The following is a 57,671-nucleotide window of genomic DNA, read 5'->3' on the forward strand; positions in this document are numbered from 1 at the left end:
AAAGTGGGCGATCGTGTCGTCCAAACAAAGTTCGCCTTGTTCCAGCATAAAGATAAGGGGCAGAACCGCAATCGGTTTCGTGACGGATGCCAAATCCCACAAAGCATCCGGTGTAACCGGCTCGCCATCCCATGCCAGCGTCCCAACGGTTCCTTGCTCCAAAACTCCATGCGAGGTGCCTACGGCAAACGCAGCGCCGGAAAACACCCCGCGGTCGCGCCAATCCTCCAAAAAACGAGTCAGTTTGTTCATCTCATCACCTGTCCTGTACATTCCCGCTATATAAATTGAACAAATGACTTGGAAGCCCGTTCCGTTCCGAAAGGGATTATTTTGCCGCTTCAGACAGCTTGTTTTGAATTCCTTTTATTGAAGAGGCCTGGGGATTGCAGGAATTCAAAGCCAAAACTCGCGGACAAAACAATTCCCTTTCTCCACTGCACTCAGTTCTTCCTGGAAGTTCTTTTGTTCAATTTATATAGTTACGTTTAGAAACGCTAATCGTTAGCCTATACGCCCGCTTAGAAATTGCCGGGCGATGCGCTCGTAAATCAGCACCGCCTGCTCCACCTGGGCCGCTTCGACGAATTCATCCGGCGCGTGCGCCTGATCCAGGCTGCCCGGACCGAGTACCACGGTCGGTATGCCGGCGATCGTCACCAGCTTGCTCATGTCGCAGCCCGCGCGGAAACCTTGCGGCTGCTGCGCCACGCCTCTGACATGGCCCGCCGCTTCCAGCGCCGTGCCGACAATCGTCTCCGCTGCGTCGGTTTGCGACGGAATTGTCGCAACGACAATTTCGATCGGGTCCAGCGACAGCTCCGGTATCCGCTCCCGCAGGCCGGACAAAATGTCCTCCAGCTCGCGGTCGGCGTCGGCATGCGTTTGTCCCGGAATCAACCGGCGGTCGATGATCATTTCCGCTTGATTCGGGATCGTATTTTGCCTTGTGCCGCCTTTGATGATCGTGACCGCCGCACTGGCCGGGCCAAGCTGCGGATGGGCATGCTGCGCCAAGCGGTCGTTCAGCTTCTCGTATTCGATCAAAAACTTGGCGGCATGTATGATCGCATTCACGCCAAGTTCGGGCCGCCCGGAATGGGCAGCCCGCCCGTTAAAACGCAGTTTGCGCATGTAAGTGCCCTTGTGGGCGATGCACACGTCAAGGCCCGTCGGCTCGCCGACAACGGCGCCGTCGGCCTTCAGCCCCTGCTGCACAAGGTGCAGCGAACCGATACCGCCCGCTTCTTCGCCCATGACGGCCGTCAGCACCAGCTTGCCCTGCAGCCCTTGCGGCTGCGCCGCCACCTGTTCCATCGCGCTTAACATCGCAACCAGACTGCCTTTGGCGTCGCACGCCCCGACTCCGTACACCTTGCCGTCCTCCAGCCTCGGCTGAAAGGGCGGATGCGACCAGATTTGGCCGGACGGATCGTTAACGTCCATATGCGTATTAAATACAAGACAAGGTCCCGGCCCGAAATCCAGCGTCACAATCACGTTGTCTTTGCCCGGTTCGACCGTCTGTCTGGCCACCGTCGCGCCAAACTCCAATGCCCATTGTTCCACCCAGTCGGCGACAACCGCCACCTCGCCGGGAGGATTCGGCGTCGGCCGCGAAATACATTCCATCAAAGCCTCGATAACCGATCTCGGCTCTAACATAGAGATCATCTCCCGCTTGTTATTGCCACACTTTGCCCAGCAGCTTCTCCAGCTCTTCATAGCTGGCATGCAGCTGAAGCGGAGAATCGGGAACCGATTTCTCGATCGCGTAAGGCTGTTTGAGCCCGCTGCCGGTGATGACGCAGACGACCGTTTCGTCCGAGCGCACCAGCCCCCGCTCCACGGCTTGCTTTAAAGCCGCCAGCGAGGCGGCCGACGCCGGTTCGGCGCAGATACCTTCGCAGCCGAGCCACTGCATGGCCTGCATAATCGCCTCATCCGGCACCGCTTCGGCGAAGCCCCGCGAATCGTAGATCGCGCGCAGCACCCGCTCGCCGCCTTGAATCGGGGCATCGGCGGCAATGCTTTGCGCGATCGTCTTGGTCGCGTCGCCGTGGCGTTCCGCCTGCTTCAGCCCCTGATTGAAGGCGCGCACGATCGGGCCGGTCGCTTCCGGCTGTACGCCGACCATGCGGGGCACGGCATCGATCCAGCCGAGCTGCGCCAGCTCGCAGAAGCCTTTCCAGGCGCCCCAGATGCCGCCGCCCGTGCCGATCGGATGAACCATCACGTCCGGCGCCTTCCAGCCAAGTGTTTCGCTGATTTCGTAGGCATAAGCTTTCATCGCCTCGTGGCGTACCGGATTGATGAAGTTGACGAACTGGTACAAGCCAAGCCGCTTCACCGCTTGCTCCAGCATATCGGTAATTTCCGTCATGCTGTCAAAATATAACGTCGCCGTTTTCGCACCGTACAGCGAAATAATCGCTTTTTTCAGCGGATTGGCCAAATATTCCACCAGCACCGTCGGCTCGAAGCCGGCGCGCCGGGAGTAAGCCGCAAACGATGCTCCTGCATTGCCGGAGCTGTAGGTCAGCCCGCGGGTGAGCCCCAGCTCCTTGGCAAAGCTGATCGCCAGGCTGAAGCCCCGGTCTTTAAAGCTGCCGGTCGGCATCAGCGCGTCGTTTTTGAAATAAAGGCGGGACAAACCCAACTTCTTGCCCGCATAAACTGACGGGATCAGCGGCGTGCCCCCTTCGCCCAGCGAAACCATATGGGCTTCATCACGCAAAGGATAAAATTCATGCCACCGCCACATCGACGTCGTCCGTCCGGCAAATTGCCGTGGGCTCAGCTCTTGTTTCATCGTGTCCAGATCGTAATGAGTCTCCAGCAGCCCCCCGCAATCCGGACACGTATTGATCGGCACGTTTAACTCATACACCTTCGAGCAGCCATCGCATGTATAATGCGTTGCATAAGACCAGGTCATGACCTGCCGTCCTCCTAGCGGGCTTTCGCTTTTGGATTAAACTTGTCTCTCCATACGTCGCCCAAAATATTAATCGCCAACACGACAAGCAAGATGGAAACGCCGGGAAATACGGAAATCCACCACGCCGATTCCATATACAGCTGCCCTTGATTCAGCATATTGCCCCAGCTTGGCACGTCGATCGGCACGCCCAGTCCAAGGAAGCTAAGCGACGACTCGGAAATGATCGCGGAAGCGACCTGAAACGTTGCAATCGTAATGACCGGCGAAAAAATATTCGGCAAAATATGCCGGAACAACAGCCGGAAATCGCTGACACCAATCGTCTGTGCCGCCACTACGTAGTCGCTGGAGCGGATGCTCAGCACCTCGGAGCGAACTACCCGGGCATAAGGCACCCAACCGGTGACGCCAAGCACAATGATCAAATTTTCGAGCCCGCCCCCGAGCACCGCCACAATGGCCAGCGCCAACAGGATCGTCGGAAACGCAAGCTGAATGTCGGCGATACGCATCATGACATGGTCCAGCGCGTTATAAAAACCCGACAGCAGGCCGATCACCATGCCAAGAACACCCGAGATCAACACGGCGGTCACCCCGACAAGAATGGAAATGCGGCTTCCGTAGATAATTCTGCTTAATAAATCTCTTCCCAGATGGTCCGTTCCGAGCAGAAAGCCCGATTCGGAGCCCTCCAGCCAAAACGGCGGTTTAAACCGCATGAGCAAATCCTGCGCATTCGGGTCATGAAGGGCCAGCTTCGGTGCGGCGACCGCCATGATCAGAAAAAGGATAAGCACAAGCAGCGAAAACCCGTAGTATCCATTTGCTTTTTTCCCTTTCCACAACCGGTTTATGACAGGTCCCTCCTACTTATATTGAATACGCGGATCGATAGCGGCATAACAGATGTCGACAATCAAATTGACGAGGACAAAAATACCCGCCAAAATGATGATCGCACCTTGCACAAGCGGATAATCCCGGTTATATATCGACTGCACGAGCAACTGTCCGACACCCGGCCAAGCAAACACGGTCTCCGTGACAACGGAGCCGCCCAGCAGCGAGCCGATTTCCAGCCCGACAATCGTAACGACAGGCAGCAGCGAATTGCGCAGCGCGTGTTTGGCTACGACCTTGCCGGGCAGAAGCCCTTTCGCCCTGGCCGTACGCACGTAATCGGAGCCAAGCGCATCCGACAACGACGCGCGCAGCAGCCGGGTAACTAACGCTAGCAGGTGAATGCCCAGCGCAATGGCCGGCAGGATCAGATGACTCAAGCCGCCAATGCCGCCGGTCGGCAATATTTTCAGCTTGACCGCAAACAGCAGCACAAGCAGCATACCGACCCAAAATACAGGCACCGACTGGCCAATCACAACAAACGATACGACGCCTTTTTCGATCGCCGTGCCGCGTTTCAGCGCAGCAATGATACCTGCGGGAATGGCGATGATCAGCGAAAACAGCAGCGCCGCTCCGGCCAGCTGCAGCGTCGCCGGCATCCGTTCCAGAATGAGCCGGTAGATCGGCTCGCCGTATCTAAGCGAAGTGCCCAAATCAAGCTGCAGCAGATGAAGAATATAGATGCCGTATTGTTCAAGCAGCGGTTTGTCGAATCCGAGCGCATGCCTCAGATCCTGCTCCTGCTGGACGGAAGCGTCGGGAGGAAGCATGATCGAAACCGGGTCGCCTGTGAGCCTTGTGATGAAAAAAACGACGGTCGCCACTCCGAAAAGGACAAATATAGCATAGAAGCAGCGACGCAAAATATAAGAAAGCAATGGATATCCCCCTCGCAGTGAGCGGATTATTTAAAGGATGCTTTATACATGTTGAGCAGACCGATCGGGTTCGGCTTCCATTCCACATTGTTTCTCATGCCGTAAATGCCGTTGATTTGATACAGATAAATAAACGGTGCTTCGTCTTTCAAGATGCCCTGCAGCTTGGAAATTGCCGCTTGGCGTTTTTGCGGATCGATCGATTTCTCTTCTTCGTCAATGAGACGGTCAACTTCCGGGTTCGCCCAGCGGTTGTATCTTCTGTCGCTTCTTAGGTACGATTGGAAGTTGCTCATCGCGTCCATCGTCCAGCCGGTATTTCCGATATAATACATCGCCGATGCTTTTTTCGCGGTAATATTGGCCGTAAGCGTCTTGCTGTCCATCAGGTTGAGCTGCACTTTCACGCCGGCTTTCTCCAGCATGGCCGCAATCGCCTGCACGTTGCTTGCTTCCAGGTTGTCGGCGTCCAGCGTAAGCGTAAGCCCTTGCGCGTAACCGGCCTGTGCGAGCAACTGCTTCGCCTTGTCTAAATTGTATTCATACGGAGTTACAGCCGCATCGTAGCCGAAGTTTTCTTTGGGCACGAGCGTTGCAGCGCGGGCCGCATGGCCGTCGAGCACGGTTTTGATAATCGTATTGACGTCGATTGCATAGTTCAGTGCTTGGCGCACTTCTTTTTTCGCCAGTGCTTCTTGAGTCGTATCCAGCGAGATGTAGAATGTGCGGATGCCCGGATTGGAGACGACCTTCACATCCTGCTGCCCTTTCAGTTGAAGCGCCACGTCGGGTTTGATGCCTGCGGCGATATCGATTTCGCCGGTACGGATGGCGGCCGACATGTTGGAGGCGTTCGGAATGATTTTAAACGTCAGCTTTTTCAGCTTCGGCGCGCCCTGCCAATAATCAGCGTTTGCTTCCATCACGACCTGGCTGTCTTTTTGCCAAGAAACGAACTTAAACGGCCCGGTGCCAACCGGATTTTTGGCGAAGTTGTCATCGCCTTTTTCCTTAATATATTGCGGAGGTACGATGACGCCGCCGAACAGCACCATTTTGTTAGGCAGAATCGGGTCCGGTCCGTCCGTAATGATCTTTACGGTTTTGGCATCGACCACTTGCACTTCTTTGACGGTTTTCAGTTCGGCAATCGGCGATTTGGTATCGGGATTGTTCAAACGGTCGATACTAAATTTAACCGCGTCCGCGTTAAACGGCTCGCCGTTATGAAATTTGACGCCCTCGCGCAGTTTGAACTCCCATGTCGTATCGTCGAGCGCTTTCCATTCCGTAGCCAGCGCCGGAGCGAGCTTGTTGTCGGCATCGCGGGTGACCAGCGTGTCAAACATATTGCTCAAAATGTTCATGTCGGGCATTTTTCCTTGTTTTTGCGGATCAAGCGTACCTGCGTCGGTATCTTGTCCCACGACCAAAGTGTCCTTGGTCGAAGCTGTGGTGGCCGGTTTCCCCGGATCAGCCGTCTGATTCGGCGCCGTGGCCGACGAACCTCCACCGGAAGAGGTACAGCCGGATAAAGCGATGGTGAGGCATAATGCGACAAGCGAAAGTCTCAGTTTCAATGCAATTCCTCCTTGGTATGATTGAATATATTACACAGCTGCCATTACAGACCACTTACTGGTGTATATTGGCCTGCCGCTATAATTGCCGTCGGAACAATCGTTTGCTCCGGCACAATGACGTTGCCTTGAGAATCGCGGTACTGCAGCGCTTCAGCCGGGGCTTCGACTTTAAATAACGTCGCCTTCTTAATCACGCCGTCCAGACTGCACCAGTCGTCCAACCCCAAAACCTGCGCCGGACGCAGCGTAACGGCCGAGATCACATCATCCAGCGGCATGCCGCTGGCAAGCAGCTTGGACATCGTGGTCGCCATATCGTATACCGGTCCCCTGATGTTGCGGATATGCAGATCGGTGCTGATGCAGGTCGGCGGTACCCCGGCGGCAAGCGCCTTGCGGCAGACGTCGAAGTTGAAGCTGGCTGCGCCGTGGCCGACATCGAGCTTAACCCCGCGGTCTAACGCATTTTGCAGCGCCCGCGACGGCCTGCCGTCCTTCATCCATGGGTGGCCGGTTTTGCCGTGGTAGCAGTGGGTGACCACATCGCCGTCCTCCAGCAAATCGAGCACTCCGTCGATGACCGGCGGCGCTTCCCCGATATGTACCATGACCGGCACTCCCGCTTCCCGGGCCGCCAGCTTGGCGAGCTGAAGCGGCTGCAGCCCCATCTGCCCGACAATCGCTCCGCTCGAACGGACTTTAATGCCGCAAACAAACGAACGGTTGTCCTGTACCGCCTTCACGGTTTTATCGATATCGATATGATCGAGGGTTGCTACCTCCCGAAGATGCACGAGACCAATCGAGCTGATGTTCAGCCATGCTTTAATTTCCGTGCGGAATTGCGGCGCCACGTATTTCATAAATCCGGGCAACGTTGCCTCGCCCGCGCTTCCCGCATCCACGACCAGATGAACCCCCGTACGAAGCCCGCCGTCGTCCGCAGGCACGCTTAAATTAGCAACCCCGTCGTACACATGGGCATGAAGGTCAATCCATCCCGGACTTAAATAATAGGCGGGCTGCCCCAGCTGCTCTTGCGGCACATTCGTGTCGATCGCGCAACCGTCGGCATTCATCTTTAACTGCGCCCGGTAGGAGCGTCCTTTCTCGGGATCCACTACTTGAACAGTAATCGGCTCCATGTTTTGCTGCACCTCGCTTGTTATTCGTATAAGTGGCAAGCCACCGCATGACCGGGGACCGCTTCGAGCAATGCAGGTTTCACTGCCTTGCATATATCCATCGCCTGCGGGCAGCGCGTATGAAACGGACAGCCCTTGGGCGGATTGGCGGGACTCGGAATTTCTCCCTGCAAAATGACCTTCTCTCTATGCTGGTTTCTTTTTACGATAGGAGAAGACGCCATTAACGCTCTAGTGTATGGATGGAGGGGACCCTGATACAGCTTGTCCTTATCGCCGATCTCCACCATATTCCCCAAATACATCACGCCCACCCGGTCGCTGAGATGGCGCACGACCGATAAGTTATGGGAGATGAACATATAGGACAAATTAAATTCCTTCTTCAAATCCATCATCAGGTTCAAAATTTGCGCCTGTATGGACACGTCAAGCGCTGATACCGCTTCATCGGCCACGATCAGCTTTGGGCTGAGCGCAAGCGCCCGGGCAATCCCGATTCGCTGCCGCTGGCCTCCGGAAAATTGATGCGGATACCGCTCTCCGTCGGATTCGCGCAGCCCTACACGTTTCATCAATTGAAAAGCCTGATCGGTCGCTTGCTTGCGCGTCATGAGGCCGTTCACGAACAGCGGCTCGGCCACAATTTCGGTAACCTTCATCTTTGGGTTCAAAGAAGCGTAAGGATCTTGAAAAATCATTTGAAAATTACGCCGTTCTTTGCGCAGCTTGGCTCCTTTGAGCTCCGTCAAGTTTTGCCCTTCGAACAAGATACTGCCTTCGGTCGGATCCAACACCCGCATGATCATCCGGCCTAACGTCGATTTGCCGCAGCCGGACTCTCCGACAATGCCTAGCGTTTCTCCCCGGGCGATGTGAAACGATACATCGTCCAGCGCCTTGACGTGTCCTACCGTTCTCCGCAGCAGTCCGACCTGAATCGGAAAATACTTCTTGATATGAGAAACTTCCAACAACGGTTGGCTCATAGCACAGTCCCTTCTTCTAAATAAGATCGCACCGTACGAAGCGGCCCGGCTTCACTTCACGCAGTTCCGGCATCTTCTCCCGGCAGGAAGGCTGGACCAAATCGCAGCGGTCGGCAAACCGGCAGCCGACAGGATAATGCGCAGCATCCGGCACAATGCCGGGAATCGCATAAAGCACTTCCTTCACTTCGTCGTGTGAAGGAATCGCCTTCAGCAGCGCCTTGGTATACGGGTGCAGCGCTTCTTCGAACAACGAATCGGCGTCCGCGCTTTCCACAACTTGCCCCGCATACATCACGACAACATGATCGGCGGTTTCCGCCACGACACCCATATCGTGGGTAATCATGACCACGGAGGTGCCGTATTCGTCGCGCATCCGCTTCATAAGATCCAAAACTTGCGCTTGAATCGTAACGTCAAGGGCCGTTGTCGGTTCATCGGCGATCAGCAGCTTTGGTTCGCAAATCATCGCCATGCCGATCATCACCCGCTGTCTCATCCCGCCGGAAAATTGGTGGGGGTATGAATGAACCACTTCGTTCGCTCTGGCAACGCCAACGATCGTCAGCATGTCCACGGCCAGCTCCAGCGCTTTTTTCTTGGATATTTTCCGGTGCCGGAGCAGCACTTCCGTCATCTGATCGCCAATGGTCAATACCGGATTCAGCGATGTCATCGGCTCCTGGAAGATCATGGACATTTCATTGCCCCTGATCTCCGACAGCTGCTGTTCCGTCAGTTTCAGCAGGTTGGTGCCTTCAAACCATATTTCACCGCCGGCGATACGTCCGTTAGGACGAGGGACTAGACCCATGATCGATAACGAGGTCATGCTTTTTCCGCTGCCGGATTCACCGACGATACATACGATTTGCTTGGGGTAAACCTGAATATCGATGCCGTCCACAGCGCGCACTTCAGCCGTATCGTTGACAAAGTATGTTTTTAGATTTTCGACCGATAACAGCGGTTTACTCATAAACGCCTCCCGCAAAAAATTTCTTTTTTGCCATTTTTCTTTCCGCTTGCAAGAGCCGGCTTTAATACGATCCACATATGTAAACCCCGGCTCTTTCACCCCATTCGGTACGCGTTACTTTACCTGCGAGCTGCGGATATCGTCCAAATAGTTGTACAGCGTAAATTTGGAAATATCGAAGTATTTGCATACTTTATCGCCGGCTTTTTTGATGAGAAACGCGCCCTTCTTGTCCAAATACTCAATCGCTTTCAATTTCTCATCTTTGGACATGTGCATGACAGGTTTACCGATTTCGTTCTGGCACTCCTGCAGCAGGAAGTCGAGCAGCTCGTTGACGTCTTTGACAAAAACCTCTTCCACTTCGTTCGAGGCACCACTCATTGTAATCGATTTCAAAGTATTCTCAGCCATAATGAAATCGGTAATGTCGAGGTTCATGCAGACGGCTCCGATTGTTTCCCCGGCTTTGTTTTTAAGATAAATGGAAGTTGATCTTAAAATTTTTCCGTCCTTGGTTTGCGTAATATAGTTGTACCTGTTACCGTCGCTCACCGTGCCGCGCAGCACTTCCAACCCCAGATTGCTTCCGCAATCGCCGATGCGCCTGCCGGTAATATGACCGTTTCGGATCGCTACAATCGTGCTGTCGTAATTCAACGTCAAGTCGTGAAGCACGACCTCGCATTTATCGCCAAACTGGGCCGCAATGCCATCAATTAACGAGGTTAAAAATTCCATTTCATCCTTGACATTCTCCAATTGCATCCCTCACCTAAAAAATATTTATACAATATAAAAAATTTTCTTAATTTGAATTATAAAAACAATCCTTAATAATTGTCAATCCCCCTACGGCAAAAAACTTAAAATCTATGTAAGGAAATATATCACAGCATTCTTAGGACAGCGTTTTCAACTGAACGGCGGTTCCAAAAAAAGCGCATATCATGTGAGATCCATGTCTCTTTTATGAAGCGCCCTCTATTTATTTTAGCATGCCGCTGCATCCAGTTTTATTTACCAGCCGGGCTTTCATCTTATTTTAATGATCATCACGTACGATAGGATATAATTGCAGACTGCAACTCTTTAGGGAATAATCCGTCTAATTTTAAAAAAAGGATAATTTCTAAAATCCCTAAAAAAGGAGGATATATGATAATGCCAATCACAAGCCGGCTGGCCAAACGAACACTACTGTTTGCTTTGGCCGTTGCCCTATGGTGCTCCGGTGTTGCGATTCCTTTGAAAGCGGCGAACGCCTTTTCTTACGGATACCGCACCGCCCCCAATACAACCGTGGGGATTACGAAGCCCTCTATCACTTTATATTTCGATACGGACATGACAAGCCCGCCTTCCGCCTTCTCCATGAAATTGAACGGACAAACTGTGCCTGTCATATACGATCACACGAAAAAGACGTTCACGTATACCCCGACCGTGGATTTGGCTCCAGGGAATTATAACGCTCAAGTGTCTATTACTTATTCAGGTTACGTTCCTATCGAACAATCCTGGAGTTTTACCGTTGCTAAGAATGCCGTAGGGCAGCTCCCGGCCCCGTCTTCCGTTCAGCTTGCCGGACTGGCGGCGCTAAACGATTACCGGACGATTTACGGGCTTCCTCCCGTAAAATTAAACGATCAGCTTAACGCAACCGCAACGGCGCACGCGAAATATTTGGATGCTAATAAGGTGCAGCAAAGCGGGGGCAGTCAAGCGAGCCTTCATGACGAGACGGCGGGGAACACCGGCTTTACCGGAACAAATCCGCTCGAACGCAGTGCGTATTATGGTTATACTACGGATGTAGGCGAAGATGCCGCGTATTTTTACGGGTCCGCCAACGAATCTATTGATGTATTGTTTGATGCGCCTTATCACCGCACACCGTTTCTCGACCCCAGCTTAACCGAGATCGGCTTTGCCAAATACAATGACTATACGATCATCGAATTCGGCATGAACGCTTCGGCTACGCCGCAACTAGTCGTATCGCCCGCGCCTGGTGACCGCTTTGTCCCGACGACATTTGACGGCAACGAGGAACCCGATCCGCTGCGGATGCATAAAACAAACAGTTATCCGGTCGGCTATCCTATTATGGCCCAATATTACGGCTCCGGGATCGATAAAATCAAGCTGGTCAGCGCTCAGCTTTCCGACAGCACGGGTAAGCAGGTCGATCTGCTGACAAACGATCCGAGCAACGATGATAAGCTGACGAATACCGTCATGCTGATGCCAAACAAGCCACTTCAGGCCGACAGCAGCTACCACGTCAAATTGAACCTGCAGGTCACCAAAACAGGCGGCGCCGTAACAACGGAAACGAAAGAATGGGATTTCACCACCGAACCTGCCGAGAAGATCGGCAAGCAGAAGCTGCACCAGAATTCAGCCGATTACAAAAAGAATTACGTCACCGTGTCCCCCGTGCAGCGGGTTGCCAGCTTTGGCCTTGACGACAGCAGCTACACCGTAGACGGTGTCAGCTTTCCGATGAAACGGACGCCGGTTATTGTCGACGGTTCCTCGTATCTGTACATCCGCGATCTCGCCGCGGCGCTTGGCGCCAGTGTCGAGTGGGACGACCAGCTGCGCGCGGCCATTTATACCAAGGGCGATCTAAAGATCACTTTATATACGACAAAAAATCAGTACGAAGTGAACGGCAAGGTTCAGCAAACCGATACACCGGCGCGCCTTGTCGGCGAAAACACGATGGTTCCGGTACGATTGCTGTCCGAAGTACTCGGAGCAAAAGTTGTATATACCGAAGCGACACGTAATGTAAAAATCATTTATTAACATGTACAGAAACGCCAAGTTCCATCCGGGCGGCGAAATCCGCTCTGCTGTTGGGAACTATGGCAGCAAAAAAGACGTATCCACTAAGGTAGCCACTGAAAAGGTGAACGCTTGTGCGCGAATCATGCTTACGATCGCCAATTGTCCCCGAATTTCTTGAATGTACCTGCTTCGGCAGGTGAAATTCGGGGACAAAAGCGAACGCTGGCGCTTCTCCAGCATGATTTCGCTCACTTAAGCTGCTTTTTTAGTGGCCTCCCACAAAGGAGGCGTCTTTTTTTATAATCTTCTAGTAAGAAAAGCTTGATCAGCGGCCTGCAACTCAGCTCCGCTCTACCGTTTCCGGTTCTGCTCATGCACATGATCGCGAAGCTGCTTGAATTGGGACAGCAGCTCTTCGAACTGCTGTTTGGACAAGCCGCTTCCCGCGGCCAGCGTCTCCGGCACGCAATAAGCTTCCTTCTCCAACGCTTTTCCTTTATCGGTCAGATTAACCATCACCTTGCGCTCATCGTCTTGCGCCCGCTGCCGGGTAACAAGCCCAAGCGACTCCATCCGCTTCAGCATCGGCGTCAGCGTGCCGGAGTCGAGATACAATCGTTCCCCCAACTGCTTGACCGTACTTGTTCCGTCTTCCCATAAGACAAGCAGCGCCAAATATTGCGGATAGGTGATCCCGAACCGGTCGAGCAAAGGCCTGTACAGAGCGGTAATTTCTCTGGAGCAAGCATAGATCGCAAAACATAGCTGGTTGTCCAGCTTTAAGACTTGATCCTTATTCACCCAGCGGCTCACCGGCCAGCAGCTTCTGAATATCGGGCTCAATGGCCGCAGGCTCCGTACGCGCCGAATACTGCTTCACCACTTGGCCGTTGCGGTCGACAAGGAATTTAACAAAATTCCATTCGATATCGCCGGTATGGTAAGGAGCCGGAGTCGATTCCACCAAATATTTGAACAAAGGATCGGCATTGTCGCCCTTGACGTCGATTTTTGAAAACAGCGGGAACGTCACATTGTAGTTCAGTTCGCAGAAACTCTTAATTTCATCATTGGTGCCCGGCTCTTGGCCTGCGAATTGGTTGCTTGGGAAACCCAGTACCGTCACGCCGGAATCCTTGTACGTATCATAAAGGTGCTGCAGCCCTTTATAGTGAGGAGTCAGCCCGCATGCACTAGCCGTATTGACGATAAGCAGCACGTCCCCCTTATAATCAGACAACGCTTTAGGCTCCGACGAGATCGTTTGGACACAGAAATCGTAAACAGACATACAATAATACCTCCTCGTTTTCTGAGCACAAAATTATATTGTGCACAATTTAATTTTACATTTTTATTGTAGCCCAAGCACACGACCTAAGTCAATTTTTACGTTTCACCGCACGCACCATTCTCCGCTGAAACGGCCAAAAACCACTTCACGGATGAAGTGGTTTTGCAGCGTCTATACTTCGCTTCGATCTTCTCTTTTGCTGAATAAAAACGCGATACCCGCGGCTACAAGCGTTATGGCTACCGTAGTTTGCCCGACAAAACCGAAGCTAAAAATCGCACCCAGCGTAAATATCGCAAAAAAGATGATGGCCATGCTGCCCAAAATAAACACCGGAATCAGGATCCACCTGTTTCTGCCGCCGAACCAATAGAACTCCAGCAATCCGAAGGCTACCGCCAGCGGGAAACCCGGCCATGTGTACTCCCAAACGTCAAACAGCATCGAAATCTGGCAGACGATCCCGCTGACAATCAGAATCCCGCCGGGAATCAACATGCCGCTTCCGCGGCGTCCGGTCATATAAAAATACATCCAGTGAAGCAGAATGCCCATCGGAATGACGAATATACTCGGCCAAAAATAAACAAATACATTCCCCGGATCCATCGCATTGCCTCTTGTCGCATATAGAAATATACCTGCGATGATAAGAAGCACGCCCATCCACACCCGTTTATCCACCTTGTCCCTCCGTTCTTTTCCACATTGCTATAGCTTTATTGTAGAAAAGATTCCAGCGGCTTACAAGCACCTCAAGATTGATATGTTTCTCCGTCTTGAGACTGAGGCGGAGAAACGGATAGTTTTCCCCAGTTCACGCCAATTTCCAATACAAGCGCAAGCAGCACACCCATCACCAAACCGTTGCTGACAAGCGGCGAGATGAATAAAGGAAGTCCGGCAAAAGCTTGCGGCGGGATGTTCATGATGCTGATTCCGAGCAGTACCGGCGCTGCGACCCGGTATACCGTCTTGGAATTCAGCTCCGTCGTCTGAAACGAACGCAGCGCCGTTCCAAACATTTGCAGGTAAGCGACAAACAGCACAGCATTGCCCACCGTCGGCGGCAGCGTGGACAACAGCCGGCTTGCCGCCGGCACTAAGCCAAGCACTGCAATCAGCCCTGCTCCGATGATCATGGCCGAGCGCCGCAGGATTCGGGTACTCTCCAGAAAACCGATAGAAGAAGTGAACACACCGAAAGGCAGCAATCCGAACAGCGAGGAGAAAACCGAAAACAACCCGGTTAATACGTACGACCGTTTATACTGGCCTTCCGTCGTTTGCGTCTTGTACAACTTTTCGACCGAACTTAAGCAAGTGACCGTGTTGGTCATGTTAATCAAACCTACAAAACAAGCGGTAAGGATAATACCGACCTGCAAATTGGGGGTACCCCAAGGGAACAACGTAACCAGCGCGCCGGCGGATGTTTCCACCGGCTCAATATGCGGAAACAACAACCGGTAAGCCAGCCATCCGGCGATGATTCCGATCAGAATGGAAAAGTTGCTGATCAGCCCGCGCCCTTTCAAGTGAAGCAGCGCCGTCAGCAGGGCCAGCCCAATCGATAATGCCGCAACCGGCAGCTGAACCGTTTCTCCCGCCGTCACCCCCAGCATGCCTTTAAAAAAGTTCATCGTCAGCTGGATCGTCAGCAGCAGCAGAAAAACACCTTTCACCACGGGCGTAAACATGCGCTGCAGCACGCTGCCGAAGCCCAGCAACCCCAGCACAATCATCAGCAGGCTGGACAGCAGGAAGCCGCTTGCCAGCCCTCCGCCCACTTCGCTTAAGCTCATGCCCGCGGCGGAAGCGGAAGCGCACAAATTCAGCGTAAGCCCCCACCACACGCCGGAAGCTCCGTCCATCACAGCGTAACGGTGACCGATCCATGCCTGCAATACACATAATATCCCCGTCAAAATAAAAGAGCGCTGCAAAGCGCCGGCGATTTCCGTCATCGGCAGCTGGAACGCATGACCGATGGACAAGGGCACAACCACGGTGTTCGTAAAAATATAAAATAGCCACTGCAGCCCGGCTATTCCTGTCGTTACATGTATGTTTTTCAGCATGTTTGCAATTCAAGCCTTTCCATAGCGATTCCTCCTGATTCCTAAGGAAGACGGGGTTCTTCCAGATTGAAATATGATAACACGGGTTATGACTATATGGAAAATATACGTTTCGTTTGGTTTCCATACTTTTATCATATACCTCATGTATTCATCAGGAGGATCGCTTGAATGACCGCCTAGTAGCAGTACATTACCTGCGGAAAGCGGAAGGCGTGGAGCCGTAGAAGCTTTTGAACAGCTTGCCGAAATAATTTTTATTCTCATAGCCGAGCTGCTCGGCGATATCTTCGACGGTAGCATCGGTCATTTCCAACAGTTCCTTGGCTTTCTCCATCTTTGCGCGGGTAACGTATTCGACAAAGGTTTCACCGGTTTCCCGCTTAAAAAGCCGGCTCAAATAGTTCGGATGCAGGTGCAGATGCTGGGCCGCTTCCTCCAGCGAAATTTTGCGCTGCAGATTGCTGCGGACAAACTGCTGGCACTCCACGATTTCACGGTGCTTGGACTGGCTTTTTACACTGCCGGCCCATTGTACCGCCTGCTGCAAGTAATGGATCACCCACGCCTCCAGCTCGCTGAGCGTAGCCATATCCATCAGATCGTGATGCAGCAACTCCGACGAGAAGCTGGATGGAAACTGCTCCAGCGTTTTCAGACGCATGCGGATATCGAGTACGATCTTGAGAAACCATTCCTTCACATCAACCGGGCGAAACCGGTGGTATTTGATGAAGTCGAGCCATTCCCTGGTTACCGCCTCAATCCGGTCCGTCCGCTCCTCGAAAACAATGTGCCGGAACTGCTCTCCGGCTTCAATGTAATGGCTGAGCAGAATATCCCCTTCCCCGAAGCTCTCCGCCAAATGCGCGGCTTGCATCACCGCCGATTCGGGCATGTAGAAGCGCTGCTCCTTGGCCAAAGCCAGCTTCAGCAGCTGCTCCTTCAGCTCCGCCGGCTTCTGGCTTACCGCGCCAAGCAGGAACGACACGGGAATTTTCGCATATTCGCGAATCGCTTCCTGAATCTGATAGAACATGTCCTTCCGCTGCGGAGAGGCGTCAAGCCGCTGACCCGGCGCTGCCGGAAGCAGCACCAGCAAGTCCGTCTCTCCGTATGCGAATGACACCGCTCCCGGACGCTGGTGAAGAAGCTCTTCCGTGATGTTCTCCATCGCGTAAACGAGCAGCTCCTTGGTGTTATACCGGTGCAAGGAGTCCAGCAGCTTGGTTGGGTAACATAACGCGGGAATGTAGGCATGATGCGCAAGATCGAGTCCGTACTCGCGGGCTCCTTCCAGCCAGACCTTGTCCTGAGATAACGGGGCATGCATGGCGTTGCGAAAAAACTGCCGCTTAATCAGGCTTTTGTTCAGCGTGATTCTTACCTCGAGCTCCCGGCTGTGCGACGAAGTCCGGTATTCTTCATCCAACTGCCGCTTGAGCCGGACCAGCACCTCTTGGATAGCCGACGCATCCATCGTCTCCTTCAGCATGTAATCCGTTACGCCAAGCCGCACGGCCTGCTGCGCGTAATGAAATTCGTCGTGGCAGGACAAAATAACCGCCTTCACCGGCTGATGTTTTTCCTTAATCGCTTCGATCAGTTCAATCCCATTCATGTCCGGCATGCCGATATCGGTGAGCACCAAGTCCGGCGTCTCCCGTTCCACCGACGCAAGCGCCTGCAGCGGATCGTCAAAAGCGCCCAGCAACTCGTACCCCAGCTCCTTCCACGGCAGCGCCATCTGCAAAAACTCAAGCACCGGCACATCGTCATCCACCAGCATCACTTTATACATTCTCGTTTCCCCCCTCCGGCTTGTTCGGCAGCCTCAACCTTAAGCGTGTCCCCTTCCCGGGTTCGCTGTCGATGACAAATTCGAAATCGTCTCTGTAGATAAGCTTTAATCTCTCATACACATTCTGAATGCCGATACCGGACATCCCTCTCCTGCGGTCGCCGACAATTTGCGGGCTGAGACCGGCAAACCAGCGCAACCGCAGCTCTTTCAGCCGATCCTCGGGAATGCCTCGGCCGTCGTCTTCGATTTCCAAAATCAACGACTCGCCTTCAATTCGCGAAGAAATCCATACGGTGCCGCCCTTCTGCTTGAATCCGTGCAGGTATGAATTTTCAATCAACGGCTGCAGCAGAAACCTCGGCACCTTGCGCATCAAGGTATCCGACGCAAGCGACAGCTTAAGTTCGATAGGTTCCGTATGTCGGGCGTTGACCAGCTCAACGTAATGCCGGTTGACCTCCACTTCTTCATGCAGCGGCACAAACTCGTCGGTCCGCGAAATCGTCATACGCAGCAGCGATGATAACGAACCCAGCAGCCCCGCATTTTCCTGATCTCCCTTCATCATCATTTTCAAACGAATGGAGTTTAATATATTAAATAAAAAGTGCGGATTGATTTGCGCTTGAAGCATGGCCAGCTCCGCCTTGCGCTTGAGCTCCTGCTCCACCCGGTTCAGCTCCATCATACGTTCGATCTGATCCAGCATCCGGTTAAAGACGTGGCCCAGCCGTCCAACCTCATCTTCTCCACGCACCGCAGCCCGCTCGTTCAGCCGCCCCGTCTCAATTTTCAGCGCCGTCTGTACAAGCTGGGCAATCGGACGTGTAAACCGGCTGACCAGAAACAGCAGCACGATAATAAAAACAATGAGGAAAAACGACTCAATCATTAGATCCGTCCGCCGAATGCCTTCGATCTTGCGGATCTCTTCTTTATATGGAGTCAAGCTGACAAGCCACCAATTGCTGGTCAGCGACATCTTTTGCAGGATCATATTTTCATTGCCGATTTTAAAAAGCGAATAAGCTCCGTCAGCGGGAATCCGGTCCGCATAAGCGAACTTGGTGCCGATCCGATTATAATCGGTATGCACCTCAATCGTTCCGTCTTTATTCACAAGCATCATCTCACGGCTGGCTCCGTATTGATTAAACAGCTGCTGGAGCGAGTCCATCTCGATACTCACAATAATGTACCCGTAGGTAAGCGCGCCGGAACGCAGCGGTTTCGCAACTGTCAGCAAATACGGCTTGCCGAGCGAAGAGACGTAATTTTTCTGAGCGCCGAGCCACAACACATCGTAACCGGATAATGCGTTCATCCGGGAAAACCATTCCTCCGACATAAATTGGCGGGGGTCAAACTGATAAGTGGAATAAGTGGCTACATAATTGCCGTTAGGCATCAATACCGTTAAATACATTTTTTCCAATGAATTCAGTACGGTATCCATCGTCTTATTGATTTTTTGCTTATATTCGAGCAATTGAGCTTGGCTGGTCGTAGGGTCGGCTTCGCTGAGCGCCCGGGTCGCATAACCAACCTCGTCGTCAAATTGAATGAAATTCATCACATAAACCATATTTTTCACATGATTGGACACAAACAAATTAGCAGCCGACAACGATTCCGCCGAACTGGCAACCGCTTGGTCCCTTAGCACATCCCGCGTCCAGACGAACGAAACAAGCACCGAAATGACAGCAGGCAAGACCAGACAAACAACAATGGAAAAGATAAGCTTACTTCTGATTGTTAAACGCCTCCAAAACCCGCTTCCCACGACAATGACGCCTCCCGCCCGCTTATGCAAAAAAGAGGAGACCGGAACATCGGTCTCCTGCTTCATTATACCATACGAGTGGGTAAATACTTATTTTTTCGCGGACGCTTTCAGCGAGTTGATTTTATCTACCGAAGCCTTGATTGTTTTCTCAAGGTCTTGTTTGCCGGTCAAGAACAACTCCACTTGAGCGAGGAAATCTTTCTCAGCTTGTGCTGCAAATTCCGGCGGTACGATGATGCTAGCCGGCTTGCCGACTTTCAACGTGCTGAGCAGCGACGTTTTGTCAACCATGTCTGGCGCTTTAGCCGTTGCCAAGATCGCTTCAACGTTTTTGTTCAAATCAGCTTTAGTCCAGCCGGACAACGCTCTGCCTTGCTCAACAATACCCTCTGTGCTGTACCAGCGGATAAATTTCCATGCAGCGTCTTTGTTCTTAGACGATTGAGCGATACCGATATAGTCCATTCCTGCGTTGGTCAAGCCGTTTTCGTCGCCTGCTTGATATTTAGGATACGGAGCAAATACGGTTTTGAACTTCGGAGTGACTGTCGCGCTTCCGCCTGTTTCCGGAATCATCCAGTCGCCGATCGGCAGCATAGCCGCTTTTCCGCCGAAATACACATCGCGGTAGTTCATTTTTTGCGAGATTACGTCAAAGTAAGGAACGGCCGTTTTGTCTACGTTTTCCATTTGGTTACGCATTTGCAAGGAATAACGCTCACGGTCGTTGTCCAAGTTAGGCGATCCGTCTGCCGTTACGATGTAGTTGTTTTTCGGATCGTTGGCCAGCGCCAGGGTCGCGAACTCTTTCCAGTTGTGGAAGTATGCGCCGTAACGTTTAGCAGCGCCTTCGCCTTTGGTCAGCTTTTTCGCGTAATCCTGATAATCCTGCCAAGTCCATTCCGTAGGAACAGGCAATTTAGCTTCGTCAAGAGCGTCTTTGTTCAGCAAAACGAACCATTGGCTTACTTTGCCCGGAAGCGCGTAGTATTTACCGTTCAGAGCGGTGTCCGCTTTATATTCGTCTTTATAGTTGATGTTGTCTTTCTTCAAATAATCGTCGAGCGGAGCGAACATGCCTACGCCAACGCGTTGTGCGTAAGCCGGAGGATTGGACAGCATGATTACGTCCATCGCTTCACCGGATGCTGCAGCCAGGTCAAGCTTTTGCGCAGCTTCGTTGGAATCGCCTTTTTCGGAAAGACCGACATATTCTACCTTGATGTCTGGAAACTTCTTGTTGAATGCCGCAACAACGGTATCCAGGTTCATTTGATCTTTGGTGTACCAGCTGTGAATCTTGATCGTAACCGGACCGCTAGCTGCCGGCGTTCCGCCTTGCGCTGCGCCTTGAGTGCCGCCTTTATCAGTTGCTTGTCCACCGCAGCCTGCGAGCGCAGTCGATGCGACTAATACGCCAGCGATGACTTTAAAGCTTTTTTTCATAGGATTCCCCTCCGTTATGTGTGTTTGCTTGACGCTTTCAAAATCATAACGTCATCTTATTATGCTCTACCACAAAAACAAAGAAACAATTTTAACCCTTTTTAATCAAATCTTAACCTTCTCTTCACAATCAGCCTTTGACGCCACCCATCGAAATACCTTCGATAACGTGTTTTTGACCGATAATAAATATGATCAACAGCGGTAAGATGGCCGAAACCGTACCCGCCATAATCAACGAATAAATATCGCCGTTGAGGTCCGCAAAAGAACGAATCCCCAATTGAACGGTAAACAACTCTTTGGAGCGCAAGAAAATGAGCGGGTTCTGGTAGTCGTTCCATGTCCAGATGAAGCGTAGAATCCCATAGGTAGCAATGGCCGGACGCACAAGCGGCAAACAAATCATCGTAAATACTTTAAAGTGCCCTGCGCCGTCCATCCGTGCCGATTCGATAAATTCGTTATGAATGCCCAAGAAAAACTGACGCAGCATAAAGGTGCCCAATACGCTAAAGCAGCCAAGCAAGATCAGCCCGAGGTGGCTGTCGAACAGCCCGATCCAGCGGTAGAGCAAAAATTGCGGAACAAGAATCGCTTGCGAAGGAATCATATAAATGATCAGTACCAGCAAAAATAAGAAGTTACGACCGCGGAAATTCACTTTGGAAAAGCCGTACGCGGCCATCGACGAAAATGTCATGGACAGCAGTGTCGTGATGACAGTGACTTTAATCGAGTTCCAATAGTACAACGGGAACGTCGAATTGCTCCAAACGGCAGTGTAGTTCTGAATGGCGTTCCAGGTGCTTGGAATCCATTCGATCGGATATTTAAACACGTCCGTCTCCGGCTTCAAAGAGGCCGATATCATCCACAGAAGCGGCGATATGAACAATAAGCCGAACGCAGCCATAATGATGGTGATTATTGCTTTTTTTATATTTTCGGATGTTAGCATCGCTGCCGTACCTCCCTTTCGCGTTTAGTAGTTAACCCATTTCTTCTCGCCATACCATTGAATCAGCGTAATGAGCAGAATGCAGACCAGCAATACAATAGCCATTGCCGAAGCGTAGCCGGAGTTCAGGTTCACAAATGCCGTATCGTATAAGTAGTACACCACCACGTTGGTTGAATACGCCGGACCGCCTTTGGTTAGCACGGCAATAATATCGAACACCTTAAACGATCCGATAATGCCTGTAACCAGCAGAAAAAAGGACGTAGAGGAAAGCATCGGAAACGTGATTTTGCGCAGCTTTACCCACGACGAGGCACCGTCGATGTCGGCTGCTTCATAAAGGTCTTTCGGAATCGACTGCAGACCTGCCATATAAATGATCATATTGTACCCAATGTTAATCCAGATCATAATACCCATAACGCAATACAAAGCCCAGTCCGTATCGGCAATCCATTTGGGAGGATCGGCAACCCCGACAGCCTTCAGCATTTCATTCACCGGTCCGAATGTCGGATGGAACAAGACTTGAAACACGATCGCTACCGCAACCACACTGGAGATGTACGGCACAAAGTAAACCACTTTAAATACGTCTTTAAAAAACACCTTTTTATCGATCAGAATAGAAAGTATCAGCGAAACGATCAATGTGATCGGCACAACAAAGATGAGAATAAAGTTATTTTTTAACGACTTCAAGAAAATTTCATCATGAAATAACTTGGAGAAGTTATCTATCCCGATAAATTTCATTTTTGCAAAACCGGCTACGAAGTTCCAGTCCGTCAAGCTTAGGAAAAGCGACGCTATGATCGGAAATAACGTGAGTACTCCGAGCCCGATGAGAATCGGCGCAACAAATGCGTAACCAGCCAAATCTTCACGCAGCTGCACTTTGCTTAGCCGCCGTTTTTTGGTTTGGGATTGTGATTGTCCGTTCACGGTAAAGCCTCCATTCTTGCTCAAGTTATGATGTTTGTCCAGTTTACCTTAGGTACCTGTAATCGGATAAGGAAAAATCATAACCAAACCCGCTCATAATTTAACCATTTACAGTCCAAATCATCCAATCGGCGTTTAGGTCTGTCTTCATACGAAAAAAAGAACCGCAGCATCGGCTGCAGTTCTCAAACCCTTTCGGGGAACGTTTATTTGCTGGCAACGAGTGCCGCCTGCTTGTTCATCCAATTCACAAAGTTGTCTGTCACCATGTCCAGGAATTTCACCGTTGGCTCGTGCGTCAGGTTGCCTTCGGCGTCGATTTTTTCATGACATGCGCCTACATACACTTCATTGCCCGGAAGCAGCGGAGATCCGACCCCCACCGAGAACAGGATTTCACGCAAGTGAAGTTGCGCTTTCACCGTACCCAGCACGCCCATCGAAGCGCCCATGATCCACGAAGGTTTTCCATTCATCACTTTATCCACGCGGGACAGCCAATCAATCGTATTGACCAACACTCCTGGGACCGTTCCATTGTATTCCGGCGTCAGCCACAAAACGGCGTCAGCCGCTTTGATTTTGCTCTTCAGTCCGGTAACGGCGGCAGGCGGATCGTTTTCAGTATCCTGGTTATAGAAAGGAATATCGTTTAAGGTCACGATTTCAAGCTCAAACCGGTCCTTATAACGTTTTTGGACGTATTGAGCAAGCTTTAAATTGTACGATTCTTTCCGGATGCTGCCTACGATAGCTACAACTTTCATGTGTGGAATACCTCCAAGTATAGAATGATTTTCATTTGACTTATTATACTCCTTTTATATACATATTCAAGTAAAAAGTATAATAATCATCGTTAAAGTTCGCCCCCTTATCATTGAGCAGACCAACCGTATTTTATTTACCGGTTAAATTACCCATTGCGGCAAGCAACTTGGCGATGATGCGCAGTGCGCCAAATCGGCGCCCAGCTCATCACCAGCCAATTCGGCACTCCGCTAGTTTTCAGTGGCCTTCATTTAACCAATATGGCTCCTTTTTTTACGAAAATATTGCTATAATATAATAAGCTTCTTATAGAAGCCTAGCAGAAAAAAGGAGATGACCATCCATGGCTGAACAGAACCGCATCGGAAAAACGGATTTACGCGTCACCCCGATAGGGCTTGGCGCCAATGCAGTCGGCGGGCATAATCTATTTCCGAACTTGAATGACGAGACCGGCAGAGACGTTGTCAGAACCGCCTTACATAACGGCATTAACTTCATCGATACGGCGTTCATCTATGGCCCGGAACGCTCGGAAGAGCTGATCGGCGAGGTGCTGAAGGAGACCGGCCTGCGCCAACAGACCGTCATCGCAACAAAAGCGGCCCATAAGTTCGTCGACGGCGCGGTTGTCAAAGACAACTCCCCCGCTTTTTTGAAGGCTTCGGTTGACCAAGCTTTGAAACGGCTGCAAACCGACTATATCGATCTGTTCTATATCCATTTTCCGGACGAGGACACTCCGAAGGACGAAGCGGTCGGAGCGCTGAAGGAGCTTAAGGACGCAGGCAAAATCCGCGCGATCGGCGTCTCCAACTTTAATATCAGCCAACTGCAAGAGGCCAACAAAGACGGATACGTCGACGCGCTGCAGTCCGAATACAATCTGCTGCGCCGCGGCGCCGAGCAGGACACGCTGCCTTATACAGCCGAGCATCAAATTTCCTTTATCCCTTATTTCCCGCTGGCGTCGGGTTTGCTTAGCGGCGCTTATACGGCGGATCAACAATTCGCGGACGGCAGAGCCAGAAATCCGCTGTTCCAAGGGGATGCTTATTTACGCAATTTGGAGAAGGTTGAACGCGTCCGCGAGATCGCATCGGCCAAAAATGCGGAGGTGTCGCATGTGATATTGGCCTGGTATTTGACCCGCGATTCGATTGACGCGTTAATTCCGGGCGCCAAGCGGCCGGATCAGGTGGCGACTAATCTGAAGGCGCTGCAAGTGCGCTTGACTCCGGAAGAAGTCGAACAGATTGATCGTATATTCAAACTCTAGACTGATTGACAGAAATTGAATATAATCAAGTTAAACACGATAAAGGCAAACTTATTGAAAGATAAGGACGCAAAGCTACAGGCCTAATGGTTATATGGACCTAGGGCGGCTGAGTTGCCGAAGCATAGGATACGCTGACACTGTCTGTCCAATCATCCTGTCTTCCATAGAGAATACAGGATGATTTTTTATGTCTGCAGATAGAAGGAATGCAAACTTCCCGTTTATGCAATGGCTTTTGTCGGTTGCACCATTTTGAATAAAGTCGCATTCACGAGGAGGTCATTTAGCTATATGCAGTTTAATTCGTTTGATGAATTGGTCGGTAAGCGCTTACTAAATCAAGTGTTGGACCATCGGGGCGTTATGTTAGTCCCGGACGGCACCATTTTAACGTCAAGCCATATCGATAAAATGAAGAAATTCGATATCAACATCTTTGATGTGTATGCAGAGCCGATTCAAGAGTCGCCTCCCGCGGTTGACCAAACCGACGCTTTTGAAACCGCTCCCGCTTCTATCGCCGGCAACAAGACAAGCCACAACAATAACCGGCCGCTTGCCAAATTCGCGCCGCTCGAAACCCGCGAGCTTTTTGTGCAGACGGAAGCGCATCTTCACGATATTACGAACTTTATCCATAAGAACGGAAAAGTCCAGGCCGCCGACATCGAGCAGAAACTGCTTCCTTTCATCATGGAGATGTCCCGAACCCGGAACTTATACCAGCTCTTTGCCGAACTGAAGTCGACCGGGAACTTTCGCTACAAGCAAAGTATCGGGGTCGCCGTCATGGCGACGATGCTTGGCAGATGGCTGCAATTGGATGATCAGGAGATGGTGCTGCTCACTACGGCGGCCAGCCTCTATGATGTCGGATTCATCCAGCTCCCTCACTCGCTGCTCGACACTACGTCCTGGTTTCAACCGCATGAGGTTGAAATTATGAAAACTCATACCCGGCTCGGCTACGAGTTGTTAATGAGCTCTGGATTGGATCAACGGGTGGCGCTGGTCGCTTTGCAGCATCACGAAAGAAACGACGGCAGCGGCTACCCCGCGAAGTTAAAAGGCGGCGAGATCGACCGCTTGAGCAAAATCGTCGCTTTGTCCGACGTGTATCTGGCGATGATCTCGGAACGCCCTTACCGGACGGCCCACCCGTTTTACCATGTCATGAACGAGCTTTACACCGGCATCGTGCAGAACCGGTTTGATTCGTCCATAGGCATGACTTTTTTGAATAAGCTGATGTCCTTGCAGGTGGGCAGCGACGTGATATTGTCCGACGACCGCAAGGGTAAAATCCTGCTGATCAATTCCAACTATCCGACAAGCCCGCTTATTGCGCTCGACAATGAATGTCTGGACTTGAGCAAAAACCATTCCGTTAAAATCAAAGAAGTCATCGGTTAGCAAACCGCTGTACCGCGATGACAAAAACAGCCTGCCGGCAAAAGGAGTTGGACAACTCCCCTGCGGCAGGCTGCTTTATTCTCACCAATTTTCACAAAAGCCCCTCAAGCCTCATGTTTCGGGCTATCCAGACATGTGTGTTACTTGGAGCGGTTCTGATATTGGTTGTGATTATGATTAACGAGCAAGGGAAGCATCTTCGTACCCCGTATCATCGGAGAAGAGCATTGCAGACAAGTCGGTACGGTTTCAAAAGTAAAATTATCCCTCATCCATCCTATACAATCTTCCTTCTCGCATATCCATACGGAGGTTAATTCTTCAGGAACTTCCTCCATCGGTCTTTTCCTTGAATACATGGCAAGGTCCTCCCTCACTTATTATGTCCCACAACTAAAAAAAACTGCCCTAACCTTCAGGCTAGGGCAGTTTTTACGGATTACAGCTTTACAACGTTCTCAGCTTGTGGTCCGCGGTTGCCTTGTACTACGTTGAATTCAACGCGTTGGCCTTCGTCAAGAGTTTTGAAGCCGTCGCCTTGAATCGCGCTGAAATGCACGAATACGTCGCTGCCGCCTTCAACTTCGATGAATCCGAAACCTTTTTCTGCGTTAAACCATTTTACTGTACCTGTTTGCATGGTAATACCTCCAAAATTTTGATTTACATGATTTTTCTTTCCACTTAAGAAATAAAAAATTCACATATTGGAAAAGGTTCTAGACATCAAATTGGAACCCTTTACAATATGTGAATAGGTTTCAATCATGGTTAAGTTCATGTTAACAGAAACTGCGCCGAAAAGCAAATTTTAAAATTCATTTGTGAAAGAACAAGTATTTCCTGTTGAATATTATAACCGCGAAATCCTGGGCCTATACAAAATAAAAGGAAATTTATAAAGCATTTGGGGAAAGACGGTTGTTTCTGGGATTCAGCGGCTCTTCAGTCAATTTTAAAGTAAGCTTAAGCATTTGCGTCCATACTAATATTCAGGCGGCAAATGGAGCAAGCCTAATTCAAGCAAGACGGAAGGAGCAATAATCACATGAGAAAACTGACAGCAAACCCTATGTGGATATGGCTGTCCGGCATACTGCTGGTCGGCTTGGTAACTTATATTGTGATTTATCCCCCGGCCCACACGAACAACCAGCCGGTGGCTAAGGTGAACGGCGTCAATATTACCGAGCAGCAGCTCTACACCGCTATGCTGAAGGGCGGCGGACAGCAAATGCTCGATACGCTGATTACGGACGAACTGATTTCCCAGGAAGCCAAAAAAGCCGGCGTTCAGGTTACCGACAGTGATATGGACGAAGAAATGAGCTCGGTTAAAGGTTCGTTTTCTTCAGATGAAGAATTCCAGCAGGCGCTGGCTTCATACGGCATGACGATCGACGATCTCAAAGACAACATGAAATCTCAGGTCATGCTGAAAAAAATACTCGCACCTCAGGTGACTATCAGCGATGATGATATTAAAAAATACTACGACGAAAACCTCGCTACTTTAAAAGTGCCCGAGCAAGTCAAAGCTTCCCATATTACGGTGGCAACCAAAGACGCGGCCGACACGATTCTGGCCGATTTGAAGAAAGGCGGCGACTTTGCCGCGGCGGCGCAAAAAAATTCGACCGATGCCAGCACAAAAGATAAAGGCGGAGATCTGGGCTATATTTCAGCCGGAAAAATGGGCGATGCGTTCGACAAAGCGGCATTTGCTTTGACGGCTGGCGCAATCAGCGACGTGGTGCAGACGGATAACGGCTATGAAATTATCAAGGTGTCCGAACGTAAACAAGCCTATACCCCAACATTGGAAGAGAAAAAGGCGGATATTCAGAAATCGCTCAAAAACGATAAAATTTCCGAGCTTTCTTCGAGCTGGATGGACGAGAAAAAATCTGCAGCTTCGATTGAAAACTATTTGACTAAGGGAGCCTGATTTCCCGATTTATAGAAAAAGAAGGAGCCGCCGCGAGGCGCGCTCCTTCTTTTTTCTATGACTATGATTATTCTTCGTGCTCTTCAATGACACGTACGCAGAAAACAGCTTGTCTGATCGGCTGATTGCCAATTCCGATCAATACGGCTACGAGGACCGTTCCCGTTCTGCGCCCGGTTACGGATGCACTCGTCGCTGTGCTGGAACAAGTAGCTATGGAGCAATTTCTGCTGATGCATTTCAGTATGCGTTCGCCGCTCCTCAGTCTAATCGGCAGCCGGACCGTATCGCCCACTCCTACGACGATAGTTGCAGTGCTACAGTTGGACATATTCGCCACCTCCCTCTTGAGTATCTGCTATATTCTATGAGAAATGATCTCACTAGGGTTGTATATTTGTCCGCTAGAGAAGCCCTAAAATTACAAAATTACGAGTATTTGCTATATTTTCTTTCTCCTATTTTGAAATTTTTTACTGCCCGCTCATGTTGACACCGGTTTCTTTCAATGGTATTGTTAGCGTATATAGGCATTTCGCTTACTAAAGCGGAATGCCTTGCTCTATTTTTACGGACATCTTACATTTAATGTATTTTCATAAGGGAGGTGACGCGAGTGATACAAGTTAAAGAATTTGTCGATACGGACACTTCTTACGCCGAAAAGATGGCTAACGATTTTTTATCGAAGCTGCAAGACGATCAGGTGATCAATATTTCTTACGGGTCTATCATGAAATCTACTTTATCGGGATCAGCCTACCAAAGAAGCGCTATCCTGATTGTGTACAAGGGGGGAGCCGCTTTTGAAAAATCAGAGGCCGCCAATTGAGAAACGATCCGCCGACAAGGATACTTGCGGCACGTTTTTCAAGGTACTCTCGGTGATCGCTGCAGCCGGTATCGTTATCGCCGCGATCTGCTTCATGATCTTTCGCTAAGCTGTTTGCATTGAAGTTATTGAAGCTATGGATTGGAGGATGGTTTATGAGTTCACTTATTGTCAGGGAGCGGCCATATTCAAGCAATGGAATCTATAGCGTACCCTAGCCAATCCAACAAGCTTCATAGGAAAAAAATCAAGCAGCCCAGCCTTCTACATTCAAAGGCTTGACTGCTTGATTTGTTGTTGCGGCTATTCAGCCGAGCGCCAATTCGTCATCCATACTCCCGCGGTTCATATACTTTATGTCCTTAATCATAACTGCAAGCTCCCCCGAAGGAACGATCAGCTGGCAAGTTTCGTTTTTTTGGGCAAGCAGCAGTTGAAGGCCCATCGGAGACAGAAATGAAATCCGGTTATTGCCCGGGTCGGTCTGATGAGGAAATACGATCGTGTACGTTTCCGTTGAGCCATCTTCGACATAGACCAGTTCCAACTGGCTGCCGATCAATACGGCGGAATTCAAGCTTTCCGTATGAAAATCGGCCAGTATCCGCTCCAGCAGCGCCGAATATTCGGTAATCCGTTTCTCCACCCGGCTCCGCTGCCGGTCCTGGCCCGGAAAATATTGATCCAGGAAAGGAACGATCTCCTCGTCAAAATAAACCAGCTGCCCAATCAGTTGCGCCCGTGAGCCCTGCAGCAGAAAACTATGGCTCATAGTAGATCACCCCACTTGTGCGCGGCCTTTTCATTACTGCCTGAGAAATGAACCACTTCATGCCAAAACCCTCCTAATAAAAAATATGGACCCCCTACGCAAGGAGGTCCTGTAATCATTTTACCAAATACAGATAGGTATTTCCAATGCAATCGGTTACAGCTTATCCTGCTACCACCCAAAATCGAGCACGTTTCCGGTTTCAGCCACCGTCTTGATGTTGCTCAAAATCATCCACCAGTGATTTTCCGTATTGTTCAACGAAGGATGGTCCGGCGACCACTGGTCGTTAACCAACGTCAGCTTTGTGCAGTTGCCGACAGTTTCCAGCGTGAAGGTAACCCGCGATTCCAACTCGGCATGATTGGGCCTATACGAAGGTCCGGGATGCTCCAGAAAGCTAAATGTCTTGCAAGGCTCGAACGCCGCGATTTTTCCATAGACATGGACGGTCTGGTCCCCTTCATTGCCGGGGCCAACGTACGCGAAGTCGGAGCCCGGTTCGAACGTCGACTGAATGACGCTGCCGAAAAAGGTCTTCTTTGTCCCTTCGGGGGAAATCAGTACATCCCATACAGTCTCCGGTTGTGCTCCAATATAAAATTCGTATTTCAGCTCCATATGCTCGCTCCTTTGTTCATGTGGTAATATAAGATTACCTTTCGCATGAAGACAAGTATTGTAAAAACGCGACAACGCGACGAATTGGAGTGAGCGGATATGGATGCACCTGTTCAACGGCCCAGCTTGGGCGTATTGAACCTGCACATGGGGGAGAAAAATTTTCGATTGTCCCGTTACGCCCCTTCCGAAGAGGTTGGCGCTTTCATCAAGCATTATTGGATTGTCAGCTGGGACTTGACTCATCAAGCTCCTTACTTACAAGATGTCGTGCCCAATCCATGCGTCAACTTAGTCGTTGAGCCAAACAAAACGTTCATATACGGTGCGGCCAAAAGCAAATTTTCCTATTTTTTGCAAGGAAAAGGGCTTGTCTTCGGTGTGAAGTTCAAGCCCGGCGGATTTTATCCCTTTATCAAACGTCCCGTTTCCGCGTTAACCGGCAACCCTTTGGACGTAAAAAGCGTGTTTGGCGTAGAAGCCGCAGCTTTGGAGCAGGCCATTCTTTCACTGGATGAAGACACGGCGATGGCCCACGTAATGGACGAGCTGATCCGCGGCAAGTTGCCCGAACCGGATCCGAACATCCCGCTCATCAACGAAATCATTGACGGCATCCAGGAAGACCGAGACATTCTCAAGGTCGACGATGTCTCCGAACGCTTTCATATGAATAAACGAAAGCTGCAGCGCTTGTTCGATCAATACGTCGGCCTCAGCCCGAAATGGGTCATCAAGCTGTACCGGCTTCAGAACGCCGCCGAAGCGGTCGATACAGGACCTGAACCGGACTGGGCCAAGTTCTCGGCCGACCTCGGTTATTACGATCAATCTCATTTTATTAAAGATTTTAAGGCCATTGTCGGCGCAACTCCCGAAGCTTATGCCCGACGCGGCCAGATGACCGGGGTTTGAGTCGCGGCAGCTCTTGGAGCCGTGATTGCCTTATTTATGGGACGGGTCGTTCCCGGGGTCGATCAGCTCCAGCAACGCCTGCGGAAGCGCAAACTGCTGATTGTTAATGATGATCCGTTTCAACTTGTCCTCTGAAATTTGGTCCTCTTTGATTTCTTCGATTTCTTTATGTAACCGTTCCATCTGCCTGTCCAAAGCGGAAGCGGCTTGTGCCGCTTCTTTTAATTCTTCCAGCAGCCGCCGCGGCACCCCTTGCTTATCTTGGTTGAATTTGTAATAAATTTTGTGTTCCAGGCTGGCCCAGAAGTCCATCGCAATCGTACGGATCTGAATCTCTACGCATACCCGCTCCTGCCGGTCGGACATATACACCGGAACGTCCACAATCAGGTGCAAGCTTTGGTAACCGTTCGGCTTGGGCTGCTTGATGTAGTCCTTCTCATCGACAATCACCAGATCCCCCTGGCTTTTCAGCATGTCGCGAATGGCATAAATATCGGATACAAACGAGCAAGTGATCCGCAGTCCGGCAATATCCTTAATGTGCTCGCGAATGCTCGGAAACGAGACGTTCCCGCCTTTACGATACAGCTTGTTTAAGATGCTTTCCGGCGATTTCAAGCGGGATTTCGTATGTTCGATCGGGTTGTATTCATGAAGAAACTGGAATTCCTCCACCAATATTTCGATTTTGGTCTCCATCGCATCCAGCGCAAATTTATACATCATCAGAAAACGGGTAATTTCATTTTGAAATTGTTTAAGCTGATTCATCGGAAACAGATTCATGATCCATGACTCCTTCCAAATTCAAGATTCAAAGATGATTTTGTAATGATGTATATAGAATACCGTGATCCGGCATGGCAAGCAAATTTGGCCCCTCGTCCAATCGAGCGGACCGCCGTATCCGCCTCTCGACGGCGACGGCGCTGCTTACCGTTCCTGTCCGATGACATCGTAGTGTTCAATCCGGTTGCGGTACATAAAATGCCTTGAGCCCTCCAGCGAGTGGTTGTCGCCGAAAATCCCATCTTGGTAAATGGAGCCCGTTCTCATATCGAATTGAATATCGGTCATGGCTGCGATGTTCTGAAGCAAGTAATAAGAGCCCTCCACGGCGTCCAACGTAAAAAGCGACTTCGGATCGGCAGGCTGCAAGTCGGCAAGCGGCTTCAGCGTTGCGGGATCGAGCAGCCACACCGACGTGCCCTTGGAGTTTTGAGCTTTGGCGATGACATAATCGTTGATGACCGGATCGCCGATATTTCCGCTATACATGTTGTAATAAGCGGATTTCAGCGAACTGGCTTCGAATCGCGCCTGATCCTGCCCGTCCTCCCTATTGAATAAAGCGACTGCATCGGCGGTCATATAGTAAATTCGGTCTCCGGATGCAAAAATCGGCGTCCGCTCCGGCAGTTCCCGCGTCCACAACAGCTCGCCGCCGCTGCTTACGTAATGGACAACCGTTTGTTTCGAACCGGGAACATTCATAATAAGCGCCATCGATTGATCTGAAAGCACGAGCATTTTGGGCAGCCACTTCTGCGCGTTGTCTCCGTACCATTCGCTTAAGTTCACCGTATAACGCCGCTCCCCATCATCGTTAAACAGATGCAGAAACACGTCTTGGCCGGTATAACCGTAGCCCTCCACAGTCAGCAGCGTCCCTAACGTAACGTTGACCGTAGAGGTTTCGCGCAGCCCCGCCAGCAGATTGCGCACCGGGCGATTATGCCTGGATCCGGGCAGGGTAAACTTGCTTTGCAGTTCGCCGGCCGCATCCAGCTTGTACACAAACTTCTTGCACCCTATAACAGCTCCCCCGGATAACGCCGGCTGCAAGTCGCACGAATCGCCTTGTGCCATCATCTTATCCCAAAGTAACTCGCCGGTCGCCGCATCCATAACATAGACGGAGTTGGATAAGCTAGGGTCGATGCCGTCGGCGGGCGAACTTAACACATAAATTTGCCCGTCCGGTGAAAGCTGTATGTATACGTTGGACGCATGCTTTTGAACCGCATCTTCCACGAACAGATCGGTGCTCCAGCGCTGCTCTCCGGCCGGTGTATAAGATACGACGGAAATATACTCGGAAGAAACGCGCATCCCGATAATCGCGTTGCCCTGCGCATCCAGCATGATTTGGCTGACAGCGGAAATTTTGGCTAGCGGCGGGTTATTCCGTGAATCCAGAAACAACTCGGCGCGGGTAGGCGTTGCCCAACTGTGCGTGATGGAATACGTATCCGGTTTATCCGCCGAAGCATGGGCCGGAAGCGGAGCAGGCCATACCGTTAGCATCGATGCAACTGCCAGGCACAGCCCGGCGTATTTCAATTTTCCCATGTGATCCTCCTTTTTGAAAACCCCGTACCTGTAACCATTCGACAACTTTTTCCAATCTCCTATATAGCAGCTCAAAATACCGCGAGGCCACCGAAAAAGTAAACGCTGCATGCGCCAATCATTCTTCCGGCCGCTAATTGTCCCGAATTTCTTGGATTGTACCCGCGTCTGCGGGTGAAATTCGGAGACAAAAGCGAACGCGGGGCCCTTCCAGAATGATTTCGCTCACTCCGCTACTTTTTCAGTGGCCTCGAATGCCACAAAAGACATTTTACCCGGTTATGCAAACACGCCTGTTTCTCTTACGCTACGGTCCCCTTGGAAAATTGGCTGTTGTACAGCTCCGCATAAAAACCGCCGCGCGCCAGCAATTCTTCGTGATTGCCTTGCTCGACAACACTGCCGTGCTGCATCACCAGAATGAGATCGGCATCCCGGATGGTCGACAAGCGATGTGCGATGACGAAGTTCGTCCGGCCTTCCATCAACCGGTGCATCGCCTTCTGGATGTAGATCTCCGTCCGTGTGTCGACGCTGCTGGTCGCCTCGTCGAAAATGAGAATCGCCGGATCGGCAAGTATCGCTCTGGCAATCGTAAGCAGCTGTTTCTGCCCTTGCGAGATGTTGGACGCCTCTTCATTCAGCACCGTATCGTAACCTTCCGGCAGCGTACGGATAAAATGATCGGCATGGGCCGCCCGCGCAGCCTCCATAATCTCCTCCTCCGTCGCATCCAATCTGCCGTAGCCGATATTGTCGCGGATCGTGCCGTTAAACAGCCACGTGTCCTGAAGCACCATGCCAAACAAGCTGCGCAGCCGCTCCCGCTTCATCTCGGTGATGTTCACGCCGTCGATGGTGATGGCGCCTTCGTTAAGCTCATAAAATCGCATCAGCAAGTTAACCAGCGTCGTTTTGCCCGCTCCGGTCGGGCCGACAATAGCGACGGTCTGCCCTCGGTTCACGTTGATGTTCAGCTGTTCGATCAGCGGCGCGTCCTCCTTATACCGGAAGCTGACGTTTTCGAATGCTACGTCGCCGCGCGGTTCGGCCAGTGCTTTTGCATCCTGGGCTTCGGGAACCTCCTCCTGCTCATCAAGCAGTTCGAAAACACGTTCGGCCGAAGCCAACGTCGATTGTATGATATTGGCGATATTCGCGGTTTGCACGATCGGCATGGAAAATTGCCGCGCATACTGAATGAACGCTTGAATGTCGCCGATTTGGATCGACCTGTTCGTCACCATGACACCGCCGACAACGCAGATCAGCACGTAGCCGATATTATTAATGACACTCATCAACGGCATCATAATCCCGCTGATGAACTGCGCCCGCCAGCCGGAATCGTAAAGCCGTTCATTGACCTCGTTAAAGGTTTCCACCGACTTGCGTTCATGCCCAAACGCTTTGACGATCTTGTGGCCGGTATACATCTCCTCCACATGGCCGTTCAGCTTGCCCAGCGCTTGCTGCTGCCCGACAAAATGCTTTTTGGACCGGGAAGAGATCGCTTTGATCGCAAGAAAACTAAGCGGCAGCGTCAGAATCAGCAGCAGCGTAAGCAGCGGGCTGATCGTCAGCATCATTACGATAATACCGATCAGCGTAATAACCGAAGTAATGACCTGGGTTAAGCTTTGCTGCAGCGTGCTGCTGATATTATCCATATCGTTGACAGCGCGGCTTAAAATTTCTCCATGCGTTTGCGAATCAAAATATTTGAGCGGAAGGCGGGTCAGCTTCTTATTGACGTCATTACGCAGACCGTACACGGTTTTCTGCGCCACCCCCGCCATCAAGTACTGCTGAATATAAGAAAATACGGAACTGAGCGCATACAATCCGATCAAAAGCAGCACAATGTCCCAAATATACGCAAAATCAATCGAGGCTCCCGGAACGCCCTGCATCTTCGCCATCAGGCCTTCGAATAGTTTGGTTGTCGCTTGCCCCATGATCTTCGGGCTAACAATGCTGAATATCGTACTGATGATCGCCGTGAACAATACAGCCAGCAGCTTAAGCCGAAACGGCTTCAAATACCCAAGCAGCCGGCGGAACGTGCTTTTGGCATCCTTCGCCTTCTGGCCCGGCATCGGAGGTCCGAAACCCCCGCCGCCCATAAAGCCTCTTCCGCCCCCGCTGCGGCCGTGCCGATGAGACTTTTGATGATCGCTCATGCCCATTCCTCCTCTGCCAGCTGCGAAGATACGATTTCCCGGTATACCTTGGACGTATCCATTAGCTCCGCATGGGTGCCCATGCCGACGATCTCGCCTTCGTCCAAAACGATGATGCGATCCGCATCCATGATGGTGCTGACTCTTTGCGCTACGATAATCACCGCAGCTTGCCCCGTCTCCTGCTTCAACGCCGCGCGCAAGCTGGCGTCCGTCTTGTAATCCAGCGCGGAGAAGCTGTCGTCGAAGATGTAGACGTCGGGCTTGCGAACAAGCGCCCTGGCAATGGACAGCCGCTGCTTCTGGCCGCCCGACAAATTGCCTCCGCCTTGCGAAATCACCGTTTCATATCCCTCTTGCTTTTCCTCGATAAACCCGGATGCCTGCGCAACCGCGGCAGCATGCCGGACTTGTTCGTCCGACGCGTCTGCCATGCCATACTGAATATTTTCGCGGATCGTGCCTGTAAACAACTCTGCTTTCTGCGGCACAAATCCGATTTTGGCACGCAAGCTTTCCTGCGTCATATCCCGTACGTCGACGCCATCCACCCGAATCGAACCTTCGGCAATATCGTAAAAGCGAGGAATCAGACTGATCAGCGTCGATTTCCCTGACCCGGTGCCGCCGATAATCGCTGTTGTCTCGCCAGGTTTCGCTTCGAATGAAATATGGGAGATAGCCGGTTTCTCCGCTCCCGGATAATGAAACGTCACCCGGTCAAATACCACATGCCCGCCTCTGGACGCCACAGCTTTGGCACCGGGACGATCCACGATGTCGGGAAGGGTGTCCAACACTTGATTGATCCTCACGGCGGAAGCGGAAGCCCGCGGCACCATGACAAACATCATCGACACCATCAACAGCGAAAACATGATTTGCATGGCATATTGCAAAAAGGCCATCAAATCTCCGACCTGCATATGCCCGTCACTGATCCGGATCGCCCCGAACCAAATGATCGCAATGGATGTAAAGTTCATGATCAGCATCATCAGCGGCATCATAACCGCCATAATTTTATTCACTTTGATCGCCGTTTCGGTCAAATCCATATTCGCCAGATTAAAACGTTCCTTCTCTTGTTCCGTGCGATTAAACGCCCGGATGACCCGCACGCCGGTCAAGTGTTCGCGAAGCACCAAATTCAGCTTATCTACCTTGACTTGCATTACTTTGAAGAAAGGAATCCCCTTTCTCGCGATGATAAAGATCGTGAGCGCCAGGATCGGCACTACGCAGACGATAACAAGCGACAAACCCGGGTCTTTGGACACCGCCATAATGACCCCGCCGATACACATCATCGGCGCGGAAACCATCATGCGCATCATCGTCAGAAGCACTTGCTGCACCTGGGTGACATCGTTGGTCGTGCGGGTAATCAGCGAAGCGGTTCCGAACTTGTCGAACTCCTGCAGCGAGAAGCTCTCGACGTGGGCAAACAATTTGCCGCGCAGTATTTTGCCGAATCCGGCAGATACTTTCGAGGAGTGGTAGCTGGCGACGATGGAGAAAACACCGCTCGCCGCCGACACAAGCAGCATAATGCCGCCGATGCGCCAAATATAGCCGTGATTGCCGGCCACAATCCCCTTATCCACAATGTCGGCCATCAGAGTCGGCAAGATCAGCTCGGATAGGGACTGCAGAAAAATCAGCAGCAGCACCAGAGTGATCGCTCCTCGGAATGGCCGTAAATTTCTAAACAGCTTGATCACGCCTCATCAACATCCTTTCCTTGTTCCTTCATAGGCGGATTCAGTATCGCCATACAACACACCACGGCATCCTCCAGCTCACACCGGGTCAGCTCGGCGATTTCTTCGCCGCTTCTGCCCTGCTCACGCAGCTCTTGAGCGACATGCCGCATATGCATCATCCCGCTCATCACCGCCCCCCAGTACAGCGAGGCCAGCAGCTCGTGCGACATCGCGCGGAGTTCCCCGCGCTCCATACCTTGCTTGATGACGCTGCGGATGAGGCTCATATTGTCGTGGCGCCAGCTCCACTTGTTTAACTCGTCGGTCGTAAACAATTCATTCAAATCATGCCGCATGCGCATAAAAAACAATACACTGTCCGATTCCTTCAGCATATTGGCATGCATCGTCCGCACCAGTCCTTCAAGCTGCTCCCTTACCGGAGCGCCGCTTGAAAAATGCGATTCGATATGCTTTTTCGATTGGTCGAACATAAACACAAATAATTCCCTGAATAGGGACATTTTATCCTTGAAATAATAATAAACAAGCCCTCTGGCCACACCGGCTTGCTCCGCCACATCGCCGATCTCGGCGGCGGCATAACCTTTAGCCACGTAAACCTTTAACGCGCTGCGAATGATCGCCTCCTTGCGTTCCCGGCGTATTTCCTCATTTTGTTCCTTGTTGCGCGGCAACCTCGGTTCACCTCTTTTTTCATTGACTTTCGTGTTAGTCAAAAATATACCGCAGTTCCATATCTCAAGTCAAGCGGACACCCGCCCTGAATTTGACGCAACGGCAAACAAACCGTCCCCGCATCGGCAGCATGCGTTTGGAGACGGTTTATGGCAGTTTACCACTGAAATGATGTCCTACATTAAATATCTGAAATAAATATAAAGGCTCGAAAGCACGATGGACAGAAGCATTAATGGAAACCCGATTTTCAAAAACTTCGCAAAGCGGATAGGATGCCCCTCCTTGCCTGCCAGTCCGGCAACAATCAGGTTGGCGCTTGCTCCAACCAACGTGCCGTTGCCGCCCAAGCAGGCTCCTAAAGCAAGACTCCACCAGAGCGGTTCCAGATTGGTTACCCCCATGCTGCCCATTTCCTGAATCAACGGGATCATGGTAGCCACAAACGGGATGTTGTCCAGAAACGCCGAAGCGATCGCGCTCAGCCATAAGATCAGCATCGAGGTGGCGAGCAGATCCCCTCCGGTGAAGGCGATCGCCTGCTGAGCCAGTTTGGCGATGACACCTGTTTCCACAAGCCCCGAGACAAGTACAAACAACCCGACAAAAAAGAATAAGGTCGTCCACTCGACATGGCGGAACGCTTCTTCCATTCTCTTCTCACCGGTCAGCAGAAGCAGCAGAAATGCGCCCGCCAGCGCAACCGCAGCCGATTCAAGATGCAGCGACTGATGCAGGAAGAAGCCGACAATCGTAAGTCCGAGCACCGCCAGACAAGTTCTCAGCAGCTTAACGTCGGTGATTTCCGCCCGCTCATCCATTTCCATCATCCGCGCCCGCAGCTCCGGAGTTGTCTCGATTTGTCTGCCGAACATGATGAGGAAAATCGGCAGGTAACTGAGTATAATGATCACGGCAATCGGAGACAGATTGTTGATGAATGCCATAAACGTCAGCTCTTTCACCGCGCTGCCGATCATGATGTTCGGAGGATCGCCGATCAGCGTCGCCGTGCCCCCGACATTGGAGGCGATGATTTGCGTAAACAAAAACGGAAACGGCTTGATCTGCAGCGCCCTCGTAATGCTCAGCGTCACGGGTACCATCAGCAGCACGGTGGTCACGTTGTCCAGAAATGCCGAACCCAATGCGGTGATCAAAGTCAGCGCCAGTAAGATTCGCTTCGGCTTGCCTTTCGCCAGCTTGGCGGCCTTGAGGGCGATATATTTGAAAAGCCCTGTCTCTGCGGTGACGCTGACAATGATCATCATGCCGACCAGCAGTCCCAGCGTATTAAAATCGATGTGATGCAGCGCCGTTTCTTGATCGACAATGCCGAACACGACAACCAGAACCGCGCCAAACATAGCCAGAATCGTGCGGTGGATTTTCTCCGAGATGATGAAACCGTAAATGACCGCAAAAATGACGATAGCCCAAATCGCTTGCTGTTCCATGGTTCCTCCCTTAAAGTCCGTATCGGACTCTCTTTTATATTTTACAAAAATACCCAAATGAAAACACAAAAAGAGCCTGTCGTGTGACAGGCTCCTCCGGAAAGCTTCGATATTTCATTATAGGATTACAGGTTGCTACTTGAACAGTTATTACAATCATACACGAGTAATCCCTATTTTACAAGCGGTAAAATAGAGATTGCCTGCTGCGGTTCATACAAAGCGCCTCCCTGCATCACATGACGATACAAGAAGGCGCGTCTCAACTATCGCTTATTGCATGGTAACCCAGACACTATGTGTCGCTTCGTCCCATTCCACGTTGCCGCCAAACTGGTTAACAATAAACGTCAGCGGCACATAAAACGATGCGGAGTCAACAAATGCGGCCTGGTCCATCTTTAACTCTTCGCCATCCACAACGGCCGTCCGGCTGTCCGCAGTCAGCACGATGGTTTTCGACGTGGCCGGTTCGGTAATGGTCGCCAAATTCATCTTATCGTCCAACGAAACGTTGGCTCCCAGTCTAGAGCTTATAAACGAAAGAGGCACCATCGTTACGCCTTCCTTCAGAAACGGCTTGCCCAAGCCGGGTTTAAACGAATCCTCCAAAATAACCGAAAATGGCTTGGATTTTGAATTGGAATTGGAAATCGGATTCAACCCCAGTTCCAAATCCTTCGTGAGCAGCAAGAACAATTGCGAAGAAGGATCCATATTTTGCAGCAGCTCGATGGGATTAAAGTCCGTGTTTTTGCCAATTTGCAGTGCACCTTGAGCGGTATTTACCGGCTCGGCATTAATGAAATTGTTCAGGTTCCAGATCTCTCCTGTCGCCGTCATTTTCGCTGAGGAGAGCACCCCGTCCGTAACGGCTTCCAGCGAAGAAACTGCCAGCGTTGTGCTGGATTTACGCAGCTTGAGGGCGTCGTCGAAATACATGTCGGCCGCCAAATAAGTCTGGTCATTCATCAGCGGCAGCTGTTGAAGCTGCGATTCGTTAACACTGTACGAAGCCATCAGGGCAAAACTCGCCAGCTGCTTGGCCTGTGCATGGACCACTTCGATTGTTCTTTCGCGATCCTTCAGAATATCCAGTATATTGGCTACCGACGGCAGCTTATCCGCCATGGCTCCAACAAGCGGCGCGTCAGACAGCCGTTCCGTCAAAGACGAATCTTCGTCCGTGCCTGAGGTTTGCATGCTCTGTTTCCATTCTTCCAGCTTAGGGGCCAGGACCGGATAAAACACGTCGTACATCTGGCCGATTAAATCTCTCAGCTCTTTATCGTCCTTCAGCACATTGGTGACAAACGTTTTGAGCAGCGGAATGACTTCTTTCGCCGTCAGCTCGCCGTGCAGTTTATGAAGCGAAACTCTCTCGCCGTTAATTTTCTCCACTGCGCTCTCCACGCTAATTTTTCCCGGATTCGGCAGCTGCTTGAACAGATAACTTCTCAAGTTGTCGAGAAACGGGCTTGCTTGCAGCTTCGCCTGAAGTTCCTTGACCAGCTCGGGAAGCGCTCCTTCCTCCTCAGCAGAAGCCAAATCAATGACAATCGGTTTTTTGATGCCTTCAATAGAAATGGTCAGACGTTCCGGCATAATATGCAATTGAAACGGAATCGTGCGTTCCGCAATAATGATTCGGCCGGCAGCCGATGCTGTGGTCTGATTTTCCATTTTTACGGTATCCTGATGGATTTCGATATGCTGCAGCAGCTTTAATAGTTTCTGTTCCATGGAGGACTCCGGTATTTTGGAACCGGGAACGAGATCCAGCACAATAACCGACTTACCTTCGTACGATTTGATCGAATACGTGCCTGCCAGCGCTTTGCCGACATCCAAACCGCCAATCGCTTGGCAGCCCGACAACACTAAAATGGTAGCGGATAATAGCAGTGCGGCAATCTTTTTTCTCCATAAGCCGCGAATGAACATGGGGCATACCTCTTTTCTGTATATAGGTTCCAGCATCAGAGCTTGTATACCTATTCGCCACAAGAGGTGAATTTCCTCTCTTATCCAGTTTTTTGCGTCTATGGCCTCGTTTCCAAATTCCTACACCGGCTGTCAGCATGGTTCCGGTGTCCTACAGCAGCCGGATCGTGAACGTATGGTCGAGCGGAGTCATCAGGTTGACGAGCAGCGTCTGCACTCCGTTTTGCAGCGGATTGACGCGAATCATCTTCAGCTTATGATCATGCGCTCCGGCGGATAATTCCAGCGTATTGCCACCGCACTCGCAGCGGACGGCGCCGTCCGTCCAGAACCAGGCATGGGGCTGAATCGGAACCAGCCCTGCTCCTGTCAACTTGCTTTCGAGATTAAAGGAAAAAGCGACTTGGGTAAAAACGTCCGGCATGTCGTCCGCCCGCATATGCAGCTTCCATTCCTTATCGCCGGGCGTTACCTCCACAGCAAGCGTATGCTTCTGCAGATGGGTCACCGGCCGCAGCTGATGCGGCAGCAGATACCATGGGCTGATCGCGGCTTGGGCCGATTCCGGCAGATGCTCCTGCGGTATCGGGCCGTTATAGCCTTTTTCCATATCGGTTTTCATGAAATAGCCGTCGGGCGTCCGTGCAAAATGCTCCATCTCCACCAGCCCCGGTGTAAAAGAGGTGAATATTTGCACAGCCAGCAAGTTCACTTGGCCGTGCCGCAGCGCAAACACCGAAGCCGCCCGGGTCATAACCGTGGCGCTGACGTCTCCGTCGCGGTGCCGCGCTACCGGCGAGCCAAAAGCCAGATGCATCGCGCTGTGCGTGATGCGATCGTGGTGGCCCGCCTGCACACGTCCGGCCAAGTCGCGGTCAATCGGATGATGCTCGTTGATGATTTTCACATATTGTTGAGGAAGCTGTGCCCGCTCAAGTCCTTCGATGCTTGTCTGTGGAAAAACCATATAACCCAACACCGCATGGTTGTTGACTGGCCCGAGACGAGAGAGATGAGCCGCCGACAAATCGGACATTGCGGCGAATACCGGATCGCGGTCCAACGCCGCCATCATGCGGTACACCAGGAAATATTCGGATAGGTCGGCCCGCTGGCCGAAATCCTGACGCCCTGAATAATCGGTCACAACGTCGCCGTTCGGATGAACGAGATATACCATCATCCGCAAATTTCTGCGCACCGGCTCGAGTAATTCCGGCCTGCCCAGCAGCGTCGCCGTATGATACAACATGATGTCGTTTACCGTGTTGTAGATGCCGTGGCTGCGCTCCGTCCATTCGCCGTCTTCGGTGCAATCGAGCCCTTCGGCCAGCCATTGGTCGGCGCGGGCGATCAGTGCGTCCATCTTAAAAATATCATGCAGCCAGGCTAATGCCGACGTCAGCACCCAGCGGTGATTCGGCGTATGGCAGCCTCCGGTCAGCATCGCGGGAATCGAACGCTCCAGAAACAACTTCACCTTGTCCGCTGCGGGTTTTACGTCTGGCCACTCGTCTCGCTCCAATAGTCGGTATAACTGGCCGAAGCCGGTCACGACAAATCCGGTGTCCGGCGGGGAATGATAATTGGTCGACCCTAGCGATATGGTGCCGTCCTCATGTTGACGGTTCAGCATGTAGCTGACCGCCAGCTCCAGCCGCGCAAGCAGCCCGGCATCATGATAAAACGCGGAATCCGGATTCAGCAGCGCCGCCGCCATCGACGCGATGTGGCTGGCCGTTCCTCCGTGCGTAGGGCTTGGCACGCCAGTCAATTCGCTGATCACACCGCCGAAATGGCGGCTGGCCGGGTCGGTAATTTGCTGCGATAAAGACTTGCGAACGTTCTGATCGTTCATGGCGACCAGCTTTTCATAAAACGGATCTGTTGTCGGCACGGGTTCCGGACTCATTGTGCAAGCGCCTCCATTTTGCGTATGATTCGATTGTGGCTTTCCTCGATTTCCTCCGGCTTGCAAATCGCCTTCAGCTCGTATACTTTCAGCGGCGCATCCCGGACAATGTCCAGGAAATCGTCAAATACGTCCGTCCCGCTGTGCACGTAAGGGCAGTAATGATCGGAAAGCTCCAGCGTTTCGTGAATATGCAGGCCGTATATATAGCTTTTGAGCGCGTGCGCGTCCTTGACGCTGTCGTACAAGCCCATCCGGTCCATCATCATCGCATGGCCGAAATCGTACCAGAGATGCACCGGCGCTCCCTTCAACCCGTCGATGATCGTTTTTGCCTCCTGCGGCGTCGGCATTTGATAGCAGCGTGAGCGCGTTTCGATCCCAACGATGACGTCGTACCCCTTACGTGCGATATAGTCGCTTACCCGCTCCAAGCTTTCTCCGATTTTTCGCGTGTATACGAGACTAAGCGCCTCCCGCCGTGACAACATCTCGCCCCACAGCCGCCTGTATTCGGGCGAGTTTTTGCCGAACTCGTGGTACAGCTTTTTGAGCCTGGCGTCGATATTGTCCTCAAACGGCACTTCCCCCGGGTGCACAACCACCGCCTCGGCGCCGTACCGGTGCGCGTAATCGATCGAACCGCACAGCAGCTCGATCGCGCGCTGCCGCTTCGTTTCGTCGTCAAAGCCAAGCAGCACCGAATCGGTGCCGTAATCCGGGTCCGCCACATGCGGGAACGTATTGTGCACACTGGAGACGGCGATCTCTCCCTGCTCAATCATCGGCTCGATCGTACTCAGCAGCTCGCGGGTTACGTTATAATTCAACTCCACACGGCGGAATCCAAGCTCCTTGATTTCCTCGATCATGCCCCGGCCCGTATCGTGGCGTTTGATGTTCCAGCAGGTCGAAAAAGAATACTCCCCTTTATCCGTAAACATACTCTATTTCCTCCTTAATGTCCGCCAGCGGAAGGCTATCCCTTTCCCGGAATCACCGAGTAACCGAATGAATATTTCTCGACTTTCCGCCCTCGGGCTCATCTCTATCCTTTGACCGCTCCAAGCATAATACCCGACACAAAGTAACGCTGCAGCCACGGATACACAAGCAAAATCGGAATCGTCGCAAACATCACGCTGGCCGCCTTCAAGCTTTCCGGCAAAAACTGCACGACCTGGTTGCCTTCCAGCTGCATCAAATCGTTGGCCATATTATTCATGACCAGCTGGTACAACTTCAACTGAAGCGGATACAAATTTGGATTGGTAATATAAAAAAGCGTGTCCATAAACCCGTTCCAGCGGTTCACGGCGTAAAACAAACTCAGCGTTGCAATCACCGGCAGCGACAGCGGCACAACGATTTGCCACAGCACGCGGAAATGGCTGGCTCCGTCGATCTCGGCCGACTCGTGCAGGCTGTCGGGAATCGATTTAAAGAAGTTAATCAGAATAATTAGATTAAACGGGCTGATCAGCAGCGGCAAAATTAAAGCCCACATCGTGTTCATAAGATGCAGCTGCTTAATCAGAATGTACTCCGGAATAATCCCGCCGCTAAAAAACATTGTCACCACGATCAGCAGCATAAAAAACTTTCTGCCCCGCAGATTAGGTTTGGTCAGCGGATAAGCGGCGATAACGGACATGAACATACACGATACGGTATACAGCATCGTCAGCGCAACGGTAAAACCCATCGAGCGGATCATAGATACATCTTCAAGCACTTTTTTGAAAGCCTGCATGCTCAGCTCAATCGGGTAAATCGTCACCTCGCCCGACATAATCGCCCGGTTGGAGCTGAGCGAAATCGATAAAATATGCAAAAAAGGAATCAGGCACAACGCAAGCGCCGCAAAAATAACGATGTTAATAATAATATCGACCGTACGATCGCCGGCTTTAGCATTCATAAGCGGCAACTCCTTTCCAGCAAAATTAGATGATGCCTTGGTCGGTCGTTTTTTTCGCAATGTAGTTGGCCGTCAGGATGAAGATCAATCCCACTGCGGCCTGAAAGAACCCGACACCGGTCGCTATGGAATATTGGGCGGATTGCAGGCCCGTTTTGTACACAAAGGTGCTGATGACCTCGGAATATTCGCTGACGGTCACATTGCCAAGCACATAAGGGCGTTCGAAGCCGATCTGCACCAGCTCGCCCAACTTCATGATCAGCAGGACTACAATCGTCGATTGAATGCCGGGGATGGTGATGTAAAGGATTTTGGTCAAACGTCCTGCTCCATCGACATCCGCTGCCTCGTACAACTCTTTGTTAATCCCGGTGAGAGCGGCCAAATAAATGATGGTGCCCCAGCCCGCGCTGTGCCACACCCCGGTAGCCAAATACGTGATGACCCAATACGTTTTATCCGAAAGCCATGGAATCGCTTCCAGGCCGACATTCGCAAGCATGTTGTTCACAAAGCCGGATTTAGTGGCGAACACTTGATACACGATGCCGCCGACGATAACCCAGGATATAAAATGCGGCAAATACAATATCGTTTGCGCCAGCTTTTTGTACATCAGGCTGCGCAGCTCATTCAGCATAATCGCGAGAATAATCGGAGCCGGGAAAGAAACGACAAGATCAAGAAAGTTCAACATCAGCGTATTGCGTAAAACGGTGTAAAACTGCCGGTTCTGGAAAATTTGCTTGAAATTGTCCAGGCCGACCCAAGGGCTTTTGTTAACGCCCTGAAACAAATTGAAGTCCTTAAAAGCAATCGTCACGCCGTACATCGGACCGTATTTGAACACGAGGAAATAAGCGATCGGCAGCACAAGCAGCACGTAAAGCTGCCAGTTCCGACGCATATACATCCTCGATCCCCCCGGCCGGACAACGGCTGTCGCAGCTTTTTCGTTAGGCGCAGCAGCGGTTGAGTTCATTGGGGACCTCCTAAGAACTTTGCGGAGCAAAGTTCACATCGTAAGCATTAGCTGGTTTTTGCGCTAGCAAAAACTTACATCGTAAGCATAAGCTGAGCTTTCCAGAGGAAAGCTGACTTCGTAAGCATTAGCTGGTTTTTGCGCTAGCAAAAACTTACATCGTAAGCGAAGCCCCCTCCCCGTGCTTGCCGAGACCACTGAAAAAGCAGCGGAGTGAGCGAAATCATGCTGGAGAAGCGCCAGCGTTCGCTTTTGTCCCCGAATTTCACCTGCCGCAAGCAGGTAAATTCAAGAAATTCGGGGACAATTGGCGATCGTAAGCATGATTCGCTCATGCAGCGTTCACTTTTTCAGCGGCCCCGCGCTAGCCAGTTCGGGGGCCGCCTACGCGAATCCGTTACTTCTTCGCTTTCATTTCCTGATAAGCCGCTTTCCGCTCGGTGGCGATTTCCTGCCCGCCCGCAGCCATGAGGTCCTTCAGACCCTGTTCGTACGTTTTGTCAAAATCGGCCGGCTTCGCCAGCACGGATTTCACCAGCATCTCATGATACTTGTCGACCAGGCTGGTGCCGTATTTCACTTCCGACTGAATCGGCCGTGGGAATCTCAGCATCGGCTCGGTGTCGGTCAGCGCGATTTTACGGACGGCAACGCCTTCTTTCTCGAATTCCGGCGGCAGCGATTTGACGTCGAGCTGGGTATTCTTCTCTTCATTGCCGAGGTCCTGACCGTTGCTGATAATAATAAAGTCGCCGATACTGAAAAACTTGTCTTTGGTTTCTTGGTTGTCCAGCGTGACGGGGATTCCGTTTTCCATCTTGTAGTTTTTGCCCTCGTCGCCGTTCATGATCTTGAAATAGTTATCCTTCTGCGCCATAAAATCAAGATATTTGATCGCTTCGTTTACATTTTTGCTGCTCTTCGGCACGATAATGTACATCCCGGCAGGCATATATACCGGTTTCGTATGTTTGCCGTCCGCTCCCGCAAACGGGTCGACCGGAGTCATTTTGGCCCCTTTGATGTTGGTTTGCATGACCTTAAATACGCCCGGAGTCGCTTTGAGCGGGTTGGTTGTATCTTCGCTGAACAGGCCGACCTTACCCGTCATCACATCTTGGCTCAGCTTTTTCTTGTCTTTATCCAAGGCAAAATCGGTGCTCATCAGCCCTTCGTTGTACAGCTTGTTGAGGAACTGCAGCGCTTCCTTATGACCTTCGGTCAGCAGCGGATAATCGCGGGAGCCAAGCTGCATGCGCTGTGTATATTTTTCTTCTTCGGTCAAATTTTTCTTAATAAACGGCCAAATAATCGGTTCATAAGAGGACGGTGCCAGCGCCATGCCAAGCGGAATCAAGTCTTTGCCGACTTTGCCGGGGTCCTTCTCTTTCACCGCTTTCAGGAAATTGTATACTTCCTCCGTATTTTTCGGAGGCTGCATCCCAAGCGCGTCCAGCCAGTCCTGACGAATGAAGGAAGCATATTTGCCGAGATTGACGCGTCGGGCCGGAATTGCGTATTGTACATTGTTAAATTTGCCGTATTCCAATGTCTCGTTGCCAAGGAACGACTTTAAATTTTTACCGTTGTCTTCAAGCGCTTTGCCCAGGTCAGCCAGACCGCCCTGCTGCACATATTTGTATACGAGGTTGCTGTCGTACGTAAAGACGATATCCGGCGCGTCGCCGCCGCTGGCCATCAACACGTTCAGCTTCTCCACCTCTTGGGCACGCGGAACCGGAACGTATTCCAGCTTGATATTGTTCGGCGTCCCAAAGCTATCCTGCATCCATTTGGTCCAAAAGTTGTTCGTAGCCGATTGACCTGCGGGCGCATTGCCGCGATCGAACATTTCCACGCGCAGCGTGACCGGTTCCTTCTTAGCGGATGCGTTATTCGCGTTGTTGCTTGCGCTTGTTCCCGCCCCTGCATTCTGATCGTTGCTTGAGCAAGCAGCCAGAACTCCGATAGTCAGCATGGCGCTCATCGACAGAGCCACCGTTTTGTTTACTGTCTGTCTTTTCAACTGAACCCTCTCCTTGGTTGGGGAATAATAAAGTCCGTTTCTGGAGGTCGCTTATCCTGTGGCACCGGACGCAACTCTTTTATACCGCAGCCGTTCGCTTTGGTTCAACAAACATGATTCCGCAGCACCAACCGGAACGCCCCAAACGCCATTTTCAGGGGACCAACCGTTTTCCGCAGCACTGACAAAATTCCGTTTGGCGAAAAAAAAACCGTGACACAAGTCACGGGGAAACCCTTGATATTCAAGGGGTTATGCGTTTTTTACATCATTTTGCGATAATCGCCGGGTGTCGTTCCGACGACCTTCTTGAAGGTTCGGCCAAACGATATTCCGTGCGTATAACCGACCTTCTCGGCGATGTCCTGAATCGGATCTTCGCTTGCAAGCAGCAGACGTTTGGCTTCCTCCATCCGCAAATTGACAAGGAAGTCCACAAACTTCATGCCGAATTGTTCTTTGAACAGCTGGCTTACATATTTCGCATTCACATCAAACTTGTCGCTTAAGTGTGCCAATGACAAATCCGGATTGGCGTAGTTGATCTCGATGTATTGCCTCATCTCGGCGAGCATCGCCATCTGGCCCTTCGATTCTCTGATTGCAATATAACGGCGGTACAAATCGAGCAGGTGGTCAGTCAGTCCTTCGGCAAGCACATCAAGACTTTCCGCCTCCGCCATCGTTTTGCATAATGACGGGTAGATTTCTTGGTCCCATACTTGCTTCAACGAGTCGGGAAGCTCGGTCAGCTCTCTTTGCAGCAGATGGAGCAAATAATCCAGCAGGCCGCGAATTGCCTCATCTTCCGCGAACTCCTCGGCCATATGGCGAAAAATATCGCCCAGCACCGCAGTCCAAGCCTCATTGGTCAGCCGGAAATACTGCACTACGGTCGACAGCCGCTGGTAATACTCGTAAGTCCCGTCCGACGGCCTGGCATAGGTCTGATTATATGCAATGACCTTGTTGCTGCCCAGATTCAGCTTATGCCGGAGCAGCAGCTCAGCCTCCAGGAAGGCATTCCTGATCGCCCCAAACTCCGCAGCCGCCGAACCGATGCCGACCGTAATCGAAATTTTGAGATTGGTCTCCACCCATTCCCGGAACAGCTCGCTCATATGCACAACCTGAGCCAAATTCACCGGTTCCTGCTTATACACATACATAATACCCAGCCGCTGTTTCGAAATCCATTCCGCCCAAATCGACAAGCCGTCTTGTCTGGCGAATTCCTGCACGACATTGGTCAGCGCGAATTTGAGCAGATGCTGATCACGCTCGCTATACGCCTCCGCAAAGCTGGAATAGTTATCGATTTCGGCTATGCTCATGATGATCGCGGAACATTCATATTCTAGGTTCAAGCGTTTCATCTGAGCCTGCCATTGTCCCTTGGATATGTCACGCCCGCCCTCCAGCAGCTCCTGAAAAAACTGCCTGCGGTGAACCAGCAGGTCTTCTTTAAACCGCTTCTCATATTGATGGGTCTGATCAATCAGGCTTTCCAGCGCCTTTTCGATAAACGAAAATTCATCAAACGCTTTGCCATGTTGCAAACTCTTCTTCTGGTATTCCTCAATCCGTCCGAGGATAAGCTCAATCGGCTTGTAGTTTCTTCTTGTAATGTACACGATATACACAATACAGAGCACAAAGATGATACCGCCGATCCCAATCCACATGTAGGAAATAAAGGACACCCAGCCGAACAACTGCCCTGCCTTCAAACCGCTCACATACTTCCAGCCCAAATAAGAAGACACCGACTCGCTAAGCACCTTGCGGTTGGAGTCGTGCAGTTCCGGCGAGCTCTTCATTAAATTAGCGGGGTAAATCGGCCCTTCCTGATCCCAAATCTCCATAAATGTCAGCTGGCTGTTCACCATCTCGTCGACCATCCGAAGCAGCTCGCTGACCCGTATGTTGATCACGACAATGCCCTCATTGCCAAACGGCAGCATAGCCTGCTTGCTCAGCGTGATCACTTTCTCCTGTGGATCATTCGGAAATTCGCTGTATTGTCGCACCAAAGACCATTTGGACTGGAACGCCCCGGTTGTCTGGCTTTTCAGATAATCCTTGTCGCCGAATTTCTCCAGCGGGCCGACCGAAGTTGGGGTTAACACCAGCTGATCGCTGAAACGGTATAAATAAATCGAATGGATTAGAAATTGATTGGTAGACATTCGTTTGAGGTCGTTCGAAGCCTGATATTGCACAAGCCGCGCATCCATATTCGCCTTGGGGACAAAAAAATCACCGAAATCAGGGTTGGTAGCCAGCTCTTTCAGCATAAGCTGTTCAACACCGCGCAGTGTGGAATCGATCGATTCCGTCACATATTTGGTCGAGATTTGATTCGCCCGCTCGGCTTCTTTTTTGGAGATTTCGCTAACGATAAAAAAGGTAATAAACACGATGGTCGATATACCAACGATAAATATAGGAAAATAGGATAAAAGCAGCCGATTATACCACCGGTTACGCATAGAATCATCCTTGTCCGGAAAAATACTTATAATGAATTATATCATTAATATATAGGTATATCTCGTATCGTCAAGTCATAACCCAGGAAATACCGAACCTTGCGGGTGGTATTGTGCAACCGTTTCCTCTGCGCAGACCGGTTTGCACGACAAATCTGCACAGATAAAAAGGAGCCTTGCCCTCGCATCCGCTGGCAAAGCTCCTCTAATATTATCGTAAGTCCTCTTCTAATATCGCAAACCGATTTCTTCTCCTGTAAGAGACATTTTAGCCAAACTGCCAGCAACTTAAGCCTAAATTGCCGTATTGATAACTCCGGTGCAGCAGCTTCGCTTGCTTATTCGCATCCCCGGAACCCATAGCAAGCAGGAGCGGAATGAAATGCTCATTTGTCGGAACGGCTTCTTGAGCATATGGCGCCAGCTCTCTGTATTGAAACAAAGCTTCTGTATCCCAAGCCTCCAGCTTCTCCTGCAGCCAATTATCAAACGAGAAGGCCCACTCGTCAACCGCATCGCCCGCCTGCCAGCGCAATTTCCGCAAATTATGGACAGTCCCTCCGCTGCCGATAATCAGCACATCCCTCTCCCGCAGCGCGCCGAGCACTTGACCGATCCGGTATTGCTGCTCATTGGACAAGTGACGGTTGACCGATAATGCGATTACCGGAACGTCGGCGTCGGGGTAAATCATTTTCAACACAGCCCATACCCCGTGGTCGAGTCCTCTTTCACCGTCCACCCCGCATGGAATGCCATGTGTTTCAAATAAAGAACGAATTTCTTCGCTTAACGGCAGATGCCCCTCCGCCGGATACATCATCCGGTACAGCTCGTCTTGAAACCCGGAAAAATCGTAGATCGTGTCGTACCGGCTCACGGTACTGACCGTTTGCTGCGGCTCTTCCCAATGGGCCGAAAATACAATAACCGCTTTGGGCCGCGGCGTAGTGGCTCCAAATTGTTTAAGCAGATCCGTGTACACGTTAAGTTCTAACACGATGGAAGGCGCCCCATGGGCAAAAAAATACGATGGCAGCATATTCTCCGCTCCTTTAACTATAATGCCGGACCTTCAGGTCCGGTCGCTTTCCCCTGCGTCCTGATTGAACCAATTGGCAAAATCCTGCGCGTTGTCGGGAGAAACTCCGTGGTCCGTGGGGTAGGTCTTGAACAGCATCCGCGGCGCACGTTCTTGAAAATAAGCCGCCGTTTCATAACCGATTCGGATCGGAAACACCGTATCGTGTTCCCCATGCGAAATAAATATCGAAACGTTCTCTACACTTTTAAGCGTGTATTCGGTTTTCACAAAATCCGGCACGTAGCCGTTTAGCGCCACAATCCCTTTCAGCCGGTCGCCCATGGTCAGCGCAAGCGTCATGGAGAGAATCGCGCCTTGGCTAAAACCAAGCAAATACCGCCGGCCCGGGTCGACCGCGTATTTCTCCGTCGCATATTGAATAAATGCCTCTAACTTATGAACGGCCCGGTCAAACAGCTCCCGAATCGGATTGCCCAAGCTTTTCAGCTCATAATATTGAAATCCGGCTCCCAGCGGCAAATCGCCGCGAATGCCGATCACGATGAACTCCCCCGTTAAAGCTTGCACTAAACCAAGCATGTTTTTTTCATTAGAACCTTTGCCGTGAAGCGTAAAGATGGTCGGATATCTCTTTTCCGGATCAAAACGGGAAGGCAGCTGCACATCATACGAATAAGCTGGATTCATCACAATTCCCTCCACCAAATTATTAGTAATATAAAATTAATATCTTTATAACTAATTTAATTCCTCTAACACTGGAATGTCAACAAAGAAATTGTTAATATCAATTTAAAATATGTATTACAAATATTTTTAGGAGTGAACAATTCATGGACATCGGTTCCACCATTCGAACCATTCGCAAGCGAAAAAATATTACCATTGCACAAATTTGTGAAGCAACCGGGTTATCCCAAGGATTCATGAGCCAAGTCGAGACAAATAAGACCTCCCCCTCCATCTCGACTTTGGAGAATATTGCAAACGCCTTGGATGTCCCTTTGGCCTATTTGCTCTTGAAAAAAGAAGACCGCATGAATATCGTGCGCAAAGATCAGCGTAAAATCACGACAAGCGGCAGTGAAACTCTCAAAGTTGAGCATTTAAGCTCTACCAAAGGAGTTAAGATGATGCTTGTCGAATTTCCTCCGGGGGCCTCGACCGGCGATACACCACATGCCCATGAAGGTGAAGAAGTTCACGTGGTCATTCGCGGCACCGTGTTTGCCGAGCAGGGGGAGGATTCCGCCGAACTTCGCGAAGGCGATTCATTCAGCTGGAACGCTTGCATTCCGCATTGGGTGAAAAATATCGGCGAAGAGCCCGCCCTTGTGCTGATCGCCGTCTACACGGAAACGGAACAAGGAGCGGATATTTTATAGCCGCGGCGATCATTTGGCAACAAAAAAAACACCGTCCCTATTGGTTATTGGGCGGTGTTTTTGTGCAAATGTATGTTACCGGATACGAACCAGACTGCGCTGAAGCACCGTATCCCCTGCCTGCGGGGTAAACGGCGCGTTCGTCACTCCGTATACATTGGCGATCAGCTTGGGATCAAGACTCATCGTAATACGCACTTCATACTTAAATTTCACACGGGAAACGTCGGCATAGAGGAAAACCGATTTGTTAGGACCTACCACAACCCGGCATTTTCTTGTACCGCACGGGGTTACCTTCAAAGGGACCGGGGAACCGTTAGACCAATCGAATACTTGAACCTCGACGGTGCGGGATCCGCCCTTATTCAAATTCACTACATCCACCAAAGCAAACTTGGTTTTGGGCGGCTTGCGCAAAATCCCCGTCGAATACGTTGCTCGTTTCGCTTTCACTGCATCACATCTCCTTCCGCCTGATAATACAGTTAATGCAGCGGCGGCGAGATGGCTTGGATGATTGTCCCTTAAATAGTAATTCATGCGAATCGTATTGGCTTACAATGATCTGTAAACCACAATTATGAATACTTTTATATACACAAGTGCACTATATACCTAGCCCATTTAGGCTAAGAACCATCGATGTTGGCGATGGTTTTATGTATAATGGGTTTAAGAATCAAGGGATCATTGGCAATCACTTCGGTGGTTAGGCGATGGTCTCTTTTAATGTTTGCATAAATAATCGTAGGCTAATAACAACCTTCTCATTGAAGTGCTCAAGCTTGCCGCTCCAATCTCCTTTGCTTCAAGGACTTTCCCCTTTATGTATGCTTCAATCTGTTCCTTGTCTAACCTATGTATGTTGTAAGCAATGATATCCTGCTCCTTTTGCTCCTTGTAACCTTGGGAAAGTATTTCTTCCAGAGAACTCATTTTAATTGTATAAGACGAATTAATACCACTAGTGCAGCTGGCCAAATCGCAGTATCGTTCAGTTCGCTGCTTAATCTTTTCTTTTTCCACTGCATTAAGACCTGTCTTATCAATATCAACCATTCCAACATGCTTTTTAGGCGATCACTTGCATTCAGCAGACAACACATGGTTAATGTTCGCCACTTCCCGGACTAGCTTATCCTCGTCAAACTCAGCGACACTTGAAACTTCGATTGTTGTCGCGGCAAACTCGCCATTAACCCGGATCGACACATCCGTAATATTGAGGTTATACTGTTCCAAAATCCGGGAAACCTCGGCAATCAGCCCCGGACGGTCGATTGAGGAATAAGACAAATATCTCTTCACCCGTCCGGTATGCTCAACTGTAAACCGCTCCAGCTCAAGCAGGTATTCCCTGACATGCCCATATACGTTATAGAAGCCTTCCGAATCAGTGGAATCCGTCCACAACTGATTGCGCCTTTTATCCAGCACCAGTTGCAGCCGCCCCAGATTCAGTCTTTTTCCCTTGATGACACTCTCCTGCATCGCAATAACAATCCGCAGTGTTTTTTGCGCAAAAGCCAGTTCCGTTCCGGCCGCCAAATCAGCCTGATCAAGTACCTTCGCCATGTCGTGAATACGTTCCAGCATCGTTTCGAACGATTGGAATATGGTGAACGTATTTTTCGTGCGACGCTTACGGAATTTCTTATCTTCGTTGATCAGGCCGGAAATCTCTTTGCCCTTTCGGATGTAAGCCCTGATTTCGTCAAATTGGCTTTTCATCGACGTATAAGGCGTCATTCTGCCCCGTTCCAGATCGAGCAAAATATAATGGAGCAGCGTCCGCAGCATGCCTTCCGCTTGTCGAAGAATTTCCTCGGCCCGCTCTTGGTGTACAGGCTTATGAAGCAAATTGATCAGCGTCCCGATAATCGTTCCGATCAGCACTAAGGTGACCTGATTATAAGCAGCCGCCCAAAAACCAAGCCCCACCGTACCCATCGTGTTAATGGCAATAACAACCGATACAAGAAGCGAGTTGGTCCATTTCATATATACATGGAGGGCCATAAGCAGGAATGCCGTGAAGCCCATTGCCAGAAATGAATCGCCTAACGTAAATAATGCAGCCGCTCCCAATACAGCTCCCATCATCGCACTGGCGATTTGCTGAACCCCGTTGCGCAGCGAGCGATAAAGCGAGGGCTGCACAGATAACACCGCAATGATGCCGGCGAATTGATATGCATACAAGTGCAGGCTTTTCGCGATAAGAATCGATGCAGCAACCGCCACAGCAGTTTTGATGACTCTTGCTCCAAACATAAGAATTCCCCTTTCGCCACGATGTTTGAGTTATATTATATGACATAAACCAACCGTTTTGTTGAAGACAAGAACGAATTTTATTTGAATTTTCATGAAAACCAAATTGTATCTCTGTTTTTTGACAATATGTAACATATACATAACATATAATACACACAAAAAGACTGCCGAGAAGCGAACTGCTCTCCTTTAAGCAGACAGGTTAAAAATAAACCGTCACTTAAAGGGGCAGTCGGTTTCCCGACAGTCGAAAGAAAGATCTTACTCCGAATTCGTCTATTTTCTTATAAGTATTACTTCTTCTGCTGCAACGCCCTTAGGATCATAGCAGCCGCTTCGGCGCGGGTCGAGTTCGCTTGTGGCTTTAATGCGCCGTTCTCATATCCGTTCATCAGCCCTTTGTCTATCGCCGCGGCAAGCGAAGCGCGCGCCCAGCCGGATACATTAACGCTGTCGGTGAAACGCAGCTCTTTGTCCACCGGCGTTATTTGCGCTGCGCGAACGACAATCGCCGCCATTTGCTCGCGGGTGATGAAATCGTCCGGTCCGAAAACAGTGTCGTTATATCCGGACACAACTCCCAATGCTGCAGCCGTTTCAATCACGCTTTTGGCCCAATGTGATCCGGTGTCGCCAAAGCTTTTGCCGGTTTGCGCATTTAAATGGAAAGCTTTGACGATGACAGCCACAAATTCCGCTCTTGTAATATTCGTATCTGGCTTAAAGCTTCCGTCCGGATATCCGTTAATCGCTCCCAGCTTCACCAGTTCGCGCACGCTGGCTTCAGCCCAATGCCCGCCGAGATCGGCAAACGCCGTTTCGTTGCCGGTAGGCTGCTGCGTAGGTTCACCTTTTTTCGAGGCAAGAACAGCAAACTTCGTAAAGTGGTTTACGGAACCGGAGACTTTGCCGTTCTCTTGGTCGACTTTCAAATCCGACAGCTGCACCCAGGACCGGGTTTGCTCGTTTAGCCAATAAATACCTACATTTGAAGCTTTCAAGTCTACTTTGCTCTTGTCGAATGGCAGCGTAACAATCACCGATTTACCGAAGTCGCCGTCTTTATCTTTTTTGATCTCAAAGACGTCGCCAATCAGCTGCAAGGCGCTGTTTGCCGGAAGAACCGAAGTATCCGCAACTTTATCCACGGTCACCTGAAGGCTGCCTTCCGCTGCCCCCGCCGGCACCTCAATGATCACTCCATTTAATGTCAGCGTTCCTCCGTTGGTTCCGGAAATGGTACCGGAGTTGACAGGGCCGCCTCCCCCGCCGCTACTGCTACTGCTTGAGTAATAAGTAATCTTCGTATAGCTGGCGAACATCGTAAAATGCTTGGTCCAAATAACCAGATCGCCGCCAACCGTAATCGCCGCTTCGCCGCCGGCGGCAATTTCCCGATCGGCCGCCGCTTGGCTATCTTCCGTAATTGTACCCGTAAGCGGCGTAAATACGCCGCTTTTTACGAACCCGGCCGATTTGCCGCCTTGGCCCGGAATGAGCAGCCGCACCGCCTTATCAAAGGTTAAGGTGACATCCGGCGAGCCAACTTCGATAACGGCGCTCACGCTGCCGCCGCCGACCGATACGCTGGCATTGTCTTTGACCTCAGGCAGTTTGATCGTGCCGTCCCAGCCGGCCGGTGCTGTAATGGTCGTTCCTTCCGGAATCGAGACCGACACATTACCTAATGTGGTGGAAGCAGCTACATCAACTAACGGCAGTGTTGCTTGCTTGTTTTCCCCTGCCGTCGTCGTGGTTACCGCCAATTTGGCGTTTGTAACGCCTTGCGGTACCGAAATGCTGACAGGCGCATCCGTCACCGGAATCGGCGTGCCGGAACCAGCCGTTACCGCTTCGGCTCTAACCACGGTGACCGTATACAGCTTAGTTGTACCGTCCTGGGCTACAACTGCCACCTTGATGGTATTGCTACCTACATCTAACGGAAGCGCCGCCGAAGCCGCGTTATCGCTTAACGTAAGCGGACCGGCCACCAAAGCTCCCGTGCCGTTGTACACGCTCGCCGTTACCGCTGCATTAGCGGCATCATCCCGGATAGACGTTACCGTCGTGCTGCTTACGCCATTCGGTACTTTTAACGTATATTCCGTTGTACCCGAGGCAAATGCCGGGCTTATGTTTCCGCCCGCCAATACGAGCGACCTCAGATCGGCG

53 protein-coding genes and 1 riboswitch (2 of these 54 cut by a window edge) are annotated in these 57,671 nt (G+C 51.0%); of the genes, 8 read left to right on the forward strand and 45 right to left on the reverse strand.

All coding sequences use genetic code 11. From position 1 onward, the window contains the following. From EYB31_RS20900 to EYB31_RS20945, 10 genes are all read right to left on the reverse strand, one after another. A protein-coding gene (locus EYB31_RS20900) for a serine hydrolase domain-containing protein (RefSeq protein ID WP_131015355.1) crosses the window boundary here: on the reverse strand, nt 1-252 show its 5' portion. It extends 810 nt beyond the left edge of the window; only the first 252 of its 1,062 coding nucleotides appear in the window; it begins with the start codon at nt 250-252; its stop codon lies beyond the left edge, outside the window. A 252-nt stretch (nt 253-504) separates the two neighbouring features. Beyond that, nucleotides 505-1,665, reverse strand: coding sequence for a M20 family metallopeptidase (locus EYB31_RS20905; protein ID WP_165452520.1), 1,161 nt, complete (start codon nt 1,663-1,665; stop codon nt 505-507). Nucleotides 1,666-1,684: 19 nt separating this feature from the next. Next, on the reverse strand, nt 1,685-2,938 hold the full coding sequence (locus EYB31_RS20910; RefSeq protein WP_131015357.1) for a threonine synthase: 1,254 nt from the start codon (nt 2,936-2,938) through the stop codon (nt 1,685-1,687). Between the two features lie 14 nt (nt 2,939-2,952). Continuing rightward, complete coding sequence (locus EYB31_RS20915; protein WP_206105478.1) at nt 2,953-3,792, reverse strand: ABC transporter permease; 840 nt, start codon at nt 3,790-3,792, stop codon at nt 2,953-2,955. A gap of 21 nt (nt 3,793-3,813) precedes the next feature. Beyond that, entirely contained in the window at nt 3,814-4,731 is a 918-nt protein-coding gene (locus EYB31_RS20920) for an ABC transporter permease (protein ID WP_338119965.1), read from the reverse strand. A gap of 26 nt (nt 4,732-4,757) precedes the next feature. Further along, nucleotides 4,758-6,311, reverse strand: a complete 1,554-nt coding sequence (locus EYB31_RS20925; protein ID WP_131015358.1) for an ABC transporter substrate-binding protein — start codon at nt 6,309-6,311, stop codon at nt 4,758-4,760. A 44-nt stretch (nt 6,312-6,355) separates the two neighbouring features. Next, complete coding sequence (locus EYB31_RS20930) at nt 6,356-7,459, reverse strand: amidohydrolase/deacetylase family metallohydrolase (protein ID WP_131015359.1); 1,104 nt, start codon at nt 7,457-7,459, stop codon at nt 6,356-6,358. 20 nt (nt 7,460-7,479) lie between these two features. Then, on the reverse strand, nt 7,480-8,448 hold the full coding sequence (locus tag EYB31_RS20935; RefSeq protein ID WP_131015360.1) for an ABC transporter ATP-binding protein: 969 nt from the start codon (nt 8,446-8,448) through the stop codon (nt 7,480-7,482). 16 nt (nt 8,449-8,464) lie between these two features. Continuing rightward, the gene (locus tag EYB31_RS20940) at nt 8,465-9,430 is read right to left on the reverse strand and encodes an ABC transporter ATP-binding protein (RefSeq protein ID WP_131015361.1); all 966 of its coding nucleotides are present in this window, start codon (nt 9,428-9,430) and stop codon (nt 8,465-8,467) included. A 114-nt stretch (nt 9,431-9,544) separates the two neighbouring features. After that, nucleotides 9,545-10,192, reverse strand: a complete 648-nt coding sequence (locus tag EYB31_RS20945) for a helix-turn-helix transcriptional regulator (RefSeq protein ID WP_131015362.1) — start codon at nt 10,190-10,192, stop codon at nt 9,545-9,547. 402 nt (nt 10,193-10,594) lie between these two features. On the opposite strand from EYB31_RS20945, the gene EYB31_RS20950 reads away from it, so the two are divergent. Further along, on the forward strand, nt 10,595-12,247 hold the full coding sequence (locus EYB31_RS20950; protein ID WP_240762679.1) for a stalk domain-containing protein: 1,653 nt from the start codon (nt 10,595-10,597) through the stop codon (nt 12,245-12,247). Nucleotides 12,248-12,304: 57 nt separating this feature from the next. On the opposite strand, the gene EYB31_RS40305 is transcribed toward EYB31_RS20950, so the two are convergent. The 11 genes from EYB31_RS40305 to EYB31_RS21000 form a co-directional block, all read right to left on the reverse strand. Beyond that, nucleotides 12,305-12,481 carry a hypothetical protein gene (locus tag EYB31_RS40305; RefSeq protein ID WP_165452521.1) on the reverse strand — a complete coding sequence of 59 codons (177 nt, stop codon included), beginning with the start codon at nt 12,479-12,481 and terminating at the stop codon, nt 12,305-12,307. Nucleotides 12,482-12,580: 99 nt separating this feature from the next. Further along, on the reverse strand, nt 12,581-13,030 hold the full coding sequence (locus EYB31_RS20955; protein ID WP_131015364.1) for a MarR family winged helix-turn-helix transcriptional regulator: 450 nt from the start codon (nt 13,028-13,030) through the stop codon (nt 12,581-12,583). Beyond that, nucleotides 13,023-13,520, reverse strand: a complete 498-nt coding sequence (locus EYB31_RS20960) for a glutathione peroxidase (protein ID WP_131015365.1) — start codon at nt 13,518-13,520, stop codon at nt 13,023-13,025. The genes EYB31_RS20955 and EYB31_RS20960 overlap by 8 nt, the downstream gene beginning before the upstream one ends. A gap of 174 nt (nt 13,521-13,694) precedes the next feature. Next, the gene (locus tag EYB31_RS20965) at nt 13,695-14,207 is read right to left on the reverse strand and encodes a hypothetical protein (protein ID WP_165452522.1); all 513 of its coding nucleotides are present in this window, start codon (nt 14,205-14,207) and stop codon (nt 13,695-13,697) included. A gap of 71 nt (nt 14,208-14,278) precedes the next feature. Continuing rightward, nucleotides 14,279-15,604, reverse strand: a complete 1,326-nt coding sequence (locus tag EYB31_RS20970) for a uracil/xanthine transporter (RefSeq protein WP_131015366.1) — start codon at nt 15,602-15,604, stop codon at nt 14,279-14,281. A 193-nt stretch (nt 15,605-15,797) separates the two neighbouring features. Beyond that, on the reverse strand, nt 15,798-17,405 hold the full coding sequence (locus EYB31_RS20975) for a helix-turn-helix domain-containing protein (RefSeq protein WP_131015367.1): 1,608 nt from the start codon (nt 17,403-17,405) through the stop codon (nt 15,798-15,800). Further along, nucleotides 17,398-19,122, reverse strand: a complete 1,725-nt coding sequence (locus tag EYB31_RS20980) for a cache domain-containing sensor histidine kinase (RefSeq protein ID WP_165452523.1) — start codon at nt 19,120-19,122, stop codon at nt 17,398-17,400. The genes EYB31_RS20975 and EYB31_RS20980 overlap by 8 nt, the downstream gene beginning before the upstream one ends. Nucleotides 19,123-19,284: 162 nt before the next feature. Further along, nucleotides 19,285-20,643, reverse strand: a complete 1,359-nt coding sequence (locus EYB31_RS20985) for an ABC transporter substrate-binding protein (RefSeq protein WP_131015369.1) — start codon at nt 20,641-20,643, stop codon at nt 19,285-19,287. A gap of 130 nt (nt 20,644-20,773) precedes the next feature. Then, nucleotides 20,774-21,604, reverse strand: coding sequence for a carbohydrate ABC transporter permease (locus EYB31_RS20990; RefSeq protein ID WP_131015370.1), 831 nt, complete (start codon nt 21,602-21,604; stop codon nt 20,774-20,776). 24 nt (nt 21,605-21,628) lie between these two features. Further along, on the reverse strand, nt 21,629-22,552 hold the full coding sequence (locus EYB31_RS20995) for a carbohydrate ABC transporter permease (RefSeq protein ID WP_131015371.1): 924 nt from the start codon (nt 22,550-22,552) through the stop codon (nt 21,629-21,631). A 206-nt stretch (nt 22,553-22,758) separates the two neighbouring features. Further along, the gene (locus EYB31_RS21000) at nt 22,759-23,319 is read right to left on the reverse strand and encodes an NADPH-dependent FMN reductase (RefSeq protein WP_131015372.1); all 561 of its coding nucleotides are present in this window, start codon (nt 23,317-23,319) and stop codon (nt 22,759-22,761) included. A gap of 347 nt (nt 23,320-23,666) precedes the next feature. Here EYB31_RS21000 and EYB31_RS21005 point away from each other — a divergent pair, with 347 nt between their 5' ends. Next, nucleotides 23,667-24,602 carry an aldo/keto reductase gene (locus EYB31_RS21005; RefSeq protein WP_131015373.1) on the forward strand — a complete coding sequence of 312 codons (936 nt, stop codon included), beginning with the start codon at nt 23,667-23,669 and terminating at the stop codon, nt 24,600-24,602. Nucleotides 24,603-24,636: 34 nt separating this feature from the next. Continuing rightward, nucleotides 24,637-24,724: riboswitch (cyclic di-GMP riboswitch) on the forward strand. Between the two features lie 172 nt (nt 24,725-24,896). Then, nucleotides 24,897-26,018 carry an HD-GYP domain-containing protein gene (locus EYB31_RS21010; RefSeq protein ID WP_131015374.1) on the forward strand — a complete coding sequence of 374 codons (1,122 nt, stop codon included), beginning with the start codon at nt 24,897-24,899 and terminating at the stop codon, nt 26,016-26,018. 140 nt (nt 26,019-26,158) lie between these two features. Here EYB31_RS21010 and EYB31_RS21015 read toward each other — a convergent pair whose 3' ends face one another. Together EYB31_RS21015 and EYB31_RS21020 are read right to left on the reverse strand one after the other, a co-directional pair. After that, nucleotides 26,159-26,377, reverse strand: a complete 219-nt coding sequence (locus EYB31_RS21015; protein ID WP_131015375.1) for a cold-shock protein — start codon at nt 26,375-26,377, stop codon at nt 26,159-26,161. A gap of 80 nt (nt 26,378-26,457) precedes the next feature. Then, the gene (locus tag EYB31_RS21020; protein ID WP_014372710.1) at nt 26,458-26,658 is read right to left on the reverse strand and encodes a cold-shock protein; all 201 of its coding nucleotides are present in this window, start codon (nt 26,656-26,658) and stop codon (nt 26,458-26,460) included. 408 nt (nt 26,659-27,066) lie between these two features. On the opposite strand from EYB31_RS21020, the gene EYB31_RS21025 reads away from it, so the two are divergent. After that, nucleotides 27,067-27,966 (forward strand): peptidyl-prolyl cis-trans isomerase, encoded by a 900-nt coding sequence (locus EYB31_RS21025; RefSeq protein ID WP_131015376.1) that lies wholly within the window; start codon nt 27,067-27,069, stop codon nt 27,964-27,966. A 67-nt stretch (nt 27,967-28,033) separates the two neighbouring features. Here EYB31_RS21025 and EYB31_RS21030 read toward each other — a convergent pair whose 3' ends face one another. Then, complete coding sequence (locus EYB31_RS21030; RefSeq protein WP_131015377.1) at nt 28,034-28,297, reverse strand: hypothetical protein; 264 nt, start codon at nt 28,295-28,297, stop codon at nt 28,034-28,036. 285 nt (nt 28,298-28,582) lie between these two features. On the opposite strand from EYB31_RS21030, the gene EYB31_RS21035 reads away from it, so the two are divergent. Both EYB31_RS21035 and EYB31_RS41265 read left to right on the forward strand, forming a co-directional pair. Beyond that, nucleotides 28,583-28,798 carry a sporulation protein Cse60 gene (locus EYB31_RS21035; RefSeq protein ID WP_131015378.1) on the forward strand — a complete coding sequence of 72 codons (216 nt, stop codon included), beginning with the start codon at nt 28,583-28,585 and terminating at the stop codon, nt 28,796-28,798. Continuing rightward, nucleotides 28,773-28,907, forward strand: coding sequence for a hypothetical protein (locus EYB31_RS41265; RefSeq protein WP_276322068.1), 135 nt, complete (start codon nt 28,773-28,775; stop codon nt 28,905-28,907). The genes EYB31_RS21035 and EYB31_RS41265 overlap by 26 nt, the downstream gene beginning before the upstream one ends. Nucleotides 28,908-29,105: 198 nt before the next feature. Here the strand turns inward: EYB31_RS41265 and EYB31_RS21040 are convergent, their stop codons facing one another. Then, on the reverse strand, nt 29,106-29,570 hold the full coding sequence (locus tag EYB31_RS21040; RefSeq protein ID WP_131015379.1) for a GreA/GreB family elongation factor: 465 nt from the start codon (nt 29,568-29,570) through the stop codon (nt 29,106-29,108). A gap of 171 nt (nt 29,571-29,741) precedes the next feature. Next, entirely contained in the window at nt 29,742-30,191 is a 450-nt protein-coding gene (locus EYB31_RS21045) for an SRPBCC family protein (protein ID WP_131015380.1), read from the reverse strand. A 99-nt stretch (nt 30,192-30,290) separates the two neighbouring features. On the opposite strand from EYB31_RS21045, the gene EYB31_RS21050 reads away from it, so the two are divergent. Next, entirely contained in the window at nt 30,291-31,106 is an 816-nt protein-coding gene (locus EYB31_RS21050; RefSeq protein WP_131015381.1) for a helix-turn-helix domain-containing protein, read from the forward strand. Between the two features lie 30 nt (nt 31,107-31,136). On the opposite strand, the gene EYB31_RS21055 is transcribed toward EYB31_RS21050, so the two are convergent. The 15 genes from EYB31_RS21055 to EYB31_RS21125 form a co-directional block, all read right to left on the reverse strand. Continuing rightward, the gene (locus tag EYB31_RS21055; RefSeq protein ID WP_131015382.1) at nt 31,137-31,895 is read right to left on the reverse strand and encodes a GTP pyrophosphokinase; all 759 of its coding nucleotides are present in this window, start codon (nt 31,893-31,895) and stop codon (nt 31,137-31,139) included. A 147-nt stretch (nt 31,896-32,042) separates the two neighbouring features. Next, nucleotides 32,043-33,461: a PQQ-binding-like beta-propeller repeat protein gene (locus EYB31_RS21060; protein ID WP_131015383.1), complete on the reverse strand. Its 1,419-nt coding sequence runs from the start codon at nt 33,459-33,461 to the stop codon at nt 32,043-32,045. A 302-nt stretch (nt 33,462-33,763) separates the two neighbouring features. Further along, a complete protein-coding gene (locus tag EYB31_RS21065) occupies nt 33,764-35,644 on the reverse strand; it encodes an ABC transporter ATP-binding protein (protein ID WP_131015384.1) in 1,881 nt (626 codons plus the stop codon). Beyond that, complete coding sequence (locus tag EYB31_RS21070; protein WP_131015385.1) at nt 35,641-37,368, reverse strand: ABC transporter ATP-binding protein; 1,728 nt, start codon at nt 37,366-37,368, stop codon at nt 35,641-35,643. The genes EYB31_RS21065 and EYB31_RS21070 overlap by 4 nt, the downstream gene beginning before the upstream one ends. Then, nucleotides 37,365-38,048: a TetR/AcrR family transcriptional regulator gene (locus EYB31_RS21075; protein ID WP_131015386.1), complete on the reverse strand. Its 684-nt coding sequence runs from the start codon at nt 38,046-38,048 to the stop codon at nt 37,365-37,367. The genes EYB31_RS21070 and EYB31_RS21075 overlap by 4 nt, the downstream gene beginning before the upstream one ends. A 177-nt stretch (nt 38,049-38,225) precedes the next feature. Next, the gene (locus EYB31_RS21080) at nt 38,226-39,506 is read right to left on the reverse strand and encodes an ArsB/NhaD family transporter (protein WP_131015387.1); all 1,281 of its coding nucleotides are present in this window, start codon (nt 39,504-39,506) and stop codon (nt 38,226-38,228) included. 273 nt (nt 39,507-39,779) lie between these two features. Beyond that, nucleotides 39,780-41,450, reverse strand: a complete 1,671-nt coding sequence (locus EYB31_RS21085; RefSeq protein WP_165452524.1) for a stalk domain-containing protein — start codon at nt 41,448-41,450, stop codon at nt 39,780-39,782. 151 nt (nt 41,451-41,601) lie between these two features. Beyond that, on the reverse strand, nt 41,602-43,362 hold the full coding sequence (locus EYB31_RS21090; RefSeq protein WP_240762681.1) for a hypothetical protein: 1,761 nt from the start codon (nt 43,360-43,362) through the stop codon (nt 41,602-41,604). Beyond that, nucleotides 43,359-44,306, reverse strand: a complete 948-nt coding sequence (locus tag EYB31_RS21095; protein WP_131015389.1) for a sugar phosphate isomerase/epimerase family protein — start codon at nt 44,304-44,306, stop codon at nt 43,359-43,361. Before EYB31_RS21095 ends, EYB31_RS21090 begins: the two co-directional genes overlap by 4 nt. A gap of 104 nt (nt 44,307-44,410) precedes the next feature. Then, the gene (locus EYB31_RS21100) at nt 44,411-45,283 is read right to left on the reverse strand and encodes a carbohydrate ABC transporter permease (protein WP_131015390.1); all 873 of its coding nucleotides are present in this window, start codon (nt 45,281-45,283) and stop codon (nt 44,411-44,413) included. Between the two features lie 25 nt (nt 45,284-45,308). Then, nucleotides 45,309-46,199, reverse strand: a complete 891-nt coding sequence (locus EYB31_RS21105; protein WP_420819462.1) for an ABC transporter permease — start codon at nt 46,197-46,199, stop codon at nt 45,309-45,311. A 466-nt stretch (nt 46,200-46,665) separates the two neighbouring features. After that, on the reverse strand, nt 46,666-48,294 hold the full coding sequence (locus EYB31_RS21110) for an extracellular solute-binding protein (protein ID WP_338119966.1): 1,629 nt from the start codon (nt 48,292-48,294) through the stop codon (nt 46,666-46,668). A gap of 263 nt (nt 48,295-48,557) precedes the next feature. Beyond that, on the reverse strand, nt 48,558-50,786 hold the full coding sequence (locus EYB31_RS21115) for an AraC family transcriptional regulator (RefSeq protein WP_131015392.1): 2,229 nt from the start codon (nt 50,784-50,786) through the stop codon (nt 48,558-48,560). Nucleotides 50,787-51,054: 268 nt separating this feature from the next. Next, the gene (locus EYB31_RS21120) at nt 51,055-51,828 is read right to left on the reverse strand and encodes a DODA-type extradiol aromatic ring-opening family dioxygenase (protein ID WP_131015393.1); all 774 of its coding nucleotides are present in this window, start codon (nt 51,826-51,828) and stop codon (nt 51,055-51,057) included. A 33-nt stretch (nt 51,829-51,861) separates the two neighbouring features. Next, a complete protein-coding gene (locus EYB31_RS21125) occupies nt 51,862-52,518 on the reverse strand; it encodes an alpha/beta hydrolase (RefSeq protein WP_131015394.1) in 657 nt (218 codons plus the stop codon). 146 nt (nt 52,519-52,664) lie between these two features. Between EYB31_RS21125 and EYB31_RS21130 the strand changes: the two genes are divergently transcribed. Next, a complete protein-coding gene (locus EYB31_RS21130; RefSeq protein ID WP_131015395.1) occupies nt 52,665-53,216 on the forward strand; it encodes a helix-turn-helix domain-containing protein in 552 nt (183 codons plus the stop codon). Between the two features lie 75 nt (nt 53,217-53,291). On the opposite strand, the gene EYB31_RS21135 is transcribed toward EYB31_RS21130, so the two are convergent. The 4 genes from EYB31_RS21135 to EYB31_RS21150 form a co-directional block, all read right to left on the reverse strand. Beyond that, nucleotides 53,292-53,672 carry a hypothetical protein gene (locus tag EYB31_RS21135; RefSeq protein ID WP_131015396.1) on the reverse strand — a complete coding sequence of 127 codons (381 nt, stop codon included), beginning with the start codon at nt 53,670-53,672 and terminating at the stop codon, nt 53,292-53,294. A gap of 273 nt (nt 53,673-53,945) precedes the next feature. Further along, nucleotides 53,946-54,278 (reverse strand): hypothetical protein, encoded by a 333-nt coding sequence (locus EYB31_RS21140; protein ID WP_131015397.1) that lies wholly within the window; start codon nt 54,276-54,278, stop codon nt 53,946-53,948. 21 nt (nt 54,279-54,299) lie between these two features. Continuing rightward, nucleotides 54,300-55,493, reverse strand: coding sequence for an aromatic acid exporter family protein (locus tag EYB31_RS21145; RefSeq protein ID WP_131015398.1), 1,194 nt, complete (start codon nt 55,491-55,493; stop codon nt 54,300-54,302). A 296-nt stretch (nt 55,494-55,789) separates the two neighbouring features. Continuing rightward, a protein-coding gene (locus EYB31_RS21150) for a DUF2252 family protein (RefSeq protein ID WP_131015399.1) crosses the window boundary here: on the reverse strand, nt 55,790-57,671 show its 3' portion. It continues 3,233 nt past the right edge of the window; only the last 1,882 of its 5,115 coding nucleotides appear in the window; the start codon falls outside the window, past its right edge; it ends in the stop codon at nt 55,790-55,792.

Source organism: Paenibacillus thalictri, assembly GCF_004307995.1.
Classification (GTDB): Bacteria; Bacillota; Bacilli; order Paenibacillales; family NBRC-103111; genus Paenibacillus_AF; species Paenibacillus_AF thalictri.

Coding starts and splice junctions, on each gene's coding strand:
- EYB31_RS20905 (WP_165452520.1), bottom strand. CDS start 1,665: ATGTTAGAGCCGAGATCGGTTATCGAGGCTTTGATGGAATGTATTTCG.
- EYB31_RS20910 (WP_131015357.1), bottom strand. CDS start 2,938: ATGACCTGGTCTTATGCAACGCATTATACATGCGATGGCTGCTCGAAG.
- EYB31_RS20930 (WP_131015359.1), bottom strand. CDS start 7,459: ATGGAGCCGATTACTGTTCAAGTAGTGGATCCCGAGAAAGGACGCTCC.
- EYB31_RS20935 (WP_131015360.1), bottom strand. CDS start 8,448: ATGAGCCAACCGTTGTTGGAAGTTTCTCATATCAAGAAGTATTTTCCG.
- EYB31_RS20940 (WP_131015361.1), bottom strand. CDS start 9,430: ATGAGTAAACCGCTGTTATCGGTCGAAAATCTAAAAACATACTTTGTC.
- EYB31_RS20950 (WP_240762679.1), top strand. CDS start 10,595: ATGCCAATCACAAGCCGGCTGGCCAAACGAACACTACTGTTTGCTTTG.
- EYB31_RS20960 (WP_131015365.1), bottom strand. CDS start 13,520: ATGTCTGTTTACGATTTCTGTGTCCAAACGATCTCGTCGGAGCCTAAA.
- EYB31_RS20970 (WP_131015366.1), bottom strand. CDS start 15,604: ATGCTGAAAAACATACATGTAACGACAGGAATAGCCGGGCTGCAGTGG.
- EYB31_RS20975 (WP_131015367.1), bottom strand. CDS start 17,405: ATGTATAAAGTGATGCTGGTGGATGACGATGTGCCGGTGCTTGAGTTT.
- EYB31_RS20985 (WP_131015369.1), bottom strand. CDS start 20,643: ATGAAAAAAAGCTTTAAAGTCATCGCTGGCGTATTAGTCGCATCGACT.
- EYB31_RS20990 (WP_131015370.1), bottom strand. CDS start 21,604: ATGCTAACATCCGAAAATATAAAAAAAGCAATAATCACCATCATTATG.
- EYB31_RS21000 (WP_131015372.1), bottom strand. CDS start 23,319: ATGAAAGTTGTAGCTATCGTAGGCAGCATCCGGAAAGAATCGTACAAT.
- EYB31_RS21005 (WP_131015373.1), top strand. CDS start 23,667: ATGGCTGAACAGAACCGCATCGGAAAAACGGATTTACGCGTCACCCCG.
- EYB31_RS21010 (WP_131015374.1), top strand. CDS start 24,897: ATGCAGTTTAATTCGTTTGATGAATTGGTCGGTAAGCGCTTACTAAAT.
- EYB31_RS21015 (WP_131015375.1), bottom strand. CDS start 26,377: ATGTATTCAAGGAAAAGACCGATGGAGGAAGTTCCTGAAGAATTAACC.
- EYB31_RS21020 (WP_014372710.1), bottom strand. CDS start 26,658: ATGCAAACAGGTACAGTAAAATGGTTTAACGCAGAAAAAGGTTTCGGA.
- EYB31_RS21025 (WP_131015376.1), top strand. CDS start 27,067: ATGAGAAAACTGACAGCAAACCCTATGTGGATATGGCTGTCCGGCATA.
- EYB31_RS21030 (WP_131015377.1), bottom strand. CDS start 28,297: ATGTCCAACTGTAGCACTGCAACTATCGTCGTAGGAGTGGGCGATACG.
- EYB31_RS21040 (WP_131015379.1), bottom strand. CDS start 29,570: ATGAGCCATAGTTTTCTGCTGCAGGGCTCACGGGCGCAACTGATTGGG.
- EYB31_RS21045 (WP_131015380.1), bottom strand. CDS start 30,191: ATGGAGCTGAAATACGAATTTTATATTGGAGCACAACCGGAGACTGTA.
- EYB31_RS21050 (WP_131015381.1), top strand. CDS start 30,291: ATGGATGCACCTGTTCAACGGCCCAGCTTGGGCGTATTGAACCTGCAC.
- EYB31_RS21055 (WP_131015382.1), bottom strand. CDS start 31,895: ATGAATCTGTTTCCGATGAATCAGCTTAAACAATTTCAAAATGAAATT.
- EYB31_RS21060 (WP_131015383.1), bottom strand. CDS start 33,461: ATGGGAAAATTGAAATACGCCGGGCTGTGCCTGGCAGTTGCATCGATG.
- EYB31_RS21065 (WP_131015384.1), bottom strand. CDS start 35,644: ATGAGCGATCATCAAAAGTCTCATCGGCACGGCCGCAGCGGGGGCGGA.
- EYB31_RS21080 (WP_131015387.1), bottom strand. CDS start 39,506: ATGGAACAGCAAGCGATTTGGGCTATCGTCATTTTTGCGGTCATTTAC.
- EYB31_RS21085 (WP_165452524.1), bottom strand. CDS start 41,450: ATGTTCATTCGCGGCTTATGGAGAAAAAAGATTGCCGCACTGCTATTA.
- EYB31_RS21090 (WP_240762681.1), bottom strand. CDS start 43,362: ATGAGTCCGGAACCCGTGCCGACAACAGATCCGTTTTATGAAAAGCTG.
- EYB31_RS21095 (WP_131015389.1), bottom strand. CDS start 44,306: ATGTTTACGGATAAAGGGGAGTATTCTTTTTCGACCTGCTGGAACATC.
- EYB31_RS21100 (WP_131015390.1), bottom strand. CDS start 45,283: ATGAATGCTAAAGCCGGCGATCGTACGGTCGATATTATTATTAACATC.
- EYB31_RS21105 (WP_420819462.1), bottom strand. CDS start 46,199: ATGTATATGCGTCGGAACTGGCAGCTTTACGTGCTGCTTGTGCTGCCG.
- EYB31_RS21115 (WP_131015392.1), bottom strand. CDS start 50,786: ATGCGTAACCGGTGGTATAATCGGCTGCTTTTATCCTATTTTCCTATA.
- EYB31_RS21120 (WP_131015393.1), bottom strand. CDS start 51,828: ATGCTGCCATCGTATTTTTTTGCCCATGGGGCGCCTTCCATCGTGTTA.
- EYB31_RS21125 (WP_131015394.1), bottom strand. CDS start 52,518: ATGAATCCAGCTTATTCGTATGATGTGCAGCTGCCTTCCCGTTTTGAT.
- EYB31_RS21130 (WP_131015395.1), top strand. CDS start 52,665: ATGGACATCGGTTCCACCATTCGAACCATTCGCAAGCGAAAAAATATT.
- EYB31_RS21140 (WP_131015397.1), bottom strand. CDS start 54,278: ATGGTTGATATTGATAAGACAGGTCTTAATGCAGTGGAAAAAGAAAAG.
- EYB31_RS21145 (WP_131015398.1), bottom strand. CDS start 55,493: ATGTTTGGAGCAAGAGTCATCAAAACTGCTGTGGCGGTTGCTGCATCG.